This window comes from Cryobacterium tagatosivorans (genome assembly GCF_004402215.1).
GTDB lineage: Bacteria > Actinomycetota > Actinomycetes > Actinomycetales > Microbacteriaceae > Cryobacterium > Cryobacterium tagatosivorans.
Window position 1 is genome coordinate 1 of record NZ_SOEZ01000076.1, and the last position, 57671, is coordinate 57671.

A 57671-nucleotide genomic window follows, 5' to 3' on the forward strand; every position below is an offset into this window, starting at 1 on the left:
GGCAGGCGCGCAGGCGGGCAGGCGCGCAGGCGGGCAGGCGCGCGCGGGGCGCAGGCGGGCAGGCGCGCAGGCGACGCAGGCGGGCTACGACCGCCGGATGAAGAACGCCGCGGGGATCGCGAAGAGCGAGATCACGGCTCCGCAGAGGAAGGCCGCGTGGATCCCGGTCGCGGCGGCAGCGACATCCGTTGCCCCGCCGGCCAGGCTCGTGGCGGCGACGGATGCCATCACGGTCACGAACAGGGCCGTGCCGACGGCGCCGGCGAGCTGCTGCACGGTGCCGACCATGGCGCTGCCGTGCGAGTAGAGCTCGGGGCGCACGGCGGCCAGGCCGGCGGTGAACAGCGGGGTGAAGAGCAGGGCCAGGCCGAAGCTCAGGGTGACGTGGGCGGCGAGCACCAGCCAGGGCGAGCTGTCGGCGCCGAGCATGGTCATCGCCCAGAACACGGCGCTGACGATCGCGGCGCCGGTGATCAGCAGCCGGGTCGGGCCCGAGCGGTCGTAGAGGCGTCCGACCGTCGGGGCGAGCAGGCCCATCACGAGGCCGCCGGGCAGCAGGAGCAGGCCGGCCTGCAGGGAGCTGAGGCCGAGCACGGTCTGGGTGTAGATCGGCAGCAGGATGATGGTGCCGAAGAGGGCCATCATGCTGATCGCCATCATCACGATCGCGAACGTGAAGGTGCGCGAGCTGAAGGTGCGCAGGTCGAGCAGGGCGCGGTCGGTGCGCTGCAGCCGGAGCTGGCGCAGGATGAACAGGGTCAGGGCGCTCGCGCCGACGGCCAGCGGCAGCCAGCCGGCGACCGAGCCGAGGCCGCCGGATGCCGCGCCCAGGTTGCTCAGGCCGTAGACGAGCCCGCCGAAGCCGAGGGCCGAGAGGATCACCGAGAACACGTCGATCGGGGTCTTGCGCGGGGTGGTCACGTTCTTCATCAGGGTGCCGCCCACGACCAGGGCGGTCAGGGCGATGGGGAGCACGAGGATGAACATCCAGCGCCAGTCGAGCACGCTGAGGATGGCGCCGGAGATGGTCGGCCCGATCGCCGGGGCGACCGAGATGACGATGGAGATATTGCCCATCATCCGGCCGAGGTGCGCCGGCGGGACGAGCGTCATCACCGTGGTCAGCAGCAGCGGGAACATGATCGCCGTGCCGGTGGCCTGCACGACGCGGGCGGCCAGCAGCACCTCGAAGCCCGGCGCGAGCGCCGCGATCAGCGTGCCCGTGCTGAACAGGGTCATCGCCGCGATGAACACCGGGCGGGTGTTGAAGCGCTGCAGCAGGAATCCGGTGACCGGGATGACGACGGCCATCGTGAGCATGAACGCCGAGGTGAGCCACTGCGCGGCGCTCGCCGTGATGCCGAGGTCGGTCATCAGGCGCGGAAGGGCGACGCCCATGATCGTCTCGTTGAGGATCACGACGAAGGTCGAGATCAGCAGCAGGGTGATGACCAGGCGGTTGCGGGTGTTGAGGGCTTCGTCGGCGGCGGATGCGACGGCCGGGTGCGCGGGGTTCGTGTCGGTGGTGTTGGCGGTGGCGGTTTCGGTCATGCGAAGGTCCCGTCGAGGTGCGCGGTCAAGAAGTGCGGTCCAGAAGTGGTGCGGCAGGCGGGGCGTTCACCGGCTGTGCATGGGAGTAACCGGTCGGGCGCCCGATGCATTCCGAGAGTACAGAATCGGGGACGAAACGGGCCCACGGCGACCGGAGAGGCCGCCGTGGGCACCGAACGTCACTGTCGCTCATCGGAAGGGCACTGTCATCCGGTATCTGAGCAGGTCGACGTGCAGGCGTTCCATGGCCCGCTCGCGTTGCTCGCGGACACGGAGGACGGCCTCCCAATCCGCGGTCTCCACAGCAACGCGGGAGGCGGGCCGCGCCACGCCAGGGCGCCGTCCCCACTTGATCAGGGCGACGCCCACGTGCAGGGCAATGCGATCGATCGGGCCGACGCGCCGCGGCCGAGGCTGCGAGCGTTCCGGCGCTTGTCCGGGCCGCGGTTGCGGCGGGTGGTCGTGGCGACCGGGCTTGGTCGACAAGGTTGTATTCATGGTGATTGAGCCTCACTGTGACGGTGCAGGCTCGACGGATGCGATTGCATCCGTCGTGCGCACCGGCGGGGCCGCCGGAGGCGGCACAGGGACGACATCGTCAACTGCGCGATGTCAGGGAAGCGATCGCCGGAGCGATCAGACCGAAGGCGCGGAGTGCGCCGGTTTCGGCACGGGCGTCGAGGGCGTCACCGCCGGACGGGCGGCGGAATCTCGCGGCCGGCTAGTCGGTGGTGACGCCGACGAGGCCGGCGGTCATGCAGGTCAATCCTGCAAAATCTGAACGAATCATGTGCGGCTCCTCTCGTCGTTTGGCGTAGGACCCACGGTATCGGGCACACAGCCGGCCACACAAGCATTCCGGCAAATGGGCATCGCGGTCCGGGTGCCGTACGGCTACTTGGCCCAACTGGCTTCTGGCGCGGCTTGCCCTACGCAATCCCGAGCTGCACCAGCAGCCGTGGGAAGTCGGTGACGAGGGCCTTCCAGACAATCTGATAGTCGGTGTTCGCATAATCGCGCGCGAGGTAGTTGCGCATGGCGCGCAGCTCCGCCCACGCGACCTCCGGGTGCCGGTCCCGATATCCCTGCGGCAACCGCTCGACGGCGGTCTGGAGGTCGATCACGATGGCTTTGGCGGCGAGCTGCTGGGTGCGATCGGCCCGGTCGAAGAACACCTCCCGGCCGCGGGCCGTGATGAGGTTTGCGTGACGCACCAGGTCACGGACGTCGGCCAGCAGCGCATCCGTTCGGTCGAATTCGTGAGTCATCGGCCCGCGCTCACAGCGGCACGGCTTCGGCGACGGCCCGGTCCCGGATGGCGCCCTCGGCCCGGTCGCTCATCACATCGACGTGCACGCCGAGGAGTTTCTCGAGGTCGAGGACGAGTCCGGCCGCATCGAGGATGGAGGCCTCGGGAGTGAAGGAGACCAGGAGGTCGATGTCGCTGCCGACGACGTCCGTGCCCCGGGCGACGCTGCCGAAGACCCGCACGTTACCGGCGCGGCGACGGCCGGCCAGTTCAAGCACCCGGTCGCGGTCGCGACGCAACACGGCTGACGGCCGTTGGGCGGTGGCGGCCAGGATGCGGGCGAGGGTCTCGGGGCGCGGCTGCACGCGGCCGGCTTCGTAGGCGGAGAGATTCGGCTGCGGCACTCCCGCGCGCGCGGCCAGCTGGCTCTGCGAGAGTCCGACCCGTGCGCGCGCTTCGAGAAGGCGGGTTGACGTGCTCATGCCGGGATCATAGCTCGCAGCTATAGGTGGGCACCCTGATCCGCAGAAGAGGAGCGCGACGCACTCTGGCAGTCCGCTGCCGAAGAAGTGCCAGCGGGTCTTGCACAACACTATAGCAAGTGCTTTACTTTAGTACATGCTTAAGGAATCACCCGACCTCAACCTCATGTTCCAGGCGCTGGCCGACCCCACGCGGCGCGCGATGGTGGACCGGATGACGCGCGGGCCGGCATCCGTTTCTGACCTCGCCCGGCCGTTCGCGATGACCCTGGCCGCCGTGATGCAGCACCTCAAAGTGCTCGAGGAGAGCGGGCTCGTGCGCACGCAGAAGGAGGGCCGGGTGCGCACCTGCCGGATCGACCCGGCCGCGCTGCGCACCGCCGAGGACTGGATCGCCGAGCGCCGCACGACCTGGGAGAGCCGGCTCGACCGGCTCGGGGCGTTGCTCGACGAGGACTGACCGACAATCGCACCACGAGAAGGAGAAAACGATGACATTGCCAACCGAACGCCCGCTGACCGAGCGCAAGCTCACGCACTCGACCTTCGAACTGGAGCGCGAGTACAAGGCCCCCGTCGCGAAGGTGTTCCAGGCCTTCGCCGACCCGGCGATCAAGGCGAAGTGGTTCGACGGGCCCGAGCCGTGGCGTCCGATCGAGTCGGCCCTGGACTTCCGGGAGGGCGGACACGAGATCAACGAGGGCCAATTCGGTGAGGGAGGCCCGGTTTCCCGCTTCGACGGCACCTACCACGAGATCGTCGAGAACCTGCGGATCGTCTACAGCTACGAGATGCGCGTCGACGGCGCCCGGCTGTCGGTGTCGCTCACCTCCATCGTGCTGACGCCGACGGATGCCGGCACCCGCCTCACCCTCACCGAGCAGGGCGTCTACTTCGACGACCTCGAAGACCCCGAGCTGCGGATCGAGGGCATGCGGGAGGCGCTGGAGATGATCGCGCCGGTGGTGGAGTAGTCGCGGATGCTCGACCACCACGTCACGTTTTTATCACCGATCGGCGACGTGGGCGTGACGAATCCGGGCCCGGGCCCGTCTTAACAGTGACGGCTGCCCCAGCCCTCGACCGCCCGAATCTGCAGGACGATAGGATTCCCGCACATGAACCCCAAGGAAACCCCCGTGACGAGCACCGACCGCGCGAGTGCCGAACGACGGAATGCAGCCGCCGTGACTAACCGTGGCCGCAGCACGGAGGTGGATGGGCATCAGTTCACCGTGCACTCCATGGCAAGCACCTCGCGTTCTCCGGAGGTGCCGACCTACCTGTTGGTGCACGGGATCGGGGCCTCCCATCGTTACTACCGCCGGGTGCAGAAGAGCCTGGCCGTCACCGGGCACACCCTGTCGCTCGACCTTCCCGGTTTCGGCGGTACCCGCAGGCCCGAGCAGCCGCTCGCGGTCGAAGAATACGGAGCCCTGCTCGGCCGGCTTCTGGATCAGCTCGAGGTGCCGCGGGTGGTCGTGATCGGCCATTCGATGGGCGCCCAATTCGTCACGGAGCTGGCCCGGCAACGCCCGGATGCCGTCTCTCACCTGGTGCTCATCGGCCCCGTCACCGATCCGCGCCGGGCGACGGCCGTGCAACAGGCGCTGGGACTGACCCGGGATGTGGTCAAGGAGCCGCCGTCGGGCATCCTGATCGTCTTCCGCGACTACCTCGAGTGCGGCCCGCGCTGGTTCTCCACCGAGCTCGCAGTCATGCTCGACTACCGCACCGACCTGGCACTCCGCGAGGTGCGCTCCCCCACCCTCGTGATCCGAGGCGCCAACGATCCCGTCTCGGGCAGCGACTGGTGTGCCTCCCTGGCCGCTGCCGCGCCGGACGGGCATTTCCTGGAGGTCGCGGGGCACCGCCACCTGGTGCACCACAGCGCCGCCGTGCAGACGGCCGCCTTCATCGAGGGGCACGCCCGGCGGCATCCGTCGGTCGCTCATCCGGCCTCATGAGGCAACGTCTGCTGAGGCACCGTGTGCTGAGCCCCCGTTTGCTGAGTCGCCATCTGCGCGAGGGCAGGTGGTGGATGCTCGACTACGTCTACGCGGCGACCGGGCAGACCCGCGCCTTCCTCTCCCGCGCCCGGCCGGCGGACTTCCGCTCCGGTTCCGGCGCGCCGATCGTCATCATCCCCGGGGTGTACGAATCCTGGCAGTTCATGCGACCGCTGATCCAGACTCTGCACGACCACGGGCATCCGGTGCACGTGGTGGCGGCGCTGGGCCGCAACCGGCGTTCTCTGACGGATGCCGCCGCAACCGTGGCCGCCTACCTCGAGCGGGAGAACCTGAACGACGTCATCATCGTGGCGCACAGCAAGGGCGGCCTGATCGGTAAACAGCTCATGACGACCGCTGACCCCGACCATCGGGTGCGCGCGATGACCGCGATCAGTGCTCCCTTCGCCGGCTCCCGCTATGCGCGCTACCTGGTCGTGCCGAGCATAAGTGCCTTCGCCCCTGCCAACGTCGCCCTGCACGACCTCGGCCTGGACCACCGGGTCAACGACCGGATCGTGTCCATCTACGGAGTGTTCGACCCGCACATCCCCGAGGGCAGCGAACTTGTCGGCGCCCGCAACATCCAGCTCAGCGTCGGCGGGCACTTCCGCATACTCGGCGACCCGAGGACCGTGCGGGCTGTCCTCGACGCTGTGACGGATGCCACGGCGCCGGATGCCGCGACGCCGGTGGTCTGACTCCACTGACACGAACCGGTTCGGCCACCGTCCCGGAGTTCACCCGGCCAAAACGTCGATCAGCACCTTCCCGACGACGCTGCTCTCTACCAGGGCATGGGCATCCGCCGTGTGCGCCAGGTCCACCCGGTGCAGGGGCAGCCCCGCCTCCTCCCCCACGGCCAGGGCGCCATCGGTGAGGGCGGCATTGATGTCCTCGGCCGCCGCCCGAATCACGTCGGCGCCCACCGTGTAGAGCAGCAGGAACTGGTAGCGCACGTTGAGGCTGAAGTGATTGCGCACGTCGAGCGTCATCTGGTCGCCGCCGTTGTTGGCGTAGACGGCGATCGACCCGCGATTGCGGATGACCGCGAGGTCGAGCTGCGAATTCTGGGCGGGGGCGACCTCGACCACGAGGTCAACGCCATCCGGGGCAATCCGCCGGATCTGGGCGACGATGTCCGAGTCGGTGTAGTTCAGCACGTGCTGAGCGCCGGCGGCCGTGGCGAGCGCCGCCTTCGCCGGTCCGCTCACGGTCGTGATGACGGATGCCCCCGCCCACCGGGCGAGCTGGATCGCGGCGTGCCCGACCGCACCGGCACCGCCGGCCACGAGCACGATCTTGCCGGCCAAGGCGCCCGGGTGAAGCCGGCGCGGCCCGTCCTCGGCCACGGTCAGCGCGCGGTACGCCGTGATCGCCGGCACCCCGAGGCTCGCGCCCTGGTCGAAGCTCGCATTCGCCGGCAGAGCGAAAACGCGATCGGCGGGCATCACCGAGCGTTCCTGGGCCGTGCCGCTGTGCGCGCGCTGGTACGCGGCGAGCGCCAGCCAGACCCGGTCGCCGACCATGACGTGCTGCACTCCGGCGCCGACCGCCTCCACGATACCGGCGCCGTCCTGGCCGGGCACGACCTCGTCGAACGGCAGAGCCTCGCCCGGCGCTGAGCCTCGGCGGGACTTCCAGTCGGTGGGGTTCACCCCGCTGACCACGATCCGCACCCGCACCTCGCCGGCTTCGGGTTCGGCCACCGGCCGATCGACAAGTTCAAGCACGGACGGGTCACCGGTCTGGCTGTACACAATGGCTTTCATGTCAGGCACAACGCGCCCGGGGGTGGAATGTTCCCTGGACTCCAGCAAGCGCGACCGCCACGTGACTGTTGTCGGCGTGCGTGAGTGCCAAACCCGCCCGGATGGCCGACCTCCTCGAGCGGATCAGCACGGGGAAGGCACCCGCCTCACCCTCACCGAGCAGGGCGTCTACTTCGACGACCTCGACAACACCGAGCAGCGGATCGCGGGCAGGCGGGAGTTGATGGAAGCAATTGTGCCGGTCGTCGAGGTAAGGCAACGGCGGGCCAGCCTTGGTCTACGCTGGCCGGGCTCACTGCCAGCCACACGCACTTCGCTCCCCCACTTCGGGACCGAACGCACCGCAAGACGCCTGGCCTGAATCGTCGGCGTCCAGCCCGACCCCCAAACCTCCCAAACATCACTTCGACCGGCTGTTACGCTGACTCAACTGCTCAAGTCCATGGGGGGGCTGCGTTGCCTGTTCTCGCAATCTACGTGCCAAACACTGTTCAGGGCCATCAGAACCTTGAGCACGCAATCAAGACGCGTCGGTGGGGCTTCCGTAAGGACAGGCCCGAGTACACCGGGGTGGAACCACGTACCCTCGTTCTGATTGCCACCGGATACAGCCACTCAACGATGGGCAACAGCCCTCGCAAACAGCCTGAGCAGTACGTGCAGGGATCGATCGCCCGCATAATGGTGTTTCGCGCCGAGTCCCGGGTGACTGATCAAAACACGTTCCACTGGCCCGATGAGGTCCAGGAGCGTCAGGTGAAGTACCCGCACCGACTCACCCTCACGCCGCTCTATGAGATCCATAACGTCGAGCTCGCCAAGATTCCCTTCGAACTCGCGGATGCTTTCCGCTATTCGGCTCTCACGCAGGGCGCAGGTAGGCCCGTGTTGGACTCCCCTTTTACTCTCGCGATCGAACAGGGTCAGCTCCCGCCGGAGGTGTCCCTCAGCCTTTCCCAATGGCCGGAAGACCTTGCCGGCATCGGTGCCTACCTGGCGCGAACCGACAACTCGTGGGTGCAAACACTTCGCGAGCAGGCCGTGGCTCATGCGGAGATCGCGCATTGGCGTCCGGTCGGCTCCCAGCATGCCCCGCTCCCGATTGGGCCCGGCGAGCCGTACGTGTTTGCGCGCACGCCTGAGCCCGGATCCGCAACAGGCATACGCGCGGCAGTTGGTGCCGGAGTCTTCTCGGGCGTCTCTCGGATGCTGCTGTCAGAACTGTGGGAGTGGTTCCAACTCGAATGCGGGGCGCGCTCACACAGGGAACTCCGCACCCAGTATGCGACTCGCACCGGTGCACCACTTGAAGCCGCAGCCGACCCCGAAGTCGAAAGCCTGCTACTACGCGATGTTCGGTTCTTCTCTGAAACGGAAGAGCTCACAGTTCAGGTCGATGAGTCGGATTTCGTGCTCAGCGGTGGCAGATATTTCGACCTCGGCACGTTGGCCAACGAGCATCCTATGATGCGCGCAGTCCTCACCTATTTTCATCCGACGGCCGACGACACGGATGACGAAGTCACTCAGCTTGTCCTGACTCGCATCCGGGGTCAGGCGAAGCTTGTTGCCCCGCGGCTCGGGCAGGGCGCTTTCCGAGCGATGGTCTCCGAGGCCTACAACCATCGCTGCGCGCTCACCGGCGAGAAAGTCCGCCCGGTGCTCGAGGCTGCACACATCAAGTCGTTTTCCTCCGGCGGTGAGTACCGAATGGACAACGGGCTTCTCCTCCGCAGCGACATGCACACGCTCTATGACCGTGGGTACATCTCGTTCGACGTCGACCGAAGCCTCATGGTCAGCCCCCAACTGCGTGAGAAGTTCGGAAATGGCGACTGGCTCTACTCACGCGCGGGGACGCCGATTTCGATCCCCACGAAGGCCGTGGATCGTCCGAACCTTGAGTTCCTGGAATGGCACCGGGACAGCGTGTTTCTCGGCGCTTGAGAAAAGCCCGGAGACGGCTTCGTGTCGGAGCTCTCGTGCTCAACCTAGGTCGTTGTACTTAGTCGAGACCCCTTTGGCCTTCTCAATGGGGTACTTCGCCCCGTTCTTGCCCAGCTTCGCGTTGAAGGCCTCTTCGACATCAATCCCGAGGCCGTCGGCCAGCTGAAGGAGATAGGCCAGCACGTCAGCGATTTCGTCGCGCGCTGCTTCGCGGTTGGCGGGGACCGTCATCCAGTCCTGGATATTGTCCGCTTCGACCCACTGGAGCAGCGCGTTCAGCTCCCCCACCTCACCCGTGAGCGCCATGACGAGGTTCTTCGTCGAGTGGAACTGTTGCCAGTCGCGCGCTCGCGCGAACGCGCGCAGGTTGGTCTGCATCTCAGGTATCCCCATGCTCCCCATTCTGTCTCCTGGGCGCGTGCTCAGCCGCCTCGGGTCCGTGACACTCAGTCAGAAACCCAAGACTCGTCGCATGGGGGCTCGCGACGGGCCCACATTCGCCGGCACGGAACACCCCCCGAATTGGTGCCACAGCCGGGTCGCGCAGATGGAACCTCCGGAAAAAGGCCCCGATACTCTGTTGAGACGTGGAGTCACGGCCCGCCCGGAAGGGGCTTGGAATGAGTTTCAACGCAACGAGATTGACATGTTTTGCACTCATCGCGGCGATCGAAGGCGATTGCCGCGAGTCGATATTGAATCTGCAATCGGGCTCCGCCGAAGCGACCGTCACGTGGCCGGAAAACGCTGCCCGTCGTGCGCACGAGCGACTGGAACGTGAAAAGGGGGTAAGGCCCGATCCCTCGCGCAGCGCGCTCGTGGACTACCTAGATTTTGCAGATGGTCATGAAATTCTGCTTGCAAACAAATCTCTGCTCACCGATGACCATCGGAAATCGCTTTCCGCAGCAGCACCGCACCTCGGACGGATTGTCGCGATCCGGAATCGAGTTGCGCATACTCGACCGATGGAGATTGATGATCTCGTGGAGCTTTACGACGTTGCCCGAGACCTGGTTCGCCTGTCGCGTGAAAGCTGGAAGACAATCGATGAGACGCTCCAGCGACTTGAACGAAACCCCGAATTCGTCCTCGGCCTGACGATTCAGCTGCCGGCTGATCCTTCGTCACCCATATCGCACAATCTACCGATTCCGGATTTTGACGAAACGGGATTCTTCGGGCGCGCCAAGGAACTTCAACGGATAAAGAAGGCTCTCTTGGGCCCATACCCGGTCGTATCCATCTTGGGCGATGGCGGACTCGGCAAGACCTCACTTGCGCTCAAGGCCGCGTACGATCTGCTGGACGACTCCCGAACAGAGTTTGAGGCAATTGTCTGGGTGTCTGCCAAGGCCACCACGCTCACCTCCAGCGAAATTCGAAACATTGGCGGCGCAATCCAGGACTCGCTTGGCCTGTTCGAAGCTGCGGCGACTGAGCTTGGTGCCGTGGCTTCCGCTGGAAACGACCCCATGAGCGAGGTACTGCAATACCTTGAAAGCTTTCGCGTCCTCCTGATACTGGACAACCTGGAGACTGTAACCGATCAGCGTCTGCGCGACTTTCTACTCGAACTTCCAAACGGCAGCAAAGTGTTGATCACCACTCGGATCGGGCTGGGAATTGAGAACCCCGTGAAACTTGAACCCCTCTCGGCGGCGGAATCTCGAACGCTGCTGCGGGCGCTCGCCTCGATTCGAAACGTCCCGACATTGAAGTCATTGGATGAGGACGGAATGGCCATCCTGGTCGCGGCGGTCAAAGGTCACCCGCTGTACATCAAATGGCTGGTTGCCGGCGTTCAAGCCGGGAGAAGGCCTTCAGAGCTGGTCAACGACAACAGCCTGCTCCTCGAGTACTGCATGTCGAATGTCTACGACCAATTGAGCGGAGATTGTCGACAGGTTCTACAGTCAATGCAGGTCATGAGGGGCGCACGAGGACAAGGCGAACTGGCATACCTCAACGAGATGTCGGCAGATCAAATACAAGCCACGCTCCTGGAGCTCATGACAACGAACTTCGTTGCGATGCGGCAATCCAAAGTCCATTCGCTGGAGGCGAGTTACGAGACCTCTGACTTTGCGAGCCAGTACCTGGCGCGGACCAACCCGGTCCTGCAGGCGTTCAGGGAACACATCACAGCTCGATCGACTGACTTAGCCAAAATCGGACTGCGACTGACTGCCGACGGGCGGGCGAAGAAATATGATTCGCACACTGTCGATGTTCGAGGGCAGCATGATGTTCCGGCCGCTCGCTTGCTCATTGATGCGTTCAAACGCGCGGATGAAGGCAGCGTTGACGCAGCGATTGATCTCTGCCGTGAAGCTCAGACACTTTCGCCGACGTATCACGAAGCCTGGAGAGTCGAAGCGACGATACAGGCAAAGCGACAGGATCGCGATGCCGCTATTTCTGCATTCGAACGCGCACATGAGATCGCCCCCGACTCGGCCGTCGCCAGCTACCATTTCGGTGCCTACTTGGCAGGGGGCGCCAGCGAACCCGCCTGGGGCTTGAGAGTTCTGCAGGCCTCCGCCAGCGCAGGAGGAACCGGGCCACAGCTCCTCGCGGAAATTGCAGCAACCCACCTTCTACTAGGGAACTACATCGAATGCCTGGATACCTACCTGAGTCTCGCGCAGTCATCTCAGCCAGGGGCCGACAAGTTGGCGATTTTGCACTTGGCCTTGCGAGGTGGCTCCCAGGGGGCGGTCGCGTTGCGCGAGCGCGGCGAACTCTCCAACTCGCTGCAGGTAATTGAAGCCGCGTTCGGAATCGCCACGGAGATCGACGTTCAACATATTGATGCAGAAGCAACAGACTGGCTTCTCGACCTCGGGTATTCCACGTTCGCCGTCGCAACAGCAGCCGAGGGTGACGAGTACCTTGTCAAGCGAGCAAACGAGTACGGCTCAGCGATCGCAGACCGCGTTCGAGTCGTCGATTCGGAAGCGATGACTCGTGTGTTCGGCTATGTGAAGAATGTTGAAGAACTCAAGCATTTCGGCTTTGTAAGGCATGCCGGCGCGGATTACTTCTTCCACCACAATGACCTTGCCCGACGCCAGGACTGGCCCGACATGCTCCCGGGTGTTCGCGTGTGCTTCCAAATTTGACCTCACGAGTCCGAAGGGAAGCCGAGCCGCCAACGTGAGGTTGATGAAATAGTGCTTGGCCGGGTGACTGTCGCAGTCCCTTGCCCCTAGCTGGGGCCGGTCATGGCATCTGGAAACGCCTAACAAACTCTCGAACGTCAGGAAACTCCTGTCCGGGAGCAAAATGGTGACACAGTCCGAGCTTGGCGGGCGTGCCATCGGCGCTCACAACCACGGTTGGGATAGCACTGCTTTGCCAGAGGCCCACAACGCCTGGATTGTCGTCGATCGCCAGACCGATAGCGTTTGTGCGCGATAGGGAGGCGAGTATGTCCGACTTGACGAGCACACCGGAACGATTGTCACGGTTCCTACGAAAATGAATCTGGTCATACGGAACTCCGTGTTCGGCGAGCCAAAGAGTTGTGAGAAAGGACCAACGCTCCTCTCGCGCCGTCACGATCCCGATTGCCCACCCTTCAACTGAAAGCAGACGAACAAGCTCAACCACCCATGCGTTCGCTGGGCAGTCGATCGATTGAGAATGGAACCGTCCGAAGTCGCGCTTGCCGGAAAATCCTTCCAGCAGGGGATCAACGTGATGTCGAATTGTGCGCACATCACATAGAGTCCCGTCTACGTCGCAGACGACCATCCGAGGCTTTGCGAGCGCGATTTGCACCGGTCCCCCACTCAGCTCATTCACTGTGTCATTCTGCGCCCAATGGGCGTCGACTCTCAGCTCCGTCGATGCACCGCAATGCTCTCACACGAGTTTCGCATCATCACGGTTCTCGAGAACGCCGAGGGCGGACAACCCTCCTGGCAGTGCGTGCGCCACCAACAGCTCCGCAATGACGTTCTTCAGGGAGATCACGTTGAAATGGGTTGAACTAGCATCGTCGTGCCAAATGTAAGACACGGCGCGAAAGGGCCGGGCATGCTTCCATTTCCCGTATGTCGGTTCAAGCCGTCCGACCCGCAAGTTCAGGTCCGTGCAATCCCAACAGACGACAACGTCAACCTCAGACGGAATCTTGACTTTTGCTTCGAAGTCGCTGATCAAAGAATCGAAGGACACTTTGAATTCAAGGACGGCATTTTCCTTCGGGGCGTAGTCGGGAGAAACCGCCGCCAGGGATCCCGTGGGCGTCATCGCATCATCACCGATCGTGGCCAAGGCGTCGTAACGGTTGTAACCGGAGAGTGCTTTCATGGCAAATCCCGGCAGCTCGGCCGTGGTCACGAGTGCGGTCCAGAGTGCTATTACCTCCTGCTCATCATTCGGGTCCACCCGCGCTGGCGGTGTGGCACCAAGCGCCGCGAAGAGCGCAGGCAGCGAGGAATTCCCGGCCCGCTCGTCCACGCTTTTGATCCACTCTGCGAGGTCAGTCTCGATTGGAACCCGGTCTTTGATCTTCAAAGCCCAGCGATAATCCTTGAGCTTCGTGACCACTCTCTGGTTCACCTTATTTATCGCGTGCAGTATTTTCTCGTTGGATACAAATTTTCTGCCTGTGTCCAGTTCGAGTTCGCTGAAGCCCAAAACAATGTGCGTCTGCCTATCAAGCCCTTGATCACTAGTCAACGACAGGTCTAAGGGGCGGCCCTGCGGTGCGCCGTCCACCGCAAGACGCGCGCCATATCTAACCGCAGGGCCCCGGGTTCCCATGTTCTTTTTCACTTGCTTCATGACATCGGTGCTGTAGCAGAGGTAGCCACGAACCCAATGCAGATGCTTCAGTAGAAGGGTCTTCTCATCGTCGTCCAGCACCATTTCTTCTATGAACTCGGGGCCGGACCACTCATGGAAAACTGCCTGATGCCGACGAGCATGCTTCAAATTGTGCTGGCTAACCGGAGTGCTGTCGATGGTGTTCGTATCGACGCCAACAACAAACACAGTCTCCGGAAATGGATAGCCCAACTTCCCTTGATCGGGGGCGTAGACATCTCGAATGAACGGCTCCTCGAATACGACGTCATCCCCGCGATCAACAATGAACTGCACTTTCATAGGATTCGACTGCTGAACCAAGGTAGATGTCGCCAGGCCAAGAGGGGTCTTCGCACAAAGAAAACCAGCCCAGTAGCGAAGTTCCTTCTCAATGCCATCAGTCACGATGACGAGATTATCGAGGCTCTTTGGGTCTGAGCCTGAGTGGAACTCGAAATAGACGCCGGTCCCCCGGGTGATCCCGTCTGCCAGTCCCTTGACGAGTTGGGGTGCCGAAAAACTGTCGTCCACGGTCGGCTGCGGCTTTTCGCTGTCAGTCACCCAGTCATTCGTGTGCAGAATCGTGCGATCCGTGGGCAAACCTTCTTTGACGGATCGGATGGCAATGTGGTCGGATACGGCCACGATGTAGGACATCCCGACTCCCTTGTATCCAATTGACTTCCCGTGTTTCTTGCCAAAGGAGTAACCCGGAATGAATACGCGATCCACCAGTTCCTCGCTCATACCCACGCCATCGTCTTGCACGTAGAGGTAGTGAGCATTGTCCGTCCGGCGCCCAACGACAATAGTGAGATTCCCGCCGTCGGGGTTCGCGATCGGGTCTCGAAGGGCGATGGCATCGATGGCGTTCTGGAGCACCTCAGTGAATACATCCGATTCATCGGAGTAAGAGGTCGTCAGGTTCATCAGATGCTTTCGCACCAGTTCTCGCTGGTGCTCTACGTCCAATGAGCCAATTCCGAAAATATCCACTGACATATGGTCCCCCATCGTTGCTGTCGCCTGGGGCTTGTGGTTTATTAACCGATGAGCATTCCCCAACCCTTGAATCGTAATGCTTTGGAGCGAAATGAAGGTCCCCAAAAAGCCGACGGGGACCAGATGGTCTGAACCCCTTGGGGGACCTTGAACCCACGGACGGAAACGAATCGAGGGCCTCCGATGGCGTTAGCGCCCACGATGGTTAGTGGGAACGATTCCGCCATCCGGGACCAGTTCCGTAAGGAAGGGAGACTTCGGTTCTTGATCGTGAATAGAACCACACACCGCGCCGGGTACGTGACAGGACCACTAGGAGTGTCTCCACTCCTCGGCTCGCGTGTCGGCCTTGGCGGCGCGCATCCCTGGCGGAATCGACCAGTGCGAAATTCCCCTGGGACAGGCTGCTATACCCTGTCCCGCCCCGCTTCGATCGTGCTGTGCCCCTGGTCGGTGACGACGATGCTGAGCTTGGCCGGGATCTGCTCCTTCATCGAGTCGACGTGGCTGATCAGGCCGATCGTCCGGCCGCCGGCGCGGAGGGTATCGAGCGTGCTCATCGCCGTTTCGAGGGTTTCGCTGTCGAGGGAGCCGAAGCCCTCGTCGACGAAAAGCGTGTCCAGGGTGATGCCGCCGGCCTGACTCGTGACAACCTCTGCCAGGCCGAGCGCCAGGGCGAGGGAGGCGAGGAACGTCTCGCCTCCGGACAGCGAGTTCGTCGCCCTCGTGCGGCCGGTGAACACGTCGCGAATGCCGAGGCCGAGGCCGGACTGGGTGGCGCGGAATTCCAGGGAGTCGTCGTGCTCCAGCGTGTAGCGCCCGCTTGTCATCGTGCGCAGCCGCGTGTTCGCGGCGGCGACGATCTCTTCGAGCTGGGCGGCGAGCACGTAGGTTTCCAGGCGGATCCGCTTCGTGTTCGGCTCGTCGCCGTGCACGACGTCGGCGAGCTGGCGCACCTGCGTCTGCGTCGTCAGCAGCGCAGCGGATGCCGCGAACTGCGCCGTGACCTCGGCCACGAGGGCGCCGAGCTGGGTGACGCGCTCGTCCACCGAGCTGCGGGCGGTGATGGCGTCATCACGCGCCACGCTCGCGAGGTCGAAGGCCTCGCGAGCCGGATCCCGGTTGATCGGTTCGGCGGGCAGGTCGGCGAGTTCGGGGTCGGCGAGCGCTGCCCGCGCCGCGGCGATCTGATCGTCATGGGTGCGCAGGGCCGATTCCCGGCGCTGGGCCTCGGCATCGCCAACCCGGGCCGCTTCGGCAGTCGCCTCGTCGGCGAAGTCCTCCTGCAACAGCTGCATGGTCATTGCCGCGATCGCGGCGACGCGTACGGTGCCGCGCTCTCGGCTGACGCCCAGGGCCTCATAGAGGGCGCGTGCGGCGCCGAGTTCGTCGTTCAGTCGGTCCACGTGTTCGGTGACCGTTTCGTAGTCGCCGCGCTGGGCGGTCACGCGATGGACGAGTGCTTCGCGGTGAGCGGCCCGGTCGGTGTGCTCGGCGGCCGAGGTATCGCGAGTGGCACGGAGTCCGATGAGGCCGGTGGTCGCGTCTGCCAACCGGCCACGCAGGCCGACCAGATCCTCCACCAGCCGGGCCAGGAGCCTGGCTGCGGTTTCGGAATCCTCAAGTGCGGTTCGGGCGGTCGCTCGCTCCGCCAGGAGTTCCTCGACGGAGCGGTTCCCGGCCCGGGCCTCGGCCTGCGCCAGGCGCGTGCGTGCGTCCTGAACGGCGGTGCCGGCCTCGGCCAACGCCTGCTGCCGCAGGGTCACTGCTTTCCGGGCGGAGGTGAGGTCACCCTCGGAGACCGGGTCAGCCTCGCCGATGCTTGGGGCGGGGTGGCTCTCCGAGCCGCAGACCAAGCACGGGGTGCCGTCCTCCAGCTCGGACGCGAGCTCGGCGGCGTACCCGGCAAAGCGCCGGGTAAGCAGGGCGTCGTAGTGGGCCGCGGCGGCGGCATTCTCGCCGCTCGCGACGAGTTCGGCCTGGGATGCTTCGAGCACCTCGGCGGCGTGAACCACTACGGATTCTGCGGCCGAGAGGGCGGTTTCGGCTCGTTCGAGGGCCGCGGCGGCCTCGTCCTTGCGCGCGGCCCCGAGTGCGGCCGCGGCGTGTTCGACGCCGGCGGACTCGATCTGCTGCGGGAGGGCATCGATCACTGCCTGGGCGTCGTCGAGAGCTGCCGTGTGCTCCTCGACCAGACCGTGCAGCCGGGTGAGCTCGAGGTCGAACTCGGGAAGCTTCTGTTCGTCGCCGAGCGCATCGGCGAGGGTCCCGAGCCGACCGAGCAGCGCATCTGTGACGAGCTTGAGCGACGCATGGGTCTCAGGCTCGGCACCGGCCGGGCGGAAGTGCTGCCAGGCGGCGCGGGCATCCGTTTCGTCGGTCTGCGCCTCCTCGAGGGCGACGGTCGCCTGCTGCCCGGCACGGATCTGCGGCCAGACGCGGGCGGCCCGGGCGGCCGCGTGGAGGGCCGTTCGCTCGGCGGCGATGGCTTCTTCGCGATCGGTGAGCGCGGCCAGCTGGGCGAGGGCGGTGTCCCGGCGGGCCTGGCGCCGCGCAACTTCTCCCAGCACCTGGTGATGGTCGGCCGCGGCAGTGAATTCGGCGGCGGCCAGCTCGGCGCGCTTGGTTGCCTCGTGGAGCTGTCGCTCGAGGTCGGTCAGGCCGGAGGTGAACCAGTCGAGGCCCGGGTCTTGGGGCACGTCGTCGTCGCCCAGCCGCAGCTGGTTCGCCGCGATCCGGGCCCGGTCGGCGATGGCTCGCTGGACGTCGCCGAGCTGGCTGTCCAGTTTTTTGCGCCGAGCGATCAGGGATTGCTCGAGTTGATCGAAGCGGGACGTGCCGAAGAGGGTGCGCAGCACGGCGCGACGTTCGTCGGTCTTGGCGAGCAGGAACTTCTGGAAGCGGTTCTGCGCCAGCAGGATGACCTGGAGGAACTGGTCCTCCTTCAACGGGAGGATCCGGGCCAGCTCGTGGCCGACATCCACCGGCTTCGCCGCGACGCCCTGCCAGTCGTCGCCGTCCTTGACGAACAGCCGGACCTCGGGCTGGGACGTGGTGGTGCCCTCGCCGCGTTTCTTCGGCCGTTCGAATTTGGGGGTTCGGAAGATGCGGTAATCGCGCTCGTTCATGCTGAAGTCGAGTTCGACGAAGCTGGGGTCATCCGGTTCGCAGTGATCGCTGCGCAGCTGCAGCTCGGTGCCGTCGTAGCGCGGCACGTGGCCGTAGAGGGCGAAGCAGATGGCGTCGAGGATGCTGGACTTGCCGGCGCCGGTCTTGCCGGTGATCAGGAAGATGCCGTCGCTGTCGAACTTCTCGAAGTCGATCAGCTGCTCGTTCTTATACGGGCCGAAGCCGGCCAGTCTGACGCGTTTGATCTTCATGCGTTGGCCTGCCGGATTCCCTGTTCGTTCAGCACTTCGGCGATGAGTTCGCGCTCGAACTCGGTGGGGCCTTCGCCATTGCGCACGTACTCGAGGAAGCCCGCGATGATGTCGGGATCGTTCTTCTCCTTGATGCGCTCGGCGTAGGTGGCGACTTCGGCGTCGACGACGATGGCCGGCCGGTGTTCGAGCATAACGCAATGCGGGAAACGGCCCTGCAGCTTCTTCATGCTGTCGAGCGGACGCACCTGGTCGGTCACGATGGCCTTCACCCAGTCGCCTTCGTTGTCGGCGAAACGCGCGTCGCCGAGCAACTCGTCCATCGGGGCCTTGAGCTCGCTGAGTCTCCGCGGCACGGGGAGGTCGATCCACTCGACCGGGCCGAGCCCGTCGGCGCCCAGCTCCACCAGCCACCCACCCCGGGGCTTGCCCGCCTCGCCGAACGAGTAGTGCAGCGGTGCGCCGGAGTAGCGGGCGCGCTCGGAGAGTTCCGACCGGCCGTGGATGTGGCCGAGCGCGACGTAGTCCGGCCCGTCGAACACGCTCAGCGGCACGACGTCGAGGCCGCCGGCGGTGATGTCTCGCTCCACGTCGCTCGCCTCGGCGGCCGGGGCAATTCCGGCGGCGAAGCAGTGCGAGAGCACGACGCTCCGCCCGCCGCGGGCTGCGAGGTCGGCACGCACTTGGTCCATCACGAAACCGAGCACCTGCTCGTGCGTCTTCAGCACCACGTCGGGGTAATGGTGACGGATCAGCACCGGCTCAAGGTACGGGATGCCATAGAAGTGAACCGGGCCCTGGGCATCCGGGATCGTCACCGGATCGCGGTACTGGTCGTGCCGGGTGATGACGTGGATGCCGGCGAGGCTCGCCCACTCCGCCTGGAAGCCGAGGCGCGCGGCCGAGTCGTGGTTGCCGCTGGTCATCACGACCGCGGCCCCCGCCGCCTTGATGTCCCGCAGCGTGGAGGCCAGCAGGGTGAAGCTCTCCTTGGACGGCATGGCCGAGTCGAAGACGTCACCGGCGACGGCGACGACATCGATCTGGCGCTCCCGCACGACCGCGACGAGCGCGGCGAGGACCTGGCCGAGGTGCTCCAGGGTCGAGTGCGTGTGGAACGTGCGCCCGATGTGCCAATCCGAGGTGTGCAGGATCTTCATGTCTTCACGGTAGTGGGGACGGGTGACAGGTAGGACCCCGTCACGATTGCTGCATGCCAGCAGCACGGGACATTTCCAGCGTCGCGCCGAGAAAGCACGCCGACTCCGTGAACCGCGCCATTCGCAGTTCCCGCGTCTGCGGCGGGGATCCTGTCGCAACAGTTCCTCGATAACCGACCGAACATGCAGCTGCCGAGGCTATCTCGTCGCCGTCCGAATCCAGCTTCGACGTTACTTTCGGTCCGCGCTTGAGCGCCTCAAGACTCGTGTAACGGGTGGCACGTTCAAGCTGCTCACGGATGAGTTCGCCGACTCTCCGAACGTCTGCGTGCGCTGATTCCAATTCAACTTGTGTGACACAAGTATCGTGGAGTCACTTGATGTGGAGGAGCGTTAGATGCCCGTAGAGATCGGTCTGTGGAGAGTGGATGACAAGCCCGTCCGGATCTCCCCACATGCTATGCCGCTGGAAGCCAAGCTCGAACAGCTCATTTTGGACGACCCGGAGATTCTTGAGTCCAAACTGCTTCTACTCGGCAGTCAGGTACTCACGAAATACGGAAAATACATTGACCTGCTCGGAGTTGATTCGGAGGGTGTCCTTCACATTCTCGAGCTTAAGAGGGACCGGACGCCGCGCGAGGTTGTGGCGCAGGCACTCGATTATGCCTCATGGGTGCAGGAGCTCGGCAATGATGACATCCGAAACATTTTCGACACGAACCGCCCGGGTGACAACTTCGACGAAGCGTTCGCCAAGAGATTTGACGGCGCGCCAGTTCCTGATGAACTCAATCCCAGTCACGTCATGACGATCGTCGCTAGCGACTTGGATCCCGGGACTGAACGCATCGTCGCCTATCTGAATAAGTCGCACGGTGTCCCAGTCAACGTCATGATCTTTCGATACTTCACCGACAACGGCCACGAGTACCTTGCGCGAACGTGGCTCATCGACCCGGGGATCCCCGTTGCTTCGACCGGCGGTGGTAAAGGCAAGTCAACTAAAGCTAACTGGAACGGACTTGACTGGTACGTCTCTTTTGGCGTTGACGGAGGTTCTCGCGATTGGGCTGACGCCCGAAGCTACGGTTTCGTGTCTGCCGGCGGCGGCGACTGGTATTCCAGGACCCTCAGGGGCCTTCCGGAAGGGGGCCGCATTTTTGTCCATGTGCCGCAGCACGGATATGTCGGTGTTGGCATAGTCAAAGGGCACGCGATGCCAGCAGACGAGGTAATTCTCGACGTTGGAGGGCCGCGACACTTCCGTTCGCTGGATTTGCGAGGAACGTACCGCCATCCAGAGGTCAGTGAAGCAGCCGACGCAGCGGAATACGTAGTTCCAGTCGAGTGGATAGAGACGGTTCCTCTCGAAGAGGCGCACTGGCGTGTGGGCATGTTCGCCAATCAGAACAGCGCCTGCAAGCTTCGAAATCAATTCACACTTGACGAGCTCTCCAAGGCGTTCGAACTCACCGACTGATCCCCGTCACGGCAACGCAAGCGTCCCCTTGCATCGCGGATACCGCCGGCAGCCGAGAAACGCCCCGCGCTTGCTGGTGCGCTCGACCATGAACCCGCGGGAGCACTTCGGGCAGACGATCGAGTCGAGGGCCTCCCCAATGGCGTTGGTGAGCGTGATCCCGTGGTCCCGAATCAGCTCCATCAGGAACGGCGACTCGCGGTTCTTGATGGTGACCAGGAGCACCCCGCGCCGGGCTCGGGTCAACGCCACATAGAACAGCCGCCGCTCCTCGGCCCGCTTGAAGCCCTCGGCGGCGGGCATCGCCATGCGCAGCACCGGGTCGTTCGGGATGGTGCTCGGAAAGCCCCACTGACCCGACACCATGCCCGGGATCACGATGTAGTCGGCTTCAGCGCCCTTGGATGCGTGGATCGTCGAGAACCGCACGTCCAGGGCGTCCGCGAAGTCGCGGCAGTCCGGAAGATAGTCGCTGTGGTGCCGATACCGGCCGAGCACCAGAACGGAGAGCTTTCGGCCAGCGGCCGACGGGATGGCTCCGCTGCGCACGTGCGTGGCCAGGATCCTTAACCGGTGCCGCATGGCCGCCTTCACGGCCGTATCGGTGTCGACGGAGAGCGCGCCGATCGTCGGCGGGAATTCCTGGGTAGAGGACACGACGTTCTTGACCAGTTGGCTGGGGTTCTGCAGCACAAACTGGCTGGAGACATCCGCCAGCGACTGCGGGAACCGGAACGTGCGCTCCAGCCTCAGCACCTCGCTCGGCCCGAACAACTCCTCGAAACCCGTCATCACCGACAGGTCGGCGCCGGCGAACCGGTTGATGCTCTGCCAGTCGTCGCCGACGGCGAAGAGGTGACGCCCCGGCTTGGCCACCAGGGCGCGGGCGAGCCTGGCCCGGGCATGGCTGGCATCCTGGAACTCGTCGACCATCACCAGCTCGTACGGGCTCTCCCAGTCGCCGGCCTCCAAGTGCTCGGCCGACAGGTTGAGCATGTCCTCAAAGTCGATGCAGCCCTCTGCCGCCAGCTTCAGCTCCCACTCCCGGCGGATGGGCGTGAACAGCCGCAGGAATGCCGCGTCGCGAAACCGCACCTCGCCTTCGGCCAGCTCCTCGAGGCGTTCTCGGAGCTGCTGGTCGTTCAGCTGGTTGCTCTTGGTATGGGTCAGGAAGCTTCGGAAGGTCTGCAGCAGTCGCTCGTTCTCGATGGGTTTCTGCTTCGCGATGATCCGGTCGGGATTCGGGCGCAGGCGGATGCCCCGCTGGGTCAGTTCCTGCGCCAGATTGTGGAGCCCACTCCCGCTCCAGAGCTCGGCCATCGTCGTCTCGATGAGCGTGGTGCCGTGTTCCTGGTGCAGGTCCCGCTTCCAGTGGAGGCTCTCTAGGTACCCTTCGAAGGGCGCCTGGCCCTCGGCATCAAGCGCCACGTGCTCGTGGTAGATGTCGATCGCCGGGTAGTAGAAGTCGGGGCGGTATTGCACGTGCTCGGCGTCGACCGTGTCGATCTCGTAGGGCTTCTCGTGGACGTAGTCGACACTGTGGAAATACAGCCAGTCGGCGATCATCCGCTCGGCCCCGCTCTTCACCACCTCACCCTGGGCTGTGCGCAGCTCGGAACTCGGCTCCCAGGCGTCGTCGGCGTCCACGTCGGGGTAGTCATTGGCGAGCACTGCCCGGAAGAAGTCCCACTGCGTGCGGAATCCGGGGTCGGCGGCGCGCAGCCCGTCGACGATCCGACCCAGCTGCTTGATGTCTCCCCCGCCGTCAAGCCAGGGCGCCAGCGACGGCTTCCGGCCGGTGGCCTTCCCGATGATTTCGAGTCCGAAGGCATGGAACGTCTTCGCCACGACCTTGTCGGCGTCGAGCCCAAGGGGCGTCAGCCGTTCCCGGGTGCGCGTTTGCAGTTCCTTCGCCGCGGCGGCATTGAAGGCGAGCATCAGGATCTTGTCGGCGGGGATGAGGCTGCGATGGAGCGCGTAGCCGGCCTTCGCGACCATCGTCGAGGTCTTGCCGGACCCCGCCGACGCGACGACGAGCATCCGGTTGTCGAAGCAGACGACCGCGCGCGCCTGCTCCGGTGTCAACGGCGACTTCTCGACCGTCTCGAAGAAGTCGCGGCAGGCCTCGAGCTCGGTGGCGAGATGGTGGTCGTTTTGCTGGGAGATGAAATCCGCGAGGTCTTGACCCCATAGCCGGATGCTCGGGCTCCCGGCTTCGGTCTCTGCCTGTACCCGGGCCCGGAGCTCGGGCTCCGCGAGCAGCCGATCGAAGCCGATCGCGGCCTTGCTCGCCGCCCAGGCCTCGGCGAACTCACGAGTGAGCCATCCGCTTGTCCGCAGGTGGGTGGCGGCCGCTTCTTCCAGGCTCGTCACCCAGAGCAGAACCGCGGCGGTGGCGGCGTCGAATCCCGTGTGCAGCGCCTGCACCCTGAGCCGGTGGCGGAGATCGGCCTGAGCAGCGCCGACGGTCTTCGCCAACTTCCTGGCGCGCAGGTTGGGGATTCCCCGCAAACGGATGCGCCGCTCAGGGTGAGGGATCTCAACAGTCGACCAGACGAAACCGGGGCTGACCGTCACCTCACCGATGTCGCCGACGTCGAAGCTGAACGGCACGCTGTCGAGGTCGATGGCGAGTCGATCTCCCTCAAGCCGCAGCGCCCAATCGCTGCACTTGGCGACGCGCCTGCCCCAGTACGACGGCCGCCAGCTCGTTCCGTTTCTGCCCACGGCTGACCGTTATCGGCGTCGCCGGCGGCGCTTGGCTGGCGGCGAGAAGGCGTTGAGCAGGATGGCAATCACGACTATGCCCAAGAGCAAGGGGTTGGAAACGATAGCGTCGACCATCGGGGTGACGACGTCGACAGGCACGGGCGCGTCGGTTGGGCTCGGCAGGGAACCGGTCACGGCGTGCCGCCCGTCAGGACGGCGCCGATTACGGTCGGCAGTAGCTGCCACGCCACGAAGACTGCTGCGCAGAGGGTCAGCGAGCCGAAGAAGCTCCACACCCTCCGTCGCGTCCGCGCCGTGCGCACCTCGACGTCGAGCGCCGCGAAGCGCAGCATCGAGTCCTCTGTCGGTGGGAACAATGCCGTCGGCCAGGTCGTCGGGTCGTCGATGAGCGCTGTCAGCTGTCCCAGCTCGGCCACCTCCAAGACGGCAGGACGCTTCAGCAGCCAGCGCCGCAGCCCGGTGTCGGCGACGACCTTCACCTGCTCGGGCTTCGTCCTGATGGTCAGCGTCTTGGGATTGACCAGCGCGAGCACCGGTTGCGCGGCCGGGAGCAGCGGCATCCGCTCTCGGAGCAGTTTCGTGACCCGGCCGGCCTCGTATTCGGCGTTGCGGATGTACGGCTGCTTCTGGCCGGACACCATGACGGTGCGCGTGCCGACCCAGACCGGTTTGCCCGCGTGGTGCTTGGTGTTGATCGTGAAGACGCCGCCGGGGCCGATGACGATGTGGTCGATGTCCGCGCCCTTCTTGCCGATCGGGAGCGCGTGGAAGGAGGTCCATTCCGGCGGCAGGGTCGCGAGGATCCGGCCGACGGCGATCTCGCCGGTGGCGCCCAGGTACCAGCTGACGCTCTCCTGGCTGAGCGGCGAGTATCCGAAGAACCTCGCGAAGGCCGTGCGAGGCGGCGTGCCGGCGTGCTGCCGCAGCAGCTCCTCGATGACCGCCTGGGCCGCGAACTGCTGCCTCATGGCTGGCGCCTGAATGGTCATGGATCCCCCGTCCCCCGGGTCGAACCTAGCGGGTGGGGTGGTTAGGGGTGCAGCCCCAGAACGGGCTGGGTCGGCGGTCCCGGTACGCGTCCGGTATCGGTTGGGGGCCAGGGAATCGTGTGTGGCTAACGCAGGAGAAGCCGTGGCAGCCTCGGTGACCGCCCGCAGGATTCCGGGCCGCGGCATCCACTGACACCGGATCTCCTGAGTTAGCCACCGGGCGGCACGTGACCGCACTCCGCAAGGCGGTCCGGATGCCTGCGGCCGATGAACGCGGCCTGCGAGAATAGGGCCAATCGCCATCGAGTCGATGAAGGGCGACCAGGTCGTGACCGGCGCCGCCGAGGTTACGGCGCTTCCGGACCGGACCGTTTCGGGGCAGGTGCGCCGGGCGATGGCGTGCCCAGTCTGGGCATGAGGATCGGGGGCATCGGGGTGTCGAGGCGCGCCGGCTTTCCCGCTGCCAGATTCTGCGCCTGGCCGCGAATGTAGCCCGGGACATGTGTCGAGATCGACTCGTGTGCGGGGAGCTGCCTCGTCGCTTCGATCACGGCATCCAGGGTCTGGGCAATGACCTCGCGGGCCCGCGATGACTCGACACCCCAGGTGCGGGCCTCGTCGACGAGGTGATCGACGGTGACCCTCGTGATGAAGCGTTCGCCGCTGATCGACATGGCCAGGTCCAGCGGCGCCTCAAAACCGAGGGTGAGCGGTGCGGCATCGTAGAAAGGCGCCAGCCGTGAGCGGCCATCGTCGAATCGGAGAAGGGAGAGATTCTTCGCATGGGCGTCGGTGTTTCCCGCTGCGACATTGAGCACCGTGTATCGAAGCAGCTTCTCGCGGTCCGGCTCGCCGCGGTCGAAAATACTGCGGTCGCGATCGAGGGCGGCGGCAACCGCCGCCAGGCTGGCTCCGGGGTTGCCTCGTTCGAACTTGTCGTCCCCGCCCCAGGGAAGCGCAAGCGCCTGGGCCAGATCCTCCTGGTGAATGCGTTCAATGCCCGTAGCCGTCACGCGTCGGTCGTATCGCTCGATGACCAGCACCGGCGACCTGCCGATGGTCTCCACCCACGAATCGAAGTGGAGGAGCCGCAGCGAGCGAGCGATGCCCAGCACGTAATTCTCACCCTCGACGAGATGGCGATCCGCTTCGGAGACAGGCTTGAGGATATGGGTCGACGCCAGCGTTCCGTTCCCCGCGATCCAGTCGCCTGCGGCATGCGTCAAGGTGAGTTTTCGCTGGGAGCCGGGCAGTGCGGAGCCGCCCCCGCCGAGGACGTACCCAGCCGCCTGGCTGAGCAACTCCACGAGTTCGGCTTCGCCGAGCATCCGGGGTTCGCCGGCCGTGCGGCCCGCACCTATCGTGAGTGCGCCGGCGAGGTCGGCCCCGACCGCGTCGAAAATGCCGACCAGGTCGTTACTCCCAACGTGCAGGGCGTTGGCCAGTCGGTCGAGCCACCGGCCCTCAGGCAGCAAGGCGCCGAAGAACGACTCCGTGGTTTCGACGCTCGAGGTGCCGACGGGGAGGGACGCCGACAGGGGCGTCGACCGCAGCGGCCAGCGTGCAATGGCATCGTTGCTCCAGGCGAACAGTGCCCGCCCCCGGGATGCACGCGTGAGTTCGCCCACGTGGGTTCCATAGAGCTCGACGCGCAGCGCGGGATCAGGCATGGTCGCCTGGCGACGTCGACTCCGCCGTGAGGGCAATTCCGAGCCGTGCCAGAATCTCGAAGTACCGTTCGTCGGCTCTCTTGGGCCTTCCGGCTTCGAGTTCTGAGACGTACCGCTGGGTCGTGCCGAGCGCCGCCGCCAGCTGTCCCTGCGTCATGCCGTGCTGAAGACGGATGCGGCGAATGAAGTCGCCGAGGTCGGCCGCCGACCTGATTTGAGCGATCATCGCGCCTCCCGTCGTTATTACCGAACGGTAGTAGCCTAGCGGACTATTACCGAAAGGTAATGGACGTTGACGGATTACCCTTCGGTAATAGCTCCTTGCACCGCGGATACGCCCACAACCCAGGAACGACCTGGCAGCGGCACCCGGAGTCACCACGATTCCGCCCCGTATTGGGGCCCTGACCGGGAGGTCCGTTGGCCTGTAGCGCTGCGCTGCGCGCCTAGGTTTGAGACGCACGCCGTGTCAGCCAGAGGAGCCCCTTGCCCAACCCCGCATCGCCCCGTGATTCAGCCAGCCCTCGCCGCTTCCGGCCACGCCCGGGCACCGTGATTGTCATCTCCATCATCGCGTTCTTCGTTCTTGTTGGCGGCGCCTCCGCAGGCTTCCCCGGGATGCTGATGATGGCCGGTCTGGCCGGCCTCGGCACAGCCCTGTATTCACTGGTGACCGGTCGCAAGTCCTGGGCGAGGATCCCGTCCCGGGGCATCGCCGCGGCCGCACTGGTCGTCGCCCTCGTCACGACGAGCATTGGCGCCTCCGCCTACGACGCTCCCGTTGACCTCGCCGGCAGTGGCGCTGGCGCGACAACGTCCCTCACTTTGCAAAGCGCCCCCAAGCCGACGGCGACGAAGAAACCGGGACCTCAGGCTGCGTTCACCGCCGAGGCGCCGGTCGATCCGGACGTCACTGCGGCATCCGCCCAGCCGGCATCCGTCGTCATCACCGATCGCACCGCCACCCGCACCAGCGCGCAGGCCCTGCTGGCGACACTCCAGGTCAAGGGCAGAGCCCCGAAGACCGGCTACGCGCGGACGGCCCAATTCGGCAGCGCCTGGCTCGACGTCGACCGCAACGGATGCGACACCCGCAACGACATCCTCACCCGCGACCTGACCAGGACCCTTCGCTCCGGCCCCTGCAAGGTGCTGAGCGGCGCCCTCGCCGAGCCGTACACGGGCAAGGCCATCAGCTTCGTGCGCGGGAACACGACCTCGATGCTGGTGCAGATCGACCACGTCGTCGCGCTCTCGAACGCCTGGCAGACCGGCGCGCAGCTCCTCACCCCCGCGCAACGCATCTCGCTCGCGAACGATCCCCTCAACCTTCTCGCCGTGGACGGCAGGACGAACGCCCAGAAGGGCGACGGAGACGCGGCCACGTGGCTGCCCCCGGTCAAGTCCTACCGCTGCCAGTACGTCGCGCGACAGATCTCGGTCAAGGCAACGTATGGCCTGTGGGTTGTCCCAGCCGAACTCGCCGCCATGACGCGCATCCTGTCGACCTGTCCGAATCAGCCGGCGCTGACTTCGGCATTCGCGCCCGCGCCCAAGCCAGTGGCCAAGCCGGTCGCGACGGTGGCCCCTGCGCCGGTCGTGGTCGTCCCCGTGCCGGTTCCGGTGCCGGCTCCGGCCCCGCAGCCCGCCGCACCGGCCCCAGCGCCTGCGCCTGCTCCGGCTCCCGCCCCGGCGCCCGCGCCCAATGTCGTCCACCCCGGGGCATTCTGCGCGCCGGCAGGCGCAACCGGTGTGACGTCCATCGGGACGCCCATGATCTGCGGCACCACTGCGAATAGCCCGGACCGGGCTCGCTGGCACAAGCGGTAGCGCTGAGGGAAAGCGCCAGGGCCGCGCGCCGTGGTAGGACTGCTCCGGCGAGGATCAGCTGGCCGGAGATGCGCCCACGATCGGCTTGGTGCGGCGACTCGAACGCGAGGTCTCGGAAGTGGCGTGTGGCCAACTCAGGAGAATCCGTGGGAACCCGCGCGACCACCCGCAGGATTCCGGGGCCGCGGCATCCGCCGGCACCAGATCTCCTGAGTACGCCACAGGGCGGCACCGGCGCGCGCTCCGCACGAGGCTGCGCGGATGCCTGCGGCCGCCGGACCGCCGCCGCCGAACGCCCGCCGCCGGCCGCGACCTGCGAGAATAGGACCAATCATGAAGACCCTCCTCAACCTCATCTGGCTCGTGCTTTCGGGCTTCTGGCTCTTCCTCGGCTACATGCTGGCCGCGCTCATCATGTGCGTGCTCATCATCACGATCCCCTGGGGAATCGCGGCGGCGCGGATCGGCGTCTACGCGCTCTGGCCGTTCGGCAAGACCGTGGTCGACAAGCCAGGCGCGGGCGTCGGGTCCCTGCTCGGCAACGTCGTCTGGGTGGTGCTGGCCGGCTGGTGGATCGCCCTCGGACACCTCCTCTCGGGCGTCGCGCTCTGCATCACGATCATCGGCATCCCGTTCGGGATCGCCAACTTCAAGCTGATCCCGGTCGCGCTGATGCCGCTCGGCAAGCAGATCGTGGACATGCCGTAAACGATCATCGGGACGCCGCCCTCACCCGTGCGCGGGCCGCGGAGGGACGTTCCGGTTCAGCCGGAAGAAGTACTCCGGGGCCGAGGTAACTTGGGTCAACCGGCGTGCGACGCGCTCCGGCGGCCCCGGCGCCGCGTGTCAGGAGCGGTTGCCGGAGCAGCAGCAGAATCAGCAGCCGTCGGCCGCTTGCGCAGGTGCAGGCCGAGCATGACGAACCAGAAGGGCCAGGCGAGCCAGACCCCGCCCGCGATGAAGATGCCGAGGCCGAGGATGAGCACCTGCGCGATGGTCAGCCAGCCGAACATCGCGCTGATGCCCACGGTGAGCAGGCCCATCCAGAGTCCGGCTCCGACCAGCTGGCCGCAGCGGCTGAGCAGCCGACTGAAGACTCCGAGGTCGTAGAGGCGGGTGTTCACCCACAGCATCCAGGAGGCCTGCAGGAGGATCACGGCGATCGAGATGCCGGTGGAGACCTCGAACGCGATCAGGCCGAAGGCGAGCAGGATCGAGCAGACCGCGGCGACGACCGACGCGGCAGCGACGATGCGCACGAAGGCGCGTGACCGGCCGGGGCGCTCGGCCGGCCGGCTGACGTGCAGCACCAGCGCCGCGATCAGGACGTTGCCGAGTGCGGCAAGCGCGTCGTTGGCTCGGCCGAAATTGTAGGGCCCGTTGTAGGGCGCCTCGAGGACGAACATGGCGATGAGGAACGCCCCGGCCGTGAGGGTGACGCCCGCCGTCGCGAACGCGACCCAGGACATCCGTGCATTCGTCGGCGTGGTGATCATGCTCAAGGTTCTCACCCCGAAGCTGGCAAAGGCCGGATGTTCTGGTTCAACCGGAAGAAATTCTCCGGATCCCAGGCGCGCTTGAGCGCGCGGAGGCGGGTGTATTTCGCCTCGCCGTACGCCTGCCGCACGCGCTCCTCGCCCTCGTCCATCAGGAAGTTCACGTAGACACTGGTGTGGAACGGCTCGAGGTCCGACCAGAAGCTGCGCACCCAGTCGCGTTCCCGCTCGAAGCCGTCGGCGCCCTCGGTGGCGGCAGTGATGTTGAACGTGTGGCCGGCCGCGCGCCCGTGGAAGGCGGTGTCGTCCTCGCCCACTCGCGCCGCCGCTCCCCCGCCCTGCCAGATCGGGAAGGCGGTCAGCGGGGACGTGATCCTCGCCGCATGGTCGGCGGTGATGTCGATGACCTCGTCGCTGAGCTCGGCGACATCGCAGGAGCGCATGTAATACCACCAGCCCGGCGGGTAGCTCGCGTCGAACATGGCCTGGTGCTCCAGGAACGGCTTCGGCCGGCACAGGTCCAGCACCGGGGAACCGAACGCCTGCAGCGGCCGGATCACCTTTTCGCCGTCATCGACCGGCCCCGCGTAGCAGCTGATCACGGCGACCACGGGCTGCCCGCGCAGCTCGGCCGGGACATAGGGGACATCGGCGGCTCGGCGGTGCACGACCATCGTCATCAGCTCGTCCGGCGCCTCGGCAATCCAGTCGCGGTAGAAACGCAGCACCTTCGCCGAATCGGCCCCGGGCCAGAAGACCGGCCCGGCCATGACGATCGGGCCGACCTGGCTCAGCCGGAACTCGAACTCGGTGACGATCCCGAAATTGCCGCCGCCCCCGCGGACGCCCCAGAACAGCTCCGGGTTCTCGGTGGCACTCGCCCGCACGAACCCGCCGTCGGCTGTGACCATGTCCACGGACAACAACTGGTCGATGGACAGCCCGTACTTGCGCATCAGCCAGCCCAGGCCGCCGCCGAGGGTCAGCCCGGCGACACCGGTGTGGGTCACGATCCCCGACGGCGCGGCCAGCCCGTGCTGCTGCGTGGCGCGGTCCAGGTCGCCGAGCAGCGCGCCGGCCTGCACGCGCGCCGTGCGCGTTTCGGGATCGACCCGGATGCCGTTCATCGGCGAGAGGTCGATGACCAGTCCGTCGTCGCAGACGGAGGATCCGGGGAAGCTGTGCCCGCCGCCGCGCACGGCAACGAGCACATTGCTGCTCCGGGCGAAGCGCACCGCGGCGATCACGTCGTCCCGGGTGGCGCAGCGTGCGATCAGGCCCGGGAAGCGGCTGATCGAGCCGTTCCAGACCCGCCTGGCCTGGTCGTAGGCCGCGTCTCCCGGTCGGACCAGCTCGCCGCGCAGGCGTTTCGCGAGGTCGGCGACCGCGCGCTCATCGACGTCGACGCGGCCGCTGCCAAGCGTCGCCAACATGGTCATGGAGTCCTCCTCCTCGCGTCCCCGTGACCATGGTAGAACTGGGCTGCGCCCTGCAACAGGGCCGGTCGTGACTCGTAGCGATCCGCTCCCGCCCGACGGCAGGCCGCCCCAGGCGCCTAAAGTCGATCCGTGCGACCACCGGCACGGATGCTCCGCTCCAGCGCATCCAGGATCGCCCCCTGCCCGCGCACCACCTTCGCCCTCGCCTCCTCCACCGGGAACCAGCGGGCGTCATCGACCTCGGGGAACTCCCGCAGCCGGCCGGAGCCCCTCGGCCACTCCAGCGAGAAGGTGTTGCTGTGGATGCTGTCCGGGCGGAAGTCGGACTCGGCCGCGAAGACGGTGACGATCTTGCCGGACGACTGCCGGAACGAGCCCAGGCCGACCAGCGGGACGTCGGGGACCGGCAGGCCCACCTCCTCCTCGAACTCCCGGCGGGCAACGGCCAGGATGTCCTCGCCCTTGTCGTATTCCCCCTTGGGGATGGTCCAGGCGCCGTCGTCCTTGCGCGCCCAGAAGGGTCCGCCCATATGGACCAGCCAGACCTCCAGCGCGGGGGCATCCGCGGCACTCAGTGCCGCGGCATCCGCGAACCGGTAGAGCAGGATGCCGGCGCTCTGTTTGGACATCCGCCGCCTCCGTTCGCCGCTGCCGTCACGCCCAGTTTGCCCATTCCGGTCGAGTTTGGCAGGCACACCCCTGGCAAACTCGGCCGCAACAGCCAAACTCGGCGAAGGGACGGCGGCCGCCGAGCCAAGGAACTACCAACGAACGACCCAGCGAGAGACGAGCGGCCGAGCGACCTACCCCTGCGCCGCGCTGACGCGGTCGCGACCGCCGCGCTTGGCCTCGTAGAGGGCACCGTCCGAGCGGGCGAGCCACTCCGACACGACCTCGAACGGCTTGAGCTGGGATACGCCGGCGCTCACCGTGCAGGTCAGGCCGGGGGCGATGGTCTCCCACGGGTAGTTGCGCACCGAGGCGAGCAGCCGCTCGCAGACGAGCTCGGCCTGCTCGAGGCTGGTGTGCGCGAAGATGAGCAGGAACTCCTCGCCGCCCACCCGCACGGCCATGTCGGTGTCACGGGTGACCGCGCGCAGCAGGTTCGACATCGCGGTCAGCACCTGGTCGCCCGTGGCGTGGCCGTACTCGTCGTTGACCCGCTTGAAGTGGTCGAGGTCGATCATCGCCGCGCAAAGCGGCTTGGCGCGCTCGTCGCCCATCAGCGGCGGCAGCTCGCGGTCGAGGGCCCGCCGGTTGGGCAGGCGGGTAAGCGGGTCGGTGTGCGCCTCGTGGTCCAGCTCTTCGGCACGGATGCGTTCCATCTGCGCCTCGATCCGCGACCGCTCCGCCTCGTGGTGGGCGTGTTCGATCTCGATGGTGTTGATCAGCATCTGGGACTGCAGCCCGGCCGTCTGCACGGTCATGTCGAGCATCCGGGCGTCCATCTGCTCGTGATGCGCCAGCGCCCGCTCGAACCGCCCGCACTCCTTGTGCATCTCATACAGCGACCGGTGCAGCTTGATGATCAGGGCCGGATCCTGCTCGGCGTCGGGGTCGGCCAGCTGGGCTTCCATCATCGTCGTGGCCTCGTCGAGGTTTCCCTCGGCCCGGACGATTTCGGCCAGCTGCGCGTCGTTGCCCAGCTCCATGTACCGAGAACTCTGGGCCTGGGCGAGGCCCTTGACCAGGCCGGCGTGCTCGCGGGCCTCCACGTAGCGTTTGAGCACGATCAGGATGCTCACCATGTTGGTCCGGGCGATCATCTCCCAGAAGGAGTGAGCCTGCTCGTGGGCCATGTGGACGGACTCTTCCACGAGCGCCAGCGCCTCCTGCAGGGCCAGCGACGCGCTCTGGCCCTGGGCAAGCTGGGCCCGGGCCACGGTCAGGCAGGCGTCGCCGAGATTGTTCAGTCCGGCGAAGCGCGCCTCGGGGTCGTCGAGCGTGCGGGCCAGGGCGAGGGCCTGCCGGCCGAGTTCCAGCCCGTACTGGGGGTCGCCGAGCGCCTCGTGCACCATGCCGGCCCGGCTGAGCGCCCAGAACTCCAGGGTCGGGCTGTCGCAGGCTCGCGCCGCGTCGAGCGCCGACACCGCGTGGCGGAGCGCGGTCTCGTTCAGGTGCGTCTCGGTGAACGCCAGCGCCAGGATGCAGTGCAGCTTCGACTGCCTGACCAGGTCGCCGCTGCCGGTGAGGAACTCCAGCGCGAGCAGGCCCTCCTTCACCGAGGCTTCGTGCTCGCCGAGGCGCAGCCGGTGCAGCGACAACAGGTGCCGGGCGTACGCCTGCTCGGTGGGCGTGACGCCGGGCCTGAGTAGGACTTCCTCGGCTTGTTCGGCGCCTTCGCGGTGCCGGCCGTCCATGCTGGACACCTCACAGGCGGCGAGCAGTTCGTCGATGCTCGGCTTCGGGGCGAGGGCGACGGATGCCGCGGCATCCGCCGGGTTCGACACGGGGTTCATGATGCTGCGACCTCTCCCCGGCTGACCTGGTCACGTCCGCCGTGCTTGGCCGCGTAGAGGGCGGCGTCGGCGCGCGCGAGCCAGGCGGAGACGCTTTCGGAGGGTTCGAGTTCGGCCAGGCCCGCGCTGACCGTGCAGGTCAGGCCGGGGGCCAGGGTGTCCCAGGGGTAGCTGCGCACCGAGGCCAGCAGGCGTTCGCAGACCACCGCCGCGCCTTCCAGGGTGGTGTCGCCGAAGACGAGGAGGAACTCCTCGCCGCCGACGCGGACGGCCAGGTCGGTGTCGCGGGTGACGGCGCGCAGCATGGTGGCCATGACGGTGAGCACCTCGTCGCCCTTCGCGTGGCCGTGCACGTCGTTGACCCGCTTGAAGTGGTCGAAGTCGATCATCGCCGCGCAGAGCGGCTTCACGCTGTCGTGGGCGCGTCCCATCATCGGCGGCAGCTGACGGTCGAGGGCGCGCCGGTTGGGCAGCCGGGTGAGCGAGTCGGTGTGCGCCTGCAGGTCCATTTCCTCGGCGCGGAGGCGCTCCATCTGCACCTCGAGCTGGGACCGCTCGGCCTCGTGGTGGGCCTGCTCGATCTCGATGGTGTTGATCAGCATCTGCGACTGCAAGCCGGCGGTCTGCACGGTCGAGCGCAGCGCCAGGGCGTGCAGTTCCTCGTGGTGCAGCAGGGCCTGCTCGAACCGCCCGCGTTCCTTGTGCATCTCGAACAGCGCCTTGTGCAGCCGGGTGAGCAGGGCGGGGTCGTCCTCGACGTCGTGGTTGGTCAGCTGCGAGGTCATCATCGTGGTCGCTTCTTCGAGGCGGCCCTCGGCCCGGACCACGTCGGCCAGCTGGGCGTCGATGTCGACCTCGAGGTTGCGGAATCCGTGCGCCTTGGCCAGGGCCTTGGCCAGCCAGCCCTGCTCGCGGGCCTCGCCGTGCTGCTCGAGCCCGATCAGCACGCTGACGAGGTTGGTGCGGGCGATCGTCTCGTAGAAGTAGTGCCCCTGCGCCGCGGCGACGGCCACGGATTCGCGCACGAGGACGAGCGCTTCTTCCAACGCCGCCGTCGCATCCAGGCCCTGGGCGTGCTGGCCCCGGGCGATCTGCAGGAAGCTATCGCCGAGGTTGTTCAGCCCGACGAAGGCGGACTCGGGGTCGTCCAGTGTCTGCGCGAGGGCCAGCGCCCGCCGTCCCAGCTCAATGTCGCGCGTCGCGTCGCCCATGGCGCCGTGCACCATGGAGGAGCGGCTGAGCGCCCAGAATTCCGCGACCGGATCCCCGGATTCTCGCGCCGCCGAGAGCGCCCCGAGCACGTGCTGGAGCGCGGTCTCGTGCAGGGCGGTGTCGGCGAACGCCAGCGCGAGGGTGCAGTGCACCCTCGACTGCCGGAGGAAGTCGCCGTGTGCCGTGAAGTACTCGAGCGCCAGGAGGCCCTGGGAGACGCAGGCTTCGAAATCGCCCAGGCGCAGCCGATGGAGCGAGAGAAGCTGGCGCGCATGCGCCTGCTGTCGGGCGGTCAGGCCCGGCCGGACGAGGGCCTTCTCGGCCTGCGCGGCGCCTTCGCGGTGCCGTCCGCTGCTGTTGGAGAGCTCGGATTCCTCGATCAGATCGTCGATGGAGGGCAGGGTCACAGCGACAACGACATCGTGTGCGTTCAAGGTGGAGCCCCCCCCAACTGCTATCTGTACGTTGAACCTAGCAGCGCCCCGACGGTGTCCTTGGCAGATACGCGCGCGGGCCTCGCCCCCGTGCAAGGGGTGGACAGGCTGACGTTTTTTCGGTGCCGGGACGGGTGCTCGCGGCGGGCTTGCGGCGGGTTTGTGGCCGCTCTCGGGCGAAAACACTGGGCTGTGGCCGGTGGCGACTCCCAGGGAAACAATAAATGCGTACGCATAAGATCGGTTCATGACCGATTCCGTTGTTTCTGCTGTTCCTGCTGTTCCTGCTGTCGCCGCTTCCGGCGACTCGGCTGCCGACGCTGCCGACCGCATCACGATGTTCGGCGCGGAGTGGTGCGGCGACTGCCGCCGCTCGAAGCGCCTGCTCGACACCCTCGGCGTGGACTACGACTACGTGGACCTCCTGGCCGTCGAGGACGGCGCCGACCGCGCCGCCGCGATCAGCGGTCGCACCCAGATCCCCGTCGTCGTCTTCCCCGACGGCACCCACGTCGTTGAGCCGAGCGACTCGGTCCTGCACGCGAAGCTGACGGAGCTCGGCCGGATCTAGGGCGTATCTCCGAATTCGGTGGTGCGGGCAGGATGCGCGGGCTGTACGCCGCTACGCGGGCGATGCGCGGCGCGCGCAGCGGCGTATCGCACGCGTAGCTCAGAATGATGCCCGGCGCCGCCGAGGTCTAACGTGAAGTCATGGAGACTCCCGCCGCGCCCACCACCTTTGTTGCCGATGTCCGCGCCGGCACCGCACCCGGACCGAGCGGCCTCGGCCATTCGACGGTGCTCAGTTCCCCGGCCGTCCGCGTGGTGGTGCTCACGTTCGAGGCCGGGCACGTGATGAAGGAGCACCGGGCGCCGAAGACCCTGCTGATGCAGGCGCTCGACGGGCGCCTGCGGATCACCGCCGGCGGTGAGGTCACCGAGCTCGTCCCCGGGTCGCTGCTCCGGCTGGACCAATCGCTGATGCACGAGGTCGAGGCGCTCGAGGCATCCCGGCTGATGCTCACCCTGGTCGGCTAGCGCGGGCCCATCCTGCGCGGCCAGCCAGGGGCATCCGCCCGGCCCGGCCGGGGGCATCCGCCCGGGATAGCCGCGGCCGGTGATCATTCCCAGCTGTGAGGCAGCCCGGCCTCCTGTGGGCGACGGATGCCGCCAGGGCTGGGGATCGTCGCCCCGGGCGCGCCATTCCCGCGGGTTCAGGCCGCGTAGCCGGCTTACCAGCGGCCACCTGCTCGCCCAGGCGCGCCGCCGAGGCACGTCCGCGCCGCGAAAACCGGATGCGACCGGCTGCGAACCGCAGAAAGTCCGGCACTCGACTACTCGCGCGCAATTTCTCCGGATTGCGGGCGCAGCCCGCCTGCACCGCAGACGCAGCCGCAGCCGCAGCCCCCTACGACAGCCGCTGCAGCGAATCCTCGCTCACCGCCAGCGTCCCCGTCCCGGCGCCCGCGGCCGCGAGCAGCGCGGTCCGGAAGCTCTCGATCGGGTCCGCATACGGGAGCACGCGCCGGATCTCGGCCAGCGCCTCATCCGCCGGCACGCCCAGGTGCCGCACGGCGTAGAGGGCGGCGACCGCGGGGGTGCGGCTGATCGCCTGCACGCAGTGCAGCAGCACGGTCTTGCCCTCGGCCCGGAGCGCGGCCACGGCATCCGCCGCTTCGGTGAGCACGAAGTCCAGGTTGGGGTTGTCGCCGTCGCGGTCGATCAGCCGCATCTCCACGTGGTCGGCCGGCGGGATCGAGTCGTCCAACACGCCCACCCGGCAGAGCGACACGACCGCGTCGACGCCGTCCGGCAGCGCCTCGAACCGTCCGACGCCGCCGAGCCAGACGCCCGGGTCGTGCGGGTGCGCGGCGAGCCGCGTCACGTCGCCGGAGCCGGAGTAGTCGACCACGGGCGCGGCCGGCCAGCCGGAGGCATCCGACCGCCCGCCCGCCACGGCCAGCGCGCCTAGCCGCACCAGCTCGCCGGACCGCTCGCCCGGCCAGCCGTGCAGCACCCGGCGCCAGCGCACCGGCACGGCGGATGCCCCCCAGCGCGCCCCGAGGAGCCCGCCGGCGATCGCCGCGACGGTGTCGGTGTCGCGTCCGCCGCGCACCGCAGCCTCGAGGGCGGCCGCGAAGTGGCCGCAGGGGAACCGGTCGACGGCCGGGTCCAGTTCGGGAATCGGCGTGCGGGTGATCGCCGACCAGGCGCCCTGCAGCGCCTCGACCACCCAGCCGTTGTGGTTGAACCGGGTCGGCGGGTTCTCCTCTGCCTCGTCGAGCCGCTCGGCCCAGAGCGCGGCGCGGTCGGCGGGCAGCCGGCCCAGGGCCGCGCGCACGCCGTCGAACGTGCCGTGCAGCACCGCGTGGCGGATGCCGAGGCTCCAGATCACGCAGGCCTCCACGGCATCCGGATGCGTGTGGGTGAGCTGCGAGAGCGCGGTCGCGGCCTCGACCAGGGCGTCGGGGTCGTCGAGGTAGGCCAGGGCGACCGGGCCGACGCGCATGAGCGACCCGTTGCCGGAGGAGCGGTGGCTTCGGGCGCTGTACGCGACGGCGGCCTCGCGGAGGCCGGCGGCGGTCGGCGAGGACGCGCGGCGAATCACGGCGCCGATCTGGATGCCGACGTCCTTCGCGTCGTAGGCCCAGTCGGACCAGGTTGCGGCGATCCGGTCGAGCACGGCCTCGTCGCGGAGGTCGTGGCCGGCCGCGGCGGCGCGGGCGATCGGGATCGCCATGGCCGTGTCGTCGGTCCACTCCCCCGGTTCCCAGAAGAGCTGGCCGCCGCCGAACATGCCCACGGCGATCTCGTCGGGCAGCGGCGGCTGGAACTCGTAGCGGGCGCCGAGCGCGTCCCCGGTCGCGAGGCCCAGCAAGACCCCGGTCGCGCGATCGTTCTGTGCGGACGTGAGCTTCATGTCGGCCTCCTTCAGAGGGGCGGTACGGATGCATACCGCTGGGTTGATTGAGGATACGCGCGTTGGGCGCATCCGTCTTGGCCGTGTTCTGGGGGTTTGGGTCTTGGGGGTCCGGGTTTCCTGGCGGCGGGAATGCGACGGGAATGCAGCGGGAATGCGGCGGGAATGAAAAGATTGTCCTATGCGTTTGCATATATGTCGTCGATAATGGACGAAGAAGAATTTGGCAGCGCCCTGAATTTGGAAGCGCCCAGGAGGGACCCTCAGCATGAACGTCCAGACATCCGGACTGCACCACGTCACCGCGATCGCCGGTGCGCCGCAGCGCAACATCGACTTCTACGTGACCGGCCTCGGGCTGCGCCTCGTGAAGAAGACGGTGAACTTCGACGACCCCGGCACCTACCACCTCTACTACGGCGACGACTCGGGGCGCCCGGGCTCGCTGCTCACCTTCTTCCCCTGGACCGGCATCGCCCCCGGACGCCACGGCAGCGGCCAGTCCACCTCGACCGCGTTCTCGGTTCCGGCCGGCAGCCTCGGCTGGTGGTCGGAGCACTTCAAGTCGCTCGGCGTCGAGTCGCGGCTGACGTCGGTGTCGTCGCACGAGGAGCGGCTCTCCCTGCGCGACCCGGACGGGCTGCAGCTCGACCTCGTGGCCTCGTCGACGGTGGATCCGCGGAATCCGTGGGATTCGGCATCCGTGCCCGCGGAGTATGCGGTGCGCGGCCAGCACTCGTCGGTGCTCACCGTCGCCGACCCGGCGAAGACCGTGGAGGTGCTCACCCGCGACCTCGGCATGCACGTGCTCTCGGAGAGCGCCGGCCGCGTGCGGGTGGGCGCCGGGGACGGGCTCGCGGGGAACATCGTCGATGTGATCGCGGACCCGAACGGCACCGTCGGCCTGACCGCCGGCGGCACCGTGCACCACGTGGCGTTCCGGGTGCCGGACAAGTCCACGCAGCAGCAGTGGCGTGAGGAGCTCGCGGACCGCGGCTACGCGGTGACGGAGATCCTCGACCGGCAGTACTTCACCTCGATCTACTTCCGCGAGCCGGGCGGCGTGCTCTTCGAGATCGCCACCGACACCCCCGGCTTCGACATCGACGAGCCGCTGCTCGAGCTGGGCCGCTCGCTCAAGCTTCCGCCGTGGCTCGAGCCGAGCCGCGAGCAGATCGAACGCAAGGTGGCGCCGATTTCGCTGCCGGCCGAGAACAACCCCGCGCTCGTCGCGGGGGCGTAGGGGACGCTGATGAACGCACATCCCGTCGCCACGACCGCTGCTCCGAGCATCGCTCCAACGATCGCTCCGACCGCTGACGCGCTGCCCGAACCCCGGCTGCTCGACCTGGACTGGCCGCACGTCTTCCGGCCCGGCTCGTCCGACCGGCCGGTCCTGCTCATGCTGCACGGGACGGGCGGCAACGAGCAGGAGATCGCCGGCCTCGCGGATGCCCTCGACCCGGCGGCGGCGGTGCTCGCACCCCGCGGCCGCGTCAGCGAGGGCGGCCTGACGCGGTGGTTCCGCCGGCATGCCGAGGGCGTGTTCGACGTCGACGACGTGGTCCGCCGCGCCGGCGAGCTGGCCAAGTTCATCGCCTGGGCCAGGCACCGGTACGACCTCGGCGAGCGCCGCATCGTCGCCGTCGGCTTCTCCAACGGGGCCAACATCGCCCTGGCGACGGCCCTGCTGCACCCGGAGTCCGCGGACCGCGTCGTCGCCTTCTCGGGGATGTTCCCGCTCGACGACCGCAGCGTTTCCGGCGACCTGTCACGGTCCGAGGTGCTCCTGCTCAACGGTCGGTCCGACCCGATGGCCCCGCTCCCCAGCGTGACCAGGCTCGTCTCGGTACTGACCTCGCACGGCGCAGAGGTCGAGCAGGAACTCCGCGACGGCGGCCACGGCATCACCGCAACGGATGCCGCGGCGGCCGCAAGCTGGCTGGCCCGCCACCCGTAGCCCCTCGCGTCCGGGGCTCCCCGAGATTCCCACGCCCCGCCACCACCAGGCCCAGCACAACTGAGTCGCGGACAAAGTACCTTCCCGGGCGAAATGAAGGTACTTTGTCCGCAACTCAACCGCATCCCGCACGAAACCCCAGCCCAGACCAGCGCTCCCAGCTCCCTTGCGCGTCCCGGTGACCGTTCCTACCCTGTGCGCATGAGCGAAAACAGCCAGGGAGAAAGCACAGACCCGAACGACGCCGCCCCCCAGCAGCCCGTTTTCCAGCTGCGGCTGGTCGTCGAGGCGGCCGACTATGACAAGGCCGTGCGGTTCTACCGCGACGTGCTCGGCCTGCCCGAGGAGGTCTCCTTCGAGGGCGAGGACGGGGAGCTCGGGATCGTCCTCGACGCCGGCCGGGCGACGCTGGAGCTGCACAATCCGGCGCAGCGGCAGCTGGTCGACGATCTGGAGACCGACGGGCAACCGAGCGGGCACATCCGCGTGGCCTTCGAGGTGGCCGATGCGGCGGGCACAACGCGGCAACTGACGGATGCCGGAGCCGTGCTGGTCGCCGCGCCGCGCGTGACCCCGTGGCAGTCGATCAACTCGCGGATGATCGCGCCCGCCGGGTTGCTCGTGACGCTGTTCCAGGAGCCGGGTAGCCCGGGGTCCGCTCCGGGAGCCCGTCGGATCGCGAGCCAGGCACGGGATCCCGTTGAGTTGCGAACAAAGTACCTTCACATCGCGCGGGAAGGTACTTTGTCCGCAGCTCAACGCCTCCTCGGAATCTCCTGAGTTCGCCACAGGCAGAGGCGAGCACCGGGGCAGGCCCGGTCACCGGGCAGCCCTGATCGGGCCGGCGCTCAGCCGCCGGAGACGAGGTTGACGTTGCGGGAGATGGACTCCGCGGCTTCGCGCAGCAGCGGAACGGCGCGTTCGGCGAACGAGTCATCGACTCGGGACACCGGCCCGGAGACCGAGATGGCCGTCGGCGTCGGCGCATTCGGCACGGCCATCGCGAAGCATCGCACGCCGATCTCCTGCTCCCCGTCGTCGACCGCATAGCCGCGCTCCCGGATGACGTGAAGTTCCGCGATCAGGTCGTCAACGTTGCCGATGCTCCGGCTCGTCGGCGTGGGCATCCCGGCCCGGGCGACGATGGCGCGCACGGTCTCGTCGCGCAGCTGGGCGAGGATGGCCTTGCCCACTCCCGTGTCGTGCATGTGTGCACGCCGACCGGCCTCGGTGAACATCCGCATGGAGTGCCGGGAGGCGACCTGGGCAACGTAGAGCACCATGTCGGAGTCGATGACGGCGATGTTCGCCGTCTCCCCCAGCTGGTCGACGAGGCGGGTCAGCTCCCCGCGCGCCATCGCGCCCATCTGCTGGCTGGCCCCCTCGCCCAGGCGCACCAGGCGCGGGCCGAGGGCGTACCGCCGGTTCGCCAGCTGGCGCACGTACCCCTTCGCTGCGAGCGTGCGCAGCAGTCGGTGGATGGTGGGGCCGGGCAGGCCGGATGCGGTCGCGAGTTCGCTGAGCATCATCTGGCCGCCGGCGTCCGTGATGAGCTCGAGGAGATCGAAGACCCGCTCAACGGACTGCACGCCGCCTGGTGCCGTGCGTTCAGCCATGACGCTCTCCGAATCGGGTTTTTGGAAATTCATCTCCATTATACGAAAACGTTGCCCGATCCGATCAAGGTTGACGCGGGGGCCTCGTCGTCCCTACTATTTCATAAGACAGAAGATAACTTCCATAATGTGGAATATCTGAAGATCGCAACCGAAGGACGTCCATGCCGTACACCGTGAACTGCTCGATCCTCCTGACGGAGCTGCCCCTGCTGCAGCGCCCGGCCGCCGCCAAAGCCGCCGGCTTCGACGCCGTCGAATTCTGGTGGCCGTTCCCCACGTCCGTGCCGACGGACGCCGAGGTCGACGCGTTCGAGAACGCGATCACGGATGCCGGCGTGCAGCTGAGCGGACTGAACTTCGCCGCCGGGGACATGCCGGCCGGCGACCGCGGCCTCGTGTCCTGGCCGGCCCGGTCCGACGAGTTCCGCGACAACCTCGCGGTCGCCGCCGGCATCGGCGGGCGCCTCGGCTGCCGCGCCTTCAACGCCCTGTACGGCAACCGGGTCGACGGCGTCACCCCCGAGGAGCAGGACGAACTCGCCCTCGAAAACCTCTCCCTGGCCGCCAAGGCCGTGGCCCCGATCGGCGGCATCGTGCTGCTCGAGCCGGTCAGCGGCGCACCCCGCTACCCGCTGCTCACGGCCGACGACGTGCTGGGCGTGATCAAGACCGTCGCCGCCCGCCACGGCGACACGAACATCAGGCTGCTGGCCGATTTCTACCACCTGGCCGTCAACGGCGACGACGTCGACGCCGTCATCGAGATGTACGCCCGCCAGTTCGGCCACATCCAGATCGCGGATGCCCCCGGCCGCGGGGAACCCGGAACGGGCACCCTGCCGATCGACGCCTGGCTCGAGCGGAGCCGCGAGCTCGGCTACGAGGGCTACGTGGGCCTTGAATACAAGACTGCGGCCGAGCATCCGTTCGCCTGGCTGGCCAGCGCCCAGCCGTCCGGCAGCGCACGGGCCGGCACCGCCCCGACCAACGCCGCACCCACCAACACCGAGGAGTTCACCAAATGAGCACCGTTGCCGTCATCGGCCTGGGCATCATGGGCCTGCCCATGGCCACCAACCTCTGCAAGGCCGGCCACGACGTGATCGGCTTCAACCGCAGCCAGGGCCGGATCGACCGGCTCGTGGCCAACGGCGGCCGCGGCGCGACGAGCGTCGCCGACGCCGTCCGGGACGCCGACGTGATCATCACCATGCTGCCCGACTCCCCCGACGTCGAGAGCGTCGCCGGCGGCGAGGACGGCCTGATCGCCAACGCGAAGTCCGGCGCCATCTGGGTCGACGCCAGCACGATCCGCCCGGATGTCGCCATCCGCCTCGCCCAGGCGGCGAGCGCCCGCGGAATCCGCCCGGTCGACGCGCCCGTCTCCGGCGGGGAGCAGGGCGCCATCGAAGCCGCCCTCTCGATCATGGTCGGCGGTGAGGCCGCCGATGTCGAGGCCGCCCGGCCGGTGCTCGAGGCGGTCGGGAGCACCATCGTGCACGTGGGACCGTCCGGCTCCGGCCAGACCGTCAAGGCCGCGAACCAGCTGATCGTCGCCGGCACCATCCAGCTCGTCGCCGAGGCGCTCGTCTTCCTCGAGGCGCACGAGGTCGACACCGAATCGGCCATCAGGGTGCTCGCCGGCGGACTGGCCGGCAACCGCATCCTCGACCGGAAGGCCGCCGCGATGGCCGCCCGCACGTTCGAGCCGGGTTTCCGCGTCGACCTGCACCACAAGGACCTCGGCATCGTCACCGCCGCCGCCCGCGAGGCCGGCGTCGCGATCCCGCTCGGCGCCATGACCGCCCAGCTGATGGGGGCGCTCCGCGCGCAGGGCCACGGCTCGCTGGACCACTCGGCGCTCCTGCTGCTCGTCGAGCAGCTGTCCGGCCGCTCGCGCGACTGACCCACGGCGCCAGCCGCCTCCGCCAGCGCTAGCCGCCACCGCCAGGCAGCACCGCCATCCCGCACGTCCAGGAACCGGAACCACAAGGAGAATCATGCCCACCATGCGAGCCGTCGATGTCGCCGTCGCCATCCTCGAGCGGGAAGGCGCCACCCAGGCCTTCGGCCTGCCCGGCGCCGCGATCAACCCCTTCTACTCGGCCATGCGCGCCCACGGCGGGATCCGCCACGTCCTGGCCCGCCACGTCGAGGGGGCCGCGCACATGGCGGAGGGGTACACCCGCACCGCGCCGGACAACATCGGCGTCTGCATCGGCACCTCCGGCCCGGCCGGAACGGACATGATCACCGGGCTCTACTCGGCCTGGGCCGACTCGATCCCGATCCTCTGCATCACCGGGCAGGCCCCCGTGAACCGCCTGCACAAGGAGGACTTCCAGGCCGTCGACATCGCGGCCATCGCGGCCCCGGTCACGAAGATGGCCGTCACCGTGATGGAGGCCGGCCAGGTGCCCGGCGTCTTCCAGAAGGCGTTCTACCTGATGCGCACCGGCCGCCCCGGCCCGGTGCTGATCGACCTGCCGATCGACGTGCAGCTGACCGAGATCGAATTCGACATCGACACCTACCAGCCGCTGGAGGCCCCCAAGCCCGCGGCATCCCGCGCCCAGCTGGCCAGGGCGCTGGACATGCTCGCCACCGCCGAGCGCCCGCTCATCGTCGCCGGCGGCGGCATCATCAACGCGGATGCCTCGGCCGAACTCGTCGAACTGGCCGAGTTGCTGAACGTCCCGGTCATCCCCACCCTGATGGGCTGGGGCGCCATCCCGGACGACCACCGCCTGATGGCGGGCATGGCCGGGCTGCAGACGTCGCACCGCTACGGCAACGCGACGATGCTCCAAGCCGACTTCGTGATCGGCATCGGGAACCGCTGGGCCAACCGCCACACCGGGGGCCTCGACACGTACACGAAGGGCCGCACCTTCGTGCACATCGACATCGAGCCGACCCAGATCGGACGGGTGTTCTCCCCCGACTTCGGCATCGTCTCCGACGCCCGTGCAGCCCTGGCCGGGCTGGTCGAACTCGCGCGGGAACGCAAGGAGGCCGGCGGCCTGCCGGACTGGGAGGACTGGGTGGAGAGCTGCGCCGTGCGCAAGTCGACGATGCTGCGCAAGACGCACTTCGACAACGTCCCGATGAAGCCCCAGCGTGTCTACGAGGAGATGAACAAGGCCTTCGGCCGGGAGACCCGCTACGTGTCCACGATCGGGCTGTCGCAGATCGCCGGCGCGCAGTTCCTGCACGTGTACCGCCCGCGCCACTGGATCAACGCCGGCCAGGCCGGGCCGCTGGGCTGGACCATGCCGGCCGCCCTCGGCGTTGCCGTGGCAGATCCGGGCGCGACCGTCGTCGCGCTCTCGGGCGACTACGACTTCCAGTTCATGATCGAAGAGCTCGCCGTGGGCGCCCAATTCAAGATCCCCTACATCCACGTCGTCGTGAACAACTCCTACCTGGGCCTCATCCGGCAGGCGCAGCGCGGCTTCGACATGGATTACGAGGTCTCCCTCGCCTTCGACAACGTCAACTCCCCCGAGTTGGAGGGCTACGGCGTCGACCACCTCAAGGTCGCGGAGGGCCTCGGCTGCAAGGCCATCCGGGTGCGGGAGGCCGGCGACATGCAGGCCGCCTTCCAGGAGGCACGTGACCTGATGGCCGAATTCAACGTGCCGGTCGTGGTGGAGGTCATCCTGGAAAAGGTCACCAACATCGCCATGGGCGGGGCGAACATCGACGCGGTTACCGAGTTCGAAGAGCTGGCAACCTGCGAAGCGGATGCCCCCACCTCGGTCTCCCTGCTGACCCTGACGGTCTGATCGTGCGGATCGTGCTCGCTCCGGACAAGTTCAAGGGCTCGCTGGGCGCCCCCGACGTCGCCGCCTTCCTCGAGGCCGGCCTGCACTCGGTCGACCCGGACCTCGTCGTCGACCGGGTGCCGGTGGCCGACGGCGGCGAGGGAACCCTCGACGCGGCCGTCGGCTCCGGGTTCACCCGCCAGGTCGCCACCGTGACCGGGCCGACCGGCCTGCCGCTGCAGGCGGCCTACGCCGTACGGGGCCGGGAGGCCGTGATCGAGCTGGCCACGGCATCCGGGCTCGCCGCGCTGCCGGGCGGCGTGACGGATGCCCTCCGTGCGACGAGCCGCGGCACCGGCGAACTCATCGCCGCCGCCCTGGCCCGAGGCTGCACGCATATCATCGTCGGCATCGGCGGCAGCGCCGGCACCGACGGCGGGGCCGGCCTGCTCTCCGGCCTGGGCGCCGGGATGCTCGGCGACACCGGGACCGTCCTCCCCGACGGCGGCGGCTCCCTTACGGGACTGGCGAAGGTCGACCTGACCGGCCTCGACCCGCGGCTCGCCGCCGCCCGGATCACGCTCGCCAGCGACGTGGACAATCCCCTCCTCGGCCCGACCGGTGCCGCCGCCGTCTTCGCACCCCAGAAAGGCGCCGGGCCCGGCGAGGTCGAGCTGCTCGAGTCGGCGCTGCGGAACTTCGCGCGGGTCCTGGCCGCCGAAATCGGCGCGGTCGCCCTGACCGCCACCGAGGCGCCCGGCTCCGGGGCCGCCGGCGGGGTCGGCTACGCCGTGCTGGCCGTGCTCGGCGGGGAACGCCGCGCGGGCATCGACGTCGTGCTCGAGTTCTCCGGCCTGCACACGCGCGTGGACGGGGCGGACCTGGTGATCACGGGAGAAGGATGCCTCGACCACCAGAGCCTCGGCGGCAAGGCCCCCGTGGGTGTGGCCCGGGCCGCGGCCCGGGCCGGCGTTCCCACGATCGCCGTCTGCGGCCAGACCACGCTCACGCCGGACCAACTCAGCGACGCGGGCTTCGACCAGACCTATGCGCTGACCGACCTGGAACCGGACACCGCCAGGTGCATGAGCGAGCCCGGCGCCCTGCTCACGCGCATCGGGGCGCTCATCGCCACGAGACTGGGCTACGACGGCTAGCTCGCCGCCACCACAACTTTTCGCTCGAAACAAGGGAGTTTCCGTGACTACTACACCTGATCTGCTGGGCAGCGCGCTGCCGCACGGCGCAGCGCCGGATGGCGCGCGCGGCGCCGACACGCTCGGTGCCGACGTGCTCGGCGACGACGTGCTCGCCTCGCTCCACGCGGCCGTGGCCGATCCCGCCCGGGTGAAGACCCGCGCCCTCGACCGCCACGCCAACGCCCACGACGCCTCGCACTTCCTCCTGGTCCCCCGCGCGGTCGTGGTCGCCCGCGACGCCGGCGAGGTGGGCCGGCTGCTGCAGGCAAGCGCGGCCCAGGGCATCCCGCTCACCTTCCGCTCCGGCGGCACCAGCCTGAGCGGCCAGGCGATCTCCGACGGGGTGCTGGTGGACGTCCGCCGCCACTTCAAGCAGATCGAGGTGCTCGACGGCGGCGACCGCGTGCGGGTGCAGCCCGGCGTCATCGTACGGGCGCTCAACGCCCGGCTGGCGAAGTACGGCCGCAAGTTCGGCCCCGACCCGGCCAGCGAATCCGCCGCCACCATCGGCGGCGTCGTGGCCAACAACTCCTCCGGCATGGCCTGCGGCACGGTGGACAACGCCTACCAGACCCTCGAATCGGTGACCGTCGTGCTGCCGAGCGGCACCGTCGTCGACACCGGGGCGGCGGATGCCGACGAGCGGCTGCGCGAGCGGGAGCCGGACCTCTACGACGGGCTGCTACGGCTCGCGAAGCGAACCCGCGAGAACCCGGCATCCGTCGCCACCATCAGGCAGCAGTACTCGATGAAGAACACGATGGGCTACGGGGTGAACTCCCTGCTGGACTACGAGCGGCCGGCGGACATCCTGGCGCACCTGATCGTGGGCAGCGAGGGGACCCTGGGGTTCGTGGCCGAGGCGGTCTTCCGCACGGTGCCGCGACTGCCGCACGTGACGACCGCCCTGCTGATCTTCCCCGGCCTGGAGCCGGCCACCGCCGCGCTGCCGGCGCTGGTGGCGACCGGCGCGGCGACCCTCGAGCTGATGGACGCGCTCTCGCTCAAGGTGGGGCAGGAGATGCCCGGCACGCCCGACATCGTGCGCGACCTCGTCGTCGAGGAGCACGCCGCGCTCCTGGTGGAGTACCACGCCGAATCGCCCGAACGCCTCGCCGAACTGCTGCGGACCGGGCTCGAGGTCGTGGACGGCCTGGGGCTCACCCTGCCGGCCGACTTCACGACGGACGCCGCGATTCGCGGCCAGCTCTGGCACCTGCGCAAGGGGATCATCCCGGCGGTGGGCGGCACGCGTCCGCAGGGCACGAACGCGCTGCTCGAGGACATCGCCGTGCCGGTGCCGGCGCTGGCGCGCACCTGCGTGGCACTCATGAGCCTCTTCGACAAGTACGAGTACCAGAACGGCATGATCTTCGGCCATGCCAAAGACGGCAACGTGCACTTCATGCTCATCGACGACTTCGCCAGCCCCGCGGGCACGGCCCGCTTCAGCGCGTTCACCGAGGACCTCGTCGAGCTGGTGCTGCGCGAGGGCGGCTCGCTCAAGGCCGAGCACGGCACCGGCCGGGTGATGGCGCCGTATGTGCGCCCGCAGTTCGGCGACGAACTCTACGACGTGATGTGCCGGATCAAGCTGCTCTTCGACCCGACCGGCATGCTCAACCCCGGCGTGCTCATCAACCCCGACCCCGAGGCGCACCTGAAGGACCTCAAGGCGGTGCCCGCGGTGGCCGCCGAAGTCGACCGCTGCACCGAGTGCGGCTGGTGCGAGCCGGTCTGCCCGAGCCGGGACCTGACGCTGACCCCGCGGCAGCGGATCGTCAGCCTGCGCGCCATCGAACAGGCCCGGCAGGACGGAAACCTCGCCCTCGTCGCCGAGATGGAGAAGGACTACGAGTACGACGCCGTGCAGACCTGCGCCGTCGACGGCATGTGCCAGACCGCCTGCCCGGTGAACATCAACACCGGCAGCCTGGTCAAGAGGCTCCGCGAAGACGCCGCCGGCCCGGTAGACAAGGGCATCTGGAACGTCGCGGCGAAGAGCTGGGGCGCTGTCACGAGCGGCGCGGGCCTGGCGCTGAGCGTGGTGAAGCATGTGCCGGCCGGGGTGCTCGCCGGGCCGAACAAGCTGGCGCGCAAGGTGCTGGGCGCGGATGCCGTGCCGTTGTACTCCGCGGAGCTCCCCGGCGGCGGCGGCAAACGCAGGCGCCCGGCCCCGGCCGGCGCGGCGCAGGCCGTGTACTTCCCCGCCTGCGTGCAGACGATGTTCGGCCCGGCGGGTGATGCCACCCCCGGGGTGCAGCTCAGCTTCGAGCAGCTCTGCGAGCGGGCCGGGATCACCCTGCTGGTGCCGCCGACCATCGACTCGCTCTGCTGCGGCACGCCCTGGTCGTCCAAGGGCCTGGTCGACGGGCAGGCCTCCATGCGGCGCAAGACCCTGGCCGCGCTGCACGCCGCGACCAACGACGGCGAGCTGACCATCATCTGCGACGCCTCCTCCTGCACCGAAGGGCTGCGGCAGACCATCGAGAGCGACCCGAGTGTCAACCGCCTGCGGGTCGTGGACGCGGTCGAGTTCGCGGCCACGAGCATCCTTCCGCAGTTGCCCGAGTACGAGAAGATCGAGTCGCTCGCGCTGCACCCGACCTGTTCCTCGACCCGGATGGGCATCAATGCGGCCCTGGACACCCTCGCCTCGGGCGTGGCCGTGAAGGTTCAGGTGCCGGAGAACTGGGGATGCTGCGGCTTCGCCGGCGACCGCGGCCTGCTGCACCCCGAACTCACCGAATCCGCCACCCGGGCGCAGGCGGCCGACGTCGTCGCCATGGGCGCCGCGGCGTTCGCCTCCTGCAACCGCACCTGCGAGCTCGGGATGACCCGGGCCACCGGCAAGGACTACCGCCACGTGCTCGAACTGCTCGAGGAGGTGACCCGGCCCTCGCCCTCGCCAGAAAAGGCGGACCCCTCGAGTCACTAAGCGCGCGCACCACGTCTTTCGTTCGACAACATTCCAAAACAAAGGAGTTTTTGTGAATACCACCGATGTGCCTTTCCAGCAGATCATCGACCCGATCTTCGGGTCCCTGGTCTTCTCGGCGATCGTCGCCGTCCTCCCCCTCGTCCTTCTCTTCGTGCTGCTCGGGGTGTTCCGGGTGAAGGCGCCCAAGGCCGCCCTGGCCAGCCTCGTCCTGTCGATGGCCCTGGCCGTCATCGGCTGGCAGATGCCGTTCGCCCAGATGCTCAGCGCCACCGCGGCCGGAGCCGTCTTCGGGCTGATCCCGATCCTCTGGATCCTGGTCAACGCGCTCTGGCTCTACAAGCTGACCGTCGCCACGCGCTGGTTCGAGGTGTTGGGTCGGGCGCTTGGCTCGATCACCAATGACCACCGGATCCTCGCCATCCTGATCGCCTTCTGTTTCGGCGCCCTGATGGAGGCCCTGGCCGGCTTCGGCGCGCCGGTCGCCATCTCCGCCGCGATGCTGATGACCGTCGGGATGAAGCCGATCAAGGCCGCGATGGCGTCCCTGCTGGCCAACACCGCGCCGGTCGCCTTCGGCGCCATGGCGGTGCCGATCACCGCGCTGAGCGGTGTGACGGGCCTGCCCGTGCACGACCTCTCCTCGATGGTCGGCCGGCAGACGCCGATCCTGGCGGTGATCGTGCCGCTGGTGCTCGTCTTCATCGTCGACGGCAAGCGCGGCCTCAAGCAGACCTGGCCGCTGGCCCTGGTGGCCGGCCTCGTCTTCGGCACCGCGCAGTTCATCGCCTCCAACTACCTGATCATGGAGCTCACCGACGTCATCGCCGCCGTCGCCACCGTGCTCGCGATCCTGGTCATGCTGCGCTTCTGGAAGCCCAGCGAGGTCATCGGCGCGTCGCACGATGCCGCCGTGGATCTCGCGGAGGCCGAGGAGTCGCTGGTGGCCGTCGCCTCGAGGACTGCCGTCACTGGGGTCGGTGGGAGCAGCGCGGCGGGCGCCCGGGTTGGCTCGGGTGTTGGCTCGGGGGTTGGCTCCGGAGTTGGCTCCGGCGCCGGGCGCGGGGCCGCCTCGGGCGCGGGATCCGGCACCATCTACGGTGCGACATCCGGTGCGTCGGGAGCCATCCCGGTGAACACGCCCCGCCCGTCGGGCCCGGACATCTGGATGTCCATCGCGCCCTACCTGATCCTCACCGCGATCTTCGCGATCGCACAGATCCCGCCGGTCAAGGCGTGGTTCGCCGTCGTGGGCAGCGTCACCTTCCCGTGGCCCGGCCTGAACGTCATCGACCCGGCCGGCAACCCGATCGCGGCCCAGCTGTTCAAGCTGGACCACCTCAAGGCCACCGGCACCCTGCTGCTGCTCTCCGGCCTGATCACGATGGGCGTCTACAAGATCGGCGTCCGCCAGGGCCTGCGCATCTATCAGGAGACCCTGATGCAGCTGCGCTGGACCATCGTCACGGTCACCGCCGTGCTCGCCCTGTCGTTCGTGATGAACCTGTCCGGCCAGGCCAGTACCCTCGGCGTCGCGCTCGCCTCGGCCGGCGGATTCTTCGCCCTGCTGTCCCCGCTGATCGGCTGGATCGGTGTGGCGCTGACCGGCTCCGACACCTCGTCCAATTCGCTCTTCGGGCAGCTTCAGGTCAGCGCGGCCCACTCGACCGGCCTCTCGCCGGTGCTGATGGCGGCCGCGAATTCATCCGGCGGCGTGATCGGCAAGATGCTCTCCGTGCAGAACCTCGCGGTGGCCGCGGCGGCCATCGGGATGGAAGGCGCGGAGAGCACCCTGCTGCGCAAGCTGCTCGGCTGGAGCCTCGGGCTGCTCGCCTTCCTCACCGTGCTGATCCTGCTGCAGTCCACGCCCATCCTCGGCTGGATGGTTCCCTAACCGGACGAGTGAGCGCGAGGGCCCCATCGGACGGGGCCCTCGCGCCGGCACCTGCGCTGGCGGCGGCGGCGGCGGCGGTAACTCCCAGCCCAGACCCATCGCACACCCTTGGGGGCAACGGATGCCGCCAAGGCTGGGAGTTATCGCCTGCGCGCCCGATCTCGACGGAATCGATCTCCGAACCGATCGATCTCCCGGCGCTACGGCAGCAGCTTGAGCGACTCCTGGAGGGCCTCGGCGGAGCGGTGCAGCAGCGCCACCTCCACATCGTCCATCGGCACGTCGACGACCCGCTCGACGCCGCGGGCGCCCACGATCGAGGGCACACTGAGCGCGACGCCGTCGATGCCGCGGTATCCGTTCAGCACGCTCGACACCGGCAGGATCGCGCGCTCGTTGCGCAGCACGGCCTCGACGATGCGGGCGCCGGAGAGCCCGATCGCGTAGTTGGTCGCACCCTTGCCGGCGATGATCTTGTATGCGGCGTGGATGACGTCGTCGGTGAGGGCCTCGAGCCGCTCGCGCGGGAAGAGCCGGGTGCCGGATGCGTCGGTCCAGTCGCGCAGGGGGGTCTGGCCGATCGTCGCATCCGACCAGAGCGGGAACTCGCTGTCGCCGTGCTCGCCGACGATCAGCGCGTGCACGTTCTGCGAGGCGATCCCGGCCGCCTCGGCGATCAGCCAGCGCAGCCGGGCCGAGTCCAGCACGGTGCCGGAGGAGAAGACGCGGCCGGGCGGCAGGTCCACGAGCCGCTGGGCGACGACGGTGAGCACGTCGCAGGGGTTCGTCACGAGGATGAACACGGCGTTCGGCGCCAGCTCGACCAGGCGCGGCATGAGCTTCTCGAGGATGCGCGCGTTGGTGCCGGCGAGGTCGAGGCGCGTCTGCCGCGGCTCCTGTTTGGCGCCCGCGGTGATGACCACGACATCTGAGCCGGCGACGAGGTCGATGTCGCTGCCGCCGCTGATCCGGGATGCCCCGGTGAACGGGGTGCCGTGCGCGAGGTCGAGCACCTCCGCCTCCGCCCGGGCCTGGTTGACGTCGTAGAGCACGACCCGCTGGGCAGAGTTGCGGATCAGCGCGGCGTAGGCGAGGGAGGAACCGACGCTGCCCGCGCCGATGACGGACAGTTTGGTCTCGCGCACGAAGGTCATTGGTTCATTGTTGCGGGGCGCGGGCCTCTGCACGAGCCTCCCCCGCGGATGTCCCGGATGTCCCGGATGCATGGATGCCGGCCCGCCCCGCGCGATCGCGCAGGTGCCGGCCCGCCCCGTTCCGCTGATCCGCCGGCAACTGTTGCCAAATCGGACATCTGTTGCCGGCACGCGGGCAACAGATGTCCGTATGAGGAACAGAAGGCTGCCGGGGACCTCGCCCAGCGGGGTTGGGTAGTGTGAAGGGAATCCCACACGGTCCTGCCCGGGCCCCAACCGGAGGAGTTTCATGCCCATCACCGTTCAAGGCGTCATTGTTCGTTCGAAGGGTGCGCCGGTGGAACTCACCGACATCGTGATCCCCGACCCCGGACCCGGCGAGGTCATCGTCGACATCGAGACCTGCGGCGTCTGCCACACCGACTTCCACTACAAGGAGGGCGGCATCGGCGACGACTTCCCCTACCTCCTCGGCCACGAGGCCGCCGGCCGGGTCAGCGTGCTCGGCGAGGGCGTCACGCACGTCGCCGTCGGCGACTTCGTAGTGCTCAACTGGCGCGCGGTCTGCGGCGACTGCCGCGCCTGCAAGCGCGCCGAGCCCTGGTACTGCTTCAACACGTCCAACGCAGGCCAGAAGATGACCCTCGCCGACGGCACCGAGCTCAGCCCGGCCCTCGGCATCGGCGCCTTCGCCGAGAAGACCCTCGTGCACGAGAAGCAGTGCACGAAGGTGAACGCGAGCGCCGACCCCGCGGCGGTCGGGCTCCTCGGCTGCGGCATCATGGCCGGCATCGGCGCGGCCATGAACACGGGCAACGTGAGCCACGGTGACTCGGTCGCCGTGATCGGATGCGGCGGCGTCGGCAACGCGGCCGTCGTCGGGTCGAAGCTGGCCGGGGCATCCGTCATCATCGCCATCGACCGCGACGCGAAGAAGCTGCACAAGGCCGAGCAGCTCGGCGCCACGCACACGATCGACTCGTCGGGCCTCGACGAGGCGGGCGTGGTCGCCGCCGTGCAGGCGCTGACCGGCGGCTTCGGCGCGGATGTCGTCATCGACGCGGTCGGACGCCCAGAGACCTGGCGCCAGGCGTTCTACGCCCGCGACCTGGCCGGCACGGTCGTGCTGGTCGGCGTGCCGACGCCGGAGATGATGCTCGAGATCCCGCTGCTCGACGTGTTCGGCCGCGGCGGATCGCTGAAGTCGTCCTGGTACGGCGACTGCCTGCCGGAGCGCGACTTCCCGATGCTCACCGACCTGTACCTGCAGGGCCGGCTGCCGCTCGAACAGTTCGTCAGCGAGCGGATCGGCATCGGCCACATCGAGGAGGCCTTCGAGAAGATGGCCCGCGGCGAGGTTCTGCGCTCGGTCGTGGTGCTCTGATGGCCGCGCGGATCGAGCACCTCGTCACGTCGGGTACCTTCAGCCTCGACGGCGGCACCTGGCCCGTGGAGAACAACGTCTGGATCGTCGGTGACGACGCCGAGTGCGTGGTGATCGACGCCGCCCACGACGCCGACGCCATCCTGGCCGCCGTCGGCGACCGGAAGCTCGTGGCCATCCTCTGCACGCACGCGCACGACGACCACATCGGCGCCGTCGGCGAGGTTCTGGCGGCGCGCGACGCGCCCGTCTATCTGCACCCGCGGGACGCGATGCTCTGGGATCCGATGTACCCGGATGCCCCGCCTCGCCCGCTCGCAGGCGGCCAGCGGATCGCCGTGGCCGGCCTCGAGTTCGAGGTGCTGCACACCCCCGGGCACTCCCCCGGCGCGGTCTGCTTCTACGCGCCGGCGCTCGGCGCGTCCGGCACGCTGTTCAGCGGGGACACGCTGTTCCACGGCGGCCCGGGCGCGACCGGGCGCTCGTTCAGCGACTTCCCGACGATCATCGAGTCGATCTCGAGCAAGCTGCTGACCCTGCCAGCGGACACCGTCGTGCTCACCGGACACGGCGAGTCGACGACGATCGGCGACGAGGCCGGGCACCTCGAGGAGTGGATCGCCCGCGGCCACTAGCGTGCCGCGCATCCACCGCCCGGCATCCACCGCCCGGCCTCCGTCGCGCCCCGGCGTCGTGCCCCGACGCGGGCCCCGCGCCCGGCCCGCCCCCGTGCATAACTCCTCCTGATTGACGGCTGTCGCCGGAACATCCGCGTGATTCCGCGGGTTCGAGACGCGCCGGAGAAGATCTGGAGGAGTTATGCGCAGAACTTGTGCCGCAACACAGAAACCCCAACACAAGAGGAGCGCCGGTGGCCAACTCAGGAGATCCCGGACGCGCGCCGGACGCGACCGCGTCATTCCGGGGCCGGATGCCGGGGCGCGACCGATTCTCCTGAGTTAGCCACACGTGCGTGGCGGCTAACCCAGGAGCAGTCGGAACAGCACAGCAGTGCCGCAGGCAGTGCCGCGGGTCAGCGGCGCACGACGGAGCGCATCAGGCGCAGGGCGACCGAGAGGGAGGCCATGTCGTCCTGTCCGAGGGCGTTGACCTCCTCGAACACGCTGCGGGAGCGGCCGAGCTGTTCGGCGTTGAGCGCCTCCCAGGCCAGCACGCGGGCCTCGGCGTCGCCGGCATCCGTGTCGGTGTCCTCGAGCACGCGCGTCGTCATGTCCGCCACCGTCGAATACAGGTCGTCGCGGAGGGCGGCGCGGGCCAGGGCCTGCCACCGGTCCTTCCGCGGCAGCGCCGTGATCCGTTCGAGCAGGTTGTCCACCCCGAAACGGTCGTAGATCGTGTAGTACACGCCCGCGACATCCTCCATCGGCGCGCCCGACTGGGTCGCGATCTTGGCCACGTCCAGCAGCGCGAAGGCCTCGAAGAGCTCGATCCAGCGGCGGCCAAGATCCTCCGGAACGCCCCACTCCTCCGCCTTCTTGTGCAGCGAGTGCATGCGCCTCAGGTCGCCGCCCTGCAGGTAGTTGCCCAGTTGCGCCCGCAGCTGGTCGATCTGCGGCTTGTACTGCGCCACGACCTCGCCCACCAGCAGCGAACCGCCCTGGTTGACCTGCCAGCGCACCGCACGGTCGAGCAGGCGGCGCATGTCCAGGTGGATCGCCGTCCAGTGCTCGGTCGGGAACGACGACGGCAGGGCGTTGAGCTGGTCGACCATCATGTCCAGCTCGAAGATCTCCCGCAGGGCCACGAACGCCCGGGCGATCGTCGCCTGGTTCGCGGATGTCTCCTCCATCGCCCGGAAGGCGAAGGTCACGCCGCCGAGGTTGATCATGTCGTTCGCAACCACCGTGGTGATGATCTCCCGGCGCAGCGGATGCGTGTCCAGCTCGGCGTCGAAGCGCTCCGACAGCTGCTTCGGGAAGTACTCCCGCAGGGTGCCGCCGAACCACGGGTCGTCGGCCAGGTCGCTGTCCCGCAGCGACGTGGCCAGCTCGATCTTGGCGTACGCGGCCAGCACCGACAGCTCGGGCGAGGTCAGGCCCTGCCCCTGCTCGATGCGTTCCCGCAGCGTCGCCGTCGTCGGCAGCGCCTCGAGGTCGCGCTTGAGGTCCCCGGATGCCTCCAGCCAGTCCATCAGCCGCTCGTAGCTGGGGCTCCAGCTGCCGACCTTCACCTTGTCATTGAGCAGCAGGATGTTCTGGTCGACGTTGTCTTCCAGTACCAGCCGGCCGACCTCGTCGGTCATCGAGGCGAGGAACTCCGTGCGCTCCGCCTCGAGCAGCTTGCCCGCCACGACCATCCGGTCGACGAAGATCTTGATGTTGACCTCGTGGTCGGAGCAGTCCACCCCGGCGGAGTTGTCGATCGCGTCGGTGTTCAGGATGACGCCGTTCAGCGCCGCCTCGATCCGGCCGAGCTGGGTCATCCCGAGGTTTCCGCCCTCGCCGACGACCTTCACGCGCAGCTCCCGGCCATCCACCCGGATGGCGTCGTTCGCCTTGTCGCCGACCTGCGCGGCCGTCTCGCTGCTCGCCTTGACGTAGGTTCCGATGCCGCCGTTGTAGAGCAGGTCCGCCGGCGCGGTCAGGATGGCGCGGAGCAGCTCCGGCGGGCTCAGCTTCGTCGTGCCCTCTGGCAGTCCGAGCGCGGTCCGCACCTCCGCGGAGATCGGGACGACCTTCGCGTGCCGCGGGAAGACCCCGCCGCCGGCGCTGATCAGGCCCTCGCTGTAGTCCGCCCAGGAGGAACGCGGCAGGTCGAAGAGCCACCGGCGTTCGGCGAAGGAGGCCGCGGCATCCGGGTTGGGGTCCAGGAAGATGTGCCGGTGGTCGAAGGCGGCGACGAGCCGGATGTGCTCGGAGAGCAGCATGCCGTTGCCGAAGACATCGCCGGACATGTCGCCCACGCCGACGACGGTGAAGTCCTCAGTCTGGGTGTCGACGCCGAGCTCGCTGAAGTGGCGCTTGACCGACTCCCACGCGCCCCGGGCGGTGATGCCCATGGCCTTGTGGTCGTAGCCGACCGAGCCGCCCGAGGCGAACGCGTCGCCCAGCCAGAAGCCGTAGTCGGCGGCCAGCCCGTTGGCGATGTCGGAGAAGGATGCCGTGCCCTTGTCCGCGGCGACGACCAAGTAGGAGTCGTCATCGTCGTGGCGCACGACCCGGGCCGGCGGCACGACCTGTTCGCCGTCCGCGGTCGCGAACAGGTTGTCGGTGAGGTCGAGCAGCCCGCTGATGAAGGTCTTGTAGCTCTCGACGCCCTCGGCCATCCAGGCCGCGCGGTCGACGGCGGGGTCTGGCAGCTTCTTGGCGAAGAATCCGCCCTTGGCGCCGGTGGGCACGATGACGGCGTTCTTGACCGTCTGCGCCTTGACCAGGCCGAGGATTTCGGTGCGGAAGTCCTCCCGGCGGTCCGACCAGCGCAGGCCGCCGCGGGCGACCTTGCCGAAGCGGAGGTGCACCCCCTCGACGCGCGGCGAGTACACCCAGATCTCGTACTTCGGCCGCGGGAACGGCAGCGACTCGATCAGCGTCGGGTCGAGCTTGATGCTCAGGTAGGGCTTCTGCTGGAAGAAGTTGGTGCGCAGCGACGCCTCGATGAGGTCGATGAAGGTGCGCAGCACCCGGTCGGCGTCGAGGGTGGCGACCTGCTCCATCGCGGCGGTCAGCTCGGCGCGCACCTGCTCCTCGCGGGCGGTGCG

Annotated in this window: 45 protein-coding genes (1 of these 45 running past the window's edge); 22 read left to right on the plus strand and 23 right to left on the minus strand. The window is 67.9% G+C overall.

The window, feature by feature from the left end:
• Positions 1 to 84: 84 nt before the first annotated feature.
• The 4 genes from E3O23_RS15820 to E3O23_RS15835 all read right to left on the minus strand — a co-directional run bounded on the left by E3O23_RS15820 (position 85) and on the right by E3O23_RS15835 (position 3282).
• Positions 85 to 1551, minus strand: coding sequence for a DHA2 family efflux MFS transporter permease subunit (locus E3O23_RS15820; protein ID WP_134492685.1), 1467 nt, complete (start codon positions 1549 to 1551; stop codon positions 85 to 87).
• Between the two features lie 189 nt (positions 1552 to 1740).
• Positions 1741 to 2049 (minus strand): hypothetical protein, encoded by a 309-nt coding sequence (locus E3O23_RS15825; protein ID WP_134492687.1) that lies wholly within the window; start codon positions 2047 to 2049, stop codon positions 1741 to 1743.
• A gap of 431 nt (positions 2050 to 2480) precedes the next feature.
• Positions 2481 to 2819 carry a HepT-like ribonuclease domain-containing protein gene (locus tag E3O23_RS15830; protein WP_134492689.1) on the minus strand — a complete coding sequence of 113 codons (339 nt, stop codon included), beginning with the start codon at positions 2817 to 2819 and terminating at the stop codon, positions 2481 to 2483.
• Between the two features lie 10 nt (positions 2820 to 2829).
• Complete coding sequence (locus E3O23_RS15835) at positions 2830 to 3282, minus strand: helix-turn-helix domain-containing protein (RefSeq protein WP_134492691.1); 453 nt, start codon at positions 3280 to 3282, stop codon at positions 2830 to 2832.
• A 136-nt stretch (positions 3283 to 3418) separates the two neighbouring features.
• Between E3O23_RS15835 and E3O23_RS15840 the strand changes: the two genes are divergently transcribed.
• The 4 genes from E3O23_RS15840 (at position 3419) to E3O23_RS15855 (ending at position 5995) form a co-directional block, all read left to right on the plus strand.
• A complete protein-coding gene (locus E3O23_RS15840; RefSeq protein WP_134492693.1) occupies positions 3419 to 3742 on the plus strand; it encodes an ArsR/SmtB family transcription factor in 324 nt (107 codons plus the stop codon).
• 31 nt (positions 3743 to 3773) lie between these two features.
• Entirely contained in the window at positions 3774 to 4256 is a 483-nt protein-coding gene (locus tag E3O23_RS15845) for an SRPBCC family protein (protein ID WP_198415198.1), read from the plus strand.
• 144 nt (positions 4257 to 4400) lie between these two features.
• Positions 4401 to 5249 (plus strand): alpha/beta fold hydrolase, encoded by an 849-nt coding sequence (locus E3O23_RS15850; protein WP_134492695.1) that lies wholly within the window; start codon positions 4401 to 4403, stop codon positions 5247 to 5249.
• 74 nt (positions 5250 to 5323) lie between these two features.
• Positions 5324 to 5995, plus strand: coding sequence for an esterase/lipase family protein (locus E3O23_RS15855; RefSeq protein ID WP_134492697.1), 672 nt, complete (start codon positions 5324 to 5326; stop codon positions 5993 to 5995).
• A gap of 39 nt (positions 5996 to 6034) precedes the next feature.
• Here E3O23_RS15855 and E3O23_RS15860 read toward each other — a convergent pair whose 3' ends face one another.
• Positions 6035 to 7066, minus strand: coding sequence for an NADPH:quinone reductase (locus E3O23_RS15860; RefSeq protein ID WP_134492699.1), 1032 nt, complete (start codon positions 7064 to 7066; stop codon positions 6035 to 6037).
• A gap of 456 nt (positions 7067 to 7522) precedes the next feature.
• On the opposite strand from E3O23_RS15860, the gene E3O23_RS15865 reads away from it, so the two are divergent.
• A complete protein-coding gene (locus E3O23_RS15865; RefSeq protein ID WP_134492701.1) occupies positions 7523 to 9013 on the plus strand; it encodes an HNH endonuclease in 1491 nt (496 codons plus the stop codon).
• Between the two features lie 39 nt (positions 9014 to 9052).
• Here the strand turns inward: E3O23_RS15865 and E3O23_RS15870 are convergent, their stop codons facing one another.
• Positions 9053 to 9391: a nucleotide pyrophosphohydrolase gene (locus E3O23_RS15870; protein ID WP_241983511.1), complete on the minus strand. Its 339-nt coding sequence runs from the start codon at positions 9389 to 9391 to the stop codon at positions 9053 to 9055.
• A 242-nt stretch (positions 9392 to 9633) separates the two neighbouring features.
• On the opposite strand from E3O23_RS15870, the gene E3O23_RS15875 reads away from it, so the two are divergent.
• Entirely contained in the window at positions 9634 to 12138 is a 2505-nt protein-coding gene (locus E3O23_RS15875) for an NB-ARC domain-containing protein (RefSeq protein WP_134492705.1), read from the plus strand.
• A gap of 100 nt (positions 12139 to 12238) precedes the next feature.
• On the opposite strand, the gene E3O23_RS15880 is transcribed toward E3O23_RS15875, so the two are convergent.
• From E3O23_RS15880 to E3O23_RS15895, 4 genes are all read right to left on the minus strand, one after another.
• Positions 12239 to 12823, minus strand: a complete 585-nt coding sequence (locus tag E3O23_RS15880; protein WP_134492707.1) for a phosphatase domain-containing protein — start codon at positions 12821 to 12823, stop codon at positions 12239 to 12241.
• A 60-nt stretch (positions 12824 to 12883) separates the two neighbouring features.
• Positions 12884 to 14830, minus strand: a complete 1947-nt coding sequence (locus E3O23_RS15885) for an ATP-binding protein (protein ID WP_166790548.1) — start codon at positions 14828 to 14830, stop codon at positions 12884 to 12886.
• A 413-nt stretch (positions 14831 to 15243) separates the two neighbouring features.
• Entirely contained in the window at positions 15244 to 18216 is a 2973-nt protein-coding gene (locus E3O23_RS15890; RefSeq protein WP_134492711.1) for an AAA family ATPase, read from the minus strand.
• A complete protein-coding gene (locus E3O23_RS15895; RefSeq protein ID WP_134492713.1) occupies positions 18213 to 19376 on the minus strand; it encodes an exonuclease SbcCD subunit D in 1164 nt (387 codons plus the stop codon). The genes E3O23_RS15890 and E3O23_RS15895 overlap by 4 nt, the downstream gene beginning before the upstream one ends.
• 397 nt (positions 19377 to 19773) lie before the next feature.
• Here E3O23_RS15895 and E3O23_RS15900 point away from each other — a divergent pair, with 397 nt between their 5' ends.
• The gene (locus E3O23_RS15900) at positions 19774 to 20859 is read left to right on the plus strand and encodes a PDDEXK family nuclease (RefSeq protein ID WP_134492715.1); all 1086 of its coding nucleotides are present in this window, start codon (positions 19774 to 19776) and stop codon (positions 20857 to 20859) included.
• Positions 20860 to 20865: 6 nt separating this feature from the next.
• Here E3O23_RS15900 and E3O23_RS15905 read toward each other — a convergent pair whose 3' ends face one another.
• The 4 genes from E3O23_RS15905 to E3O23_RS15920 form a co-directional block, all read right to left on the minus strand.
• Positions 20866 to 23586: a UvrD-helicase domain-containing protein gene (locus E3O23_RS15905; RefSeq protein ID WP_134492717.1), complete on the minus strand. Its 2721-nt coding sequence runs from the start codon at positions 23584 to 23586 to the stop codon at positions 20866 to 20868.
• Between the two features lie 173 nt (positions 23587 to 23759).
• Positions 23760 to 24557: a nuclease-related domain-containing protein gene (locus E3O23_RS15910; RefSeq protein WP_198415199.1), complete on the minus strand. Its 798-nt coding sequence runs from the start codon at positions 24555 to 24557 to the stop codon at positions 23760 to 23762.
• Positions 24558 to 24925: 368 nt separating this feature from the next.
• Positions 24926 to 26248: a type II toxin-antitoxin system HipA family toxin gene (locus E3O23_RS15915; RefSeq protein ID WP_134492721.1), complete on the minus strand. Its 1323-nt coding sequence runs from the start codon at positions 26246 to 26248 to the stop codon at positions 24926 to 24928.
• The gene (locus tag E3O23_RS15920) at positions 26241 to 26474 is read right to left on the minus strand and encodes a helix-turn-helix domain-containing protein (protein WP_134492723.1); all 234 of its coding nucleotides are present in this window, start codon (positions 26472 to 26474) and stop codon (positions 26241 to 26243) included. The genes E3O23_RS15915 and E3O23_RS15920 overlap by 8 nt, the downstream gene beginning before the upstream one ends.
• A 326-nt stretch (positions 26475 to 26800) precedes the next feature.
• Between E3O23_RS15920 and E3O23_RS15925 the strand changes: the two genes are divergently transcribed.
• Positions 26801 to 28078, plus strand: a complete 1278-nt coding sequence (locus E3O23_RS15925) for an HNH endonuclease family protein (RefSeq protein ID WP_241983512.1) — start codon at positions 26801 to 26803, stop codon at positions 28076 to 28078.
• 333 nt (positions 28079 to 28411) lie between these two features.
• Positions 28412 to 28786, plus strand: coding sequence for a YccF domain-containing protein (locus E3O23_RS15930; RefSeq protein ID WP_134492725.1), 375 nt, complete (start codon positions 28412 to 28414; stop codon positions 28784 to 28786).
• A 95-nt stretch (positions 28787 to 28881) separates the two neighbouring features.
• Here the strand turns inward: E3O23_RS15930 and E3O23_RS15935 are convergent, their stop codons facing one another.
• The 5 genes from E3O23_RS15935 to E3O23_RS15955 all read right to left on the minus strand — a co-directional run bounded on the left by E3O23_RS15935 (position 28882) and on the right by E3O23_RS15955 (position 35118).
• Positions 28882 to 29580 carry a hypothetical protein gene (locus E3O23_RS15935; RefSeq protein ID WP_166790549.1) on the minus strand — a complete coding sequence of 233 codons (699 nt, stop codon included), beginning with the start codon at positions 29578 to 29580 and terminating at the stop codon, positions 28882 to 28884.
• Between the two features lie 5 nt (positions 29581 to 29585).
• Positions 29586 to 31013 carry an FAD-binding oxidoreductase gene (locus E3O23_RS15940; RefSeq protein ID WP_198415200.1) on the minus strand — a complete coding sequence of 476 codons (1428 nt, stop codon included), beginning with the start codon at positions 31011 to 31013 and terminating at the stop codon, positions 29586 to 29588.
• Positions 31014 to 31129: 116 nt separating this feature from the next.
• Positions 31130 to 31642, minus strand: a complete 513-nt coding sequence (locus E3O23_RS15945) for an NUDIX hydrolase (protein WP_134492728.1) — start codon at positions 31640 to 31642, stop codon at positions 31130 to 31132.
• Positions 31643 to 31816: 174 nt separating this feature from the next.
• Positions 31817 to 33472: a tetratricopeptide repeat-containing diguanylate cyclase gene (locus tag E3O23_RS15950; protein ID WP_134492729.1), complete on the minus strand. Its 1656-nt coding sequence runs from the start codon at positions 33470 to 33472 to the stop codon at positions 31817 to 31819.
• Positions 33469 to 35118 carry a GGDEF domain-containing protein gene (locus E3O23_RS15955; protein WP_166790550.1) on the minus strand — a complete coding sequence of 550 codons (1650 nt, stop codon included), beginning with the start codon at positions 35116 to 35118 and terminating at the stop codon, positions 33469 to 33471. Before E3O23_RS15955 ends, E3O23_RS15950 begins: the two co-directional genes overlap by 4 nt.
• Before the next feature lie 337 nt (positions 35119 to 35455).
• Between E3O23_RS15955 and E3O23_RS15960 the strand changes: the two genes are divergently transcribed.
• The gene (locus E3O23_RS15960; RefSeq protein WP_241983516.1) at positions 35456 to 35689 is read left to right on the plus strand and encodes a glutaredoxin family protein; all 234 of its coding nucleotides are present in this window, start codon (positions 35456 to 35458) and stop codon (positions 35687 to 35689) included.
• Between the two features lie 140 nt (positions 35690 to 35829).
• Positions 35830 to 36156 (plus strand): cupin domain-containing protein, encoded by a 327-nt coding sequence (locus tag E3O23_RS15965; RefSeq protein WP_134492732.1) that lies wholly within the window; start codon positions 35830 to 35832, stop codon positions 36154 to 36156.
• A gap of 370 nt (positions 36157 to 36526) precedes the next feature.
• Here E3O23_RS15965 and E3O23_RS15970 read toward each other — a convergent pair whose 3' ends face one another.
• A complete protein-coding gene (locus E3O23_RS15970; protein WP_134492733.1) occupies positions 36527 to 38038 on the minus strand; it encodes an ADP-ribosylglycohydrolase family protein in 1512 nt (503 codons plus the stop codon).
• A 268-nt stretch (positions 38039 to 38306) separates the two neighbouring features.
• On the opposite strand from E3O23_RS15970, the gene E3O23_RS15975 reads away from it, so the two are divergent.
• The 3 genes from E3O23_RS15975 (at position 38307) to E3O23_RS15985 (ending at position 40778) form a co-directional block, all read left to right on the plus strand.
• Entirely contained in the window at positions 38307 to 39281 is a 975-nt protein-coding gene (locus E3O23_RS15975; RefSeq protein ID WP_134492734.1) for a ring-cleaving dioxygenase, read from the plus strand.
• A 9-nt stretch (positions 39282 to 39290) separates the two neighbouring features.
• Entirely contained in the window at positions 39291 to 39998 is a 708-nt protein-coding gene (locus tag E3O23_RS15980; RefSeq protein WP_174776659.1) for an alpha/beta hydrolase, read from the plus strand.
• A gap of 201 nt (positions 39999 to 40199) precedes the next feature.
• Complete coding sequence (locus tag E3O23_RS15985; protein ID WP_134492735.1) at positions 40200 to 40778, plus strand: VOC family protein; 579 nt, start codon at positions 40200 to 40202, stop codon at positions 40776 to 40778.
• A 68-nt stretch (positions 40779 to 40846) separates the two neighbouring features.
• Here E3O23_RS15985 and E3O23_RS15990 read toward each other — a convergent pair whose 3' ends face one another.
• On the minus strand, positions 40847 to 41614 hold the full coding sequence (locus E3O23_RS15990; RefSeq protein ID WP_134492737.1) for an IclR family transcriptional regulator: 768 nt from the start codon (positions 41612 to 41614) through the stop codon (positions 40847 to 40849).
• A gap of 164 nt (positions 41615 to 41778) precedes the next feature.
• On the opposite strand from E3O23_RS15990, the gene E3O23_RS15995 reads away from it, so the two are divergent.
• The 6 genes from E3O23_RS15995 to E3O23_RS16020 all read left to right on the plus strand — a co-directional run bounded on the left by E3O23_RS15995 (position 41779) and on the right by E3O23_RS16020 (position 51415).
• Entirely contained in the window at positions 41779 to 42642 is an 864-nt protein-coding gene (locus E3O23_RS15995) for a hydroxypyruvate isomerase family protein (protein ID WP_134492739.1), read from the plus strand.
• Positions 42549 to 43523: a 2-hydroxy-3-oxopropionate reductase gene (locus E3O23_RS16000; protein WP_134492741.1), complete on the plus strand. Its 975-nt coding sequence runs from the start codon at positions 42549 to 42551 to the stop codon at positions 43521 to 43523. The genes E3O23_RS15995 and E3O23_RS16000 overlap by 94 nt, the downstream gene beginning before the upstream one ends.
• A 94-nt stretch (positions 43524 to 43617) precedes the next feature.
• Positions 43618 to 45405 carry a glyoxylate carboligase gene (gene gcl / locus E3O23_RS16005; protein WP_134492743.1) on the plus strand — a complete coding sequence of 596 codons (1788 nt, stop codon included), beginning with the start codon at positions 43618 to 43620 and terminating at the stop codon, positions 45403 to 45405.
• A gap of 2 nt (positions 45406 to 45407) precedes the next feature.
• A complete protein-coding gene (locus E3O23_RS16010) occupies positions 45408 to 46541 on the plus strand; it encodes a glycerate kinase (protein ID WP_134492745.1) in 1134 nt (377 codons plus the stop codon).
• Positions 46542 to 46689: 148 nt separating this feature from the next.
• Positions 46690 to 49521 carry an FAD-binding and (Fe-S)-binding domain-containing protein gene (locus E3O23_RS16015; protein ID WP_134492826.1) on the plus strand — a complete coding sequence of 944 codons (2832 nt, stop codon included), beginning with the start codon at positions 46690 to 46692 and terminating at the stop codon, positions 49519 to 49521.
• Positions 49522 to 49573: 52 nt separating this feature from the next.
• A complete protein-coding gene (locus tag E3O23_RS16020) occupies positions 49574 to 51415 on the plus strand; it encodes an L-lactate permease (protein ID WP_241983513.1) in 1842 nt (613 codons plus the stop codon).
• Positions 51416 to 51615: 200 nt separating this feature from the next.
• Here E3O23_RS16020 and E3O23_RS16025 read toward each other — a convergent pair whose 3' ends face one another.
• Positions 51616 to 52569 carry an L-lactate dehydrogenase gene (locus E3O23_RS16025; protein ID WP_134492747.1) on the minus strand — a complete coding sequence of 318 codons (954 nt, stop codon included), beginning with the start codon at positions 52567 to 52569 and terminating at the stop codon, positions 51616 to 51618.
• A 289-nt stretch (positions 52570 to 52858) separates the two neighbouring features.
• Between E3O23_RS16025 and E3O23_RS16030 the strand changes: the two genes are divergently transcribed.
• Positions 52859 to 53953, plus strand: a complete 1095-nt coding sequence (locus tag E3O23_RS16030; protein WP_134492749.1) for an S-(hydroxymethyl)mycothiol dehydrogenase — start codon at positions 52859 to 52861, stop codon at positions 53951 to 53953.
• Positions 53953 to 54588, plus strand: coding sequence for an MBL fold metallo-hydrolase (locus E3O23_RS16035; protein ID WP_134492751.1), 636 nt, complete (start codon positions 53953 to 53955; stop codon positions 54586 to 54588). Before E3O23_RS16030 ends, E3O23_RS16035 begins: the two co-directional genes overlap by 1 nt.
• Before the next feature lie 398 nt (positions 54589 to 54986).
• On the opposite strand, the gene E3O23_RS16040 is transcribed toward E3O23_RS16035, so the two are convergent.
• Positions 54987 to 57671, minus strand: the 3' portion of a protein-coding gene (locus E3O23_RS16040) for an NAD-glutamate dehydrogenase (RefSeq protein ID WP_134492753.1). It continues 2172 nt past the right edge of the window; only the last 2685 of its 4857 coding nucleotides appear in the window; its start codon lies beyond the right edge, outside the window; the stop codon is at positions 54987 to 54989.

Bases quoted from the DNA above. Each gene is read 5' to 3' on its own strand.
- E3O23_RS15920 (WP_134492723.1), bottom strand. From the start codon at position 26,474: ATGATCGCTCAAATCAGGTCGGCGGCCGACCTCGGCGACTTCATTCGC.
- gcl (WP_134492743.1), top strand. From the start codon at position 43,618: ATGCCCACCATGCGAGCCGTCGATGTCGCCGTCGCCATCCTCGAGCGG.
- E3O23_RS15945 (WP_134492728.1), bottom strand. From the start codon at position 31,642: ATGTCCAAACAGAGCGCCGGCATCCTGCTCTACCGGTTCGCGGATGCC.
- E3O23_RS15910 (WP_198415199.1), bottom strand. From the start codon at position 24,557: ATGAGGCAGCAGTTCGCGGCCCAGGCGGTCATCGAGGAGCTGCTGCGG.
- E3O23_RS15970 (WP_134492733.1), bottom strand. From the start codon at position 38,038: ATGAAGCTCACGTCCGCACAGAACGATCGCGCGACCGGGGTCTTGCTG.
- E3O23_RS15860 (WP_134492699.1), bottom strand. From the start codon at position 7,066: ATGAAAGCCATTGTGTACAGCCAGACCGGTGACCCGTCCGTGCTTGAA.
- E3O23_RS15985 (WP_134492735.1), top strand. From the start codon at position 40,200: ATGAGCGAAAACAGCCAGGGAGAAAGCACAGACCCGAACGACGCCGCC.
- E3O23_RS15995 (WP_134492739.1), top strand. From the start codon at position 41,779: ATGCCGTACACCGTGAACTGCTCGATCCTCCTGACGGAGCTGCCCCTG.
- E3O23_RS15950 (WP_134492729.1), bottom strand. From the start codon at position 33,472: ATGAACCCCGTGTCGAACCCGGCGGATGCCGCGGCATCCGTCGCCCTC.
- E3O23_RS15960 (WP_241983516.1), top strand. From the start codon at position 35,456: ATGTTCGGCGCGGAGTGGTGCGGCGACTGCCGCCGCTCGAAGCGCCTG.
- E3O23_RS15825 (WP_134492687.1), bottom strand. From the start codon at position 2,049: ATGAATACAACCTTGTCGACCAAGCCCGGTCGCCACGACCACCCGCCG.
- E3O23_RS15875 (WP_134492705.1), top strand. From the start codon at position 9,634: ATGAGTTTCAACGCAACGAGATTGACATGTTTTGCACTCATCGCGGCG.
- E3O23_RS15870 (WP_241983511.1), bottom strand. From the start codon at position 9,391: ATGCAGACCAACCTGCGCGCGTTCGCGCGAGCGCGCGACTGGCAACAG.
- E3O23_RS15895 (WP_134492713.1), bottom strand. From the start codon at position 19,376: ATGAAGATCCTGCACACCTCGGATTGGCACATCGGGCGCACGTTCCAC.
- E3O23_RS15835 (WP_134492691.1), bottom strand. From the start codon at position 3,282: ATGAGCACGTCAACCCGCCTTCTCGAAGCGCGCGCACGGGTCGGACTC.
- E3O23_RS15855 (WP_134492697.1), top strand. From the start codon at position 5,324: ATGCTCGACTACGTCTACGCGGCGACCGGGCAGACCCGCGCCTTCCTC.
- E3O23_RS15990 (WP_134492737.1), bottom strand. From the start codon at position 41,614: ATGGCTGAACGCACGGCACCAGGCGGCGTGCAGTCCGTTGAGCGGGTC.
- E3O23_RS15845 (WP_198415198.1), top strand. From the start codon at position 3,774: ATGACATTGCCAACCGAACGCCCGCTGACCGAGCGCAAGCTCACGCAC.
- E3O23_RS16025 (WP_134492747.1), bottom strand. From the start codon at position 52,569: ATGACCTTCGTGCGCGAGACCAAACTGTCCGTCATCGGCGCGGGCAGC.
- E3O23_RS16030 (WP_134492749.1), top strand. From the start codon at position 52,859: ATGCCCATCACCGTTCAAGGCGTCATTGTTCGTTCGAAGGGTGCGCCG.
- E3O23_RS15930 (WP_134492725.1), top strand. From the start codon at position 28,412: ATGAAGACCCTCCTCAACCTCATCTGGCTCGTGCTTTCGGGCTTCTGG.
- E3O23_RS15915 (WP_134492721.1), bottom strand. From the start codon at position 26,248: ATGCCTGATCCCGCGCTGCGCGTCGAGCTCTATGGAACCCACGTGGGC.
- E3O23_RS16035 (WP_134492751.1), top strand. From the start codon at position 53,953: ATGGCCGCGCGGATCGAGCACCTCGTCACGTCGGGTACCTTCAGCCTC.
- E3O23_RS15940 (WP_198415200.1), bottom strand. From the start codon at position 31,013: ATGACCATGTTGGCGACGCTTGGCAGCGGCCGCGTCGACGTCGATGAG.
- E3O23_RS15980 (WP_174776659.1), top strand. From the start codon at position 39,291: ATGAACGCACATCCCGTCGCCACGACCGCTGCTCCGAGCATCGCTCCA.
- E3O23_RS15890 (WP_134492711.1), bottom strand. From the start codon at position 18,216: ATGAAGATCAAACGCGTCAGACTGGCCGGCTTCGGCCCGTATAAGAAC.
- E3O23_RS15900 (WP_134492715.1), top strand. From the start codon at position 19,774: ATGCCCGTAGAGATCGGTCTGTGGAGAGTGGATGACAAGCCCGTCCGG.
- E3O23_RS15965 (WP_134492732.1), top strand. From the start codon at position 35,830: ATGGAGACTCCCGCCGCGCCCACCACCTTTGTTGCCGATGTCCGCGCC.
- E3O23_RS15820 (WP_134492685.1), bottom strand. From the start codon at position 1,551: ATGACCGAAACCGCCACCGCCAACACCACCGACACGAACCCCGCGCAC.
- E3O23_RS15830 (WP_134492689.1), bottom strand. From the start codon at position 2,819: ATGACTCACGAATTCGACCGAACGGATGCGCTGCTGGCCGACGTCCGT.
- E3O23_RS15975 (WP_134492734.1), top strand. From the start codon at position 38,307: ATGAACGTCCAGACATCCGGACTGCACCACGTCACCGCGATCGCCGGT.
- E3O23_RS15850 (WP_134492695.1), top strand. From the start codon at position 4,401: ATGAACCCCAAGGAAACCCCCGTGACGAGCACCGACCGCGCGAGTGCC.
- E3O23_RS15840 (WP_134492693.1), top strand. From the start codon at position 3,419: ATGCTTAAGGAATCACCCGACCTCAACCTCATGTTCCAGGCGCTGGCC.